Consider the following 49,237-nt stretch of genomic DNA (forward strand, 5'->3'; position numbering starts at 1 on the left):
CCGGCTGTAAGTAGTGCATTTCCATTTATTGTAAAAGCAGCGGGTGCAGTAAAATCACCCAGAGTTATGGTTAGATCATTTACTGTAAGTGTAGTAGTACTTCCACCTGTATTTAACAAACTACCTCCACTCTTATTCACAATTAAATCATAAAAGGTCTGAGAAGTTGAGGTGCCATTTATTGTTTGTGCTCCCCCTCCATTAAAATTAACCGTGTTGGTACCAGGGGTAAATATTGCAGCTGTTGCTTTAGTCCAGTCGCCTGCAATGTTTGTTGTTGTACCGGCTGTAAATGTGCCTGCAGTGAAGACCGCATTGCCATTAATAGTGAGAGTTGCGGGAGGAGTGAAATTCCCAAGTGTTTGGGTAAAATTGTTCACATTGAGCGTAATAATACTTCCTCCGGTGCTCAATACATTAGCGGCAGTCTTGTTTAAAATGAGATTATAGAAACTTTCGGTGGTATTGGTACTTGTGATTGCAGAAGTTGTTGAAGTGAAAGTTACCTGACCATTATTGTGAGCAAAACTGCCACTATTGTTCCATTCACCTGATATTGTCATCGCTGCAGGACCAGTAAGTGTACTGCCTGAATTGATAGTTATATTTCGAAAAGTAATCGGAACGGCTCCGGCAATTGCCTGAGTAGTACCATTAAAGGTGACTGTTCCTAGCCCTGCTGTAAAGACTCCACCGTTGTTTGTCATGTTACCGCCAATGAATAAAGAAGTACCGGCGGTCAGAGTACCACTTGATAAAGTTAAATTGCCATTGATATTTAAGGTAGCCGGAACAGTTAATACCCCTGTTTTGTTGACATGCAAATGGTGGAAAGTCTGGTTCACATCTGTTCCGTTTATTGCCTGAGCAACGGCACCTGTGAATGTGACAGTCCCTGCCCTTTGTAAAAAAGTTCCGCCATTATTGGTCCAGTTAAGCCCAAGTGAAATATCATAGTTTCCACTATTGCTTGCATCCAGAATAGCACCTGAGCTTATAGTTAGTGTATTTTGTAAAATAAGGTTGCCACCGGCAGTTGCACCGACTGTATTGGTGATATTTAGATAACCATAACCGGGTGCCGCAACCGGGTAAATAACCTGAGCTTTAGCACCTGAATAGGTAATTACACTGGCTGCTCCCAATGTAACCGTAGCAAAACCTGTTGGGAAAGCACCTTCTAATTGAAAAATAGCAGATGCAGAATTAGCTACCGAAAAAGTACCCCCGTTACCATTACTGGTAAAGAGACCAATATCCAGAGTACCTGCTGTAATGGTAAGATCATTTGCAATAGAAGTATTGGTCAACAGAGTAGTCTTACCCGCCAATCCGTTCTCAATCAGGTTATAAAATGTAGTACTATTTGCTCCTCCAAGAGTTTGTGGGGTAGTTCTTGTAAAGGTTACGGTACCACTATTATGCACAAAAGCACCATCATTTATCCAGTTTCCGGCAATACTTATTATTCCTGAGGAAGCTGTGAGTGTACTTGTTGGATTTATTGTGAAATGATTAAAGTTATGATTTGATGAACCAGTAATCGCCTGAGCAGTTCCATTAAAATTTACTGTTCCTGCACCGGGAGTAAACGTTCCGCCATTATTAGTCCAGTTACCGGTAGCATTAATCGTTGTTCCGGCAGTTAGGATGCCTGCAGTTAATAAAGTGTTGCCATTAATATTAAAAATTGCAGGTGGAGTAAATGATCCTAATGTATTTGTATAATCATTTACAGTAATTGAAGTTGTGCTTCCTGTAATTGTCAGAGCCAGTGATTTATTGACTACCAGATCGTGAAAAACCTGACTTACTACTGTACCACCAATTGTTTGAGCAACAGTGCCAGTGAATGATAAAGTGCCACTGTTATGACTGAAGGAAGCACTATTTGAAAAATTCCCCTTTAAGTTCAGGTTCCCTGAAGTAGATAACAAAGTCCCTGCACTTATCGTAAGGCTGCTTATTGTCACATCATTGGAACCAAAACTAAGTGTCCCATTTCCCGCTTTTGTTAAACTAAATGTACTACCTGAAACAATACCACCAACAGTCAGATTATTCGCTGCTATAGTTGCTACAATACTTGCGCCCAGTGTAACAGCGCCTGTACCCAGGTTTAAGTCATTAGCTCCAGTAAAAGTAAAGCTGCCATTCCAGGCCATCGGATAATACAGCGTGTTAATACTACTCCCTGAAGTGTTGTTTATTGTACCTGCCGTAATGGTAAAAGTTCCATCAACTGTACCCAATGCCTGTGAATGATTGATATTAAGGATCCCAGCACTTAAGGTTGCACCCCCGGTAAAGGTATTTGCTGAACTCAGTGTCCAGGTTCCTGCTCCGATTTTTGTCAGGGTACCCGCTCCGGTTCCAATAATACTTGACATTGTCCCGATTCCGGCTCCCCCTAAAGTCAGTCCAAATCCCGATCCAGTTATGGTGCCTGGATTAGTAATGTTCAGTTCTCTGGCTGCAGTAGTTGCTACGATGCTGGATGCAGACTCAAGTGTAATCAGGCCCGAATAATCTGCGCTCAGTGTCGCTGAACCATTGATCAGCGCTCCTGCAGCAGCAATACCTGTACCATTCAAGGCAAGTGGTTCTGATGTAGAAAGTGTAATACCATTCACATTCAAAACCGCTCCGGTATTTACTCTGGTTCCTCCGTCTATGGTACCTAATGGTGAATTTGTACCGTCACCTGCAGCACCCAAAGCAATAGTACCTGTATTGATTGTTGTTAAACCTGTGTAAGTACTTAATCCTGAAACCGTAAATATCAAAGTTCCTGCCTTTGTCAGGTTTAGTGTTCCTGAGCCATTCTGTATAATTCCTGAAAAAACTGTACTGGTATTATTTCCACCAGTGGTCAGTGTCACACTTCCTGCCTGACTGCTGGTAACCGTTCCTGCACCAGCCAGAGAACCTATGGTTGCATTAAAGCCATTGAGGTCAAGGGTTGAAGTCACAGTAACAGCACTGCTATTTGAAATTCCAGCATTGTTGGCTCCAACTTTTAGAGTACCCACACTGATTGTCGTGACTCCCGTATAGGTACTGGCCCCGGAAAGCGTCCAGGATCCTGTTCCTGTTTTAACTACTGTTCCGGCTCCGGTACCTATAATACTTGATATGCTTCCGTTTCCTGAACCACTTAAAGTAAGTGCAAATGCTCCTGTAATCGTTCCCAGATTGGTCAGGTTAAGATCTCCTGCGCTGGTAGCAATGCTTGTGGCCGCACCAATGGTGACCAAGCCACTGTAATCAACTGCTGTGGCCGAACTATTGGTCAGTGCTCCGCCGGCACTTATTCCGGTACTTCTAAGGGTTATGGCCTCAGCCGTTGCCAGTGTGAATCCATTCAGGTCAAGTGCTCCCGCTGTGATATTAACACCGTTATCTACAGTCCCCAAAGGCCCATTTGTTGCATTCCCTGCAGTACCCAGCCTGAGGGTCCCAGCACTTATAGTAGTTAAACCTGTAAACTCATTATCCGCTAAAAGCGTCCAAATTCCTGTTCCAATTTTGGTTAAGGTACCCGAACCGGTATTGATTAAACTTTGCATTGTTCCATTTCCTGTTCCTCCAAGCGTCAGGCCGAAACCCGAACCGGTAATGGTTCCTGTATTGATTACCATACCTCCAGCCGCTGTTACAATACTCGCAGCAGATCCTAGTGAGATGGAGCCAGTATATGTAGAACTTAGAGTAGTTGAAGTATTATTCAGGGCGCCAGCAGATGCAATACCTGTTCCGTTTAAGGTAAGTGATTCAAGGGTCGAAAGACTAAACCCGGCAAGATTTAATGCTGCACCAGTATTAACTGTTGTTCCTGAAGCAATAGTACCCAATGGCGAGTTTGTGCCGTTTCCTGCAGCACCCAAAGTAAGTGTTCCGGCGCTTACTGTCGTAACTCCGGTATAGGAATTAAGTCCCGAAAGGACCATAATACCTGTTCCTGCTTTAGTTAAATCTAAAGTTCCGGCTCCGTCCTGAATTATACCAGAGAATGTTGTGGTTGTAGTATTATTCCCTCCTGTGGTCAAAACCAGTGCACCAGCAGCTGTGCTGGTCACTGTTCCAGCGCCTGCCAAAGAGCCTATAGTCTCAGAAAAACCATTTAAATCGAGAGTTCCTGTAACAGAAACAGAATGCGCGGAAATATCAGACAAAACATTGGCAGCTCCCAGTTGAATTGTGCCGGCACTGATTGTCGTGGCGCCGGTATAGGTATTGGCAGTATTTAATGTTAATGTCCCTGACCCGGATTTTGTTAGTGCTATGGTTCTTATTCCATTTTGAATGATCCCTGAAAAGCTGGTACTTGTATTATCTGATCCAATAGTTAATACCCTGTTGGCAGCTCCATCACTGGTGATTGTGCTGCTACCTTCCAGACTTCCAACTGTGGTTGCTCCATCCAGATTAAGTGTACCTGATGTTAATGTCAAACGTCCTGTAGCTGAGGTTGTACCTGAGAAAGTGGTCACTCCTGAAGCTTTATTGATGACAATATTACGATAAGCGGTTCCTCTAATCAATTGCGAACCGGTACCATTCAAAGTTAGTGTACTGGTGCCGGCTGTGAATGTCCCTGTTCCGGTAAAATCCCCACCCAAATTAATTATTGAATTACCGGTACACGTTAAGGCATTTTCGGTAGTAGCTCCGGGCATAGCGATCGTACCGCTTACAGTCAGCGATCCCGTAGTAATTGTTAAATTATTATCTCTGGTAGATGTACTTGTATTGACAAAATTCAGATTAGCACAGCTTACTATACCGCTTCCTATGGCGATGGTTTGAACCCGGGAATCAATAGAAGGATCAGAGTATGAAATATCACCCGTCACATCCAAAGTGAAAGCACCTGAAATGTTTAGAGCACTGTTTACTGAATTAGAAACAAAACTTATGGAACTGCACACTGCTCCGGTAGCATTTATTGTAACTGTAATGCCTGAATTGATGCTTACAGTTTCAGCGGCAGAAGGCACTGCTTCACCTCCCCAGGTGGCAATGTCATGCCAGTTACCGCTAACACTTGCTATACGCTGTGCAAATAAATCAGTTCCTGCAAAAAGCAAAAAAAATGCCAATACTGTAAATTGAGAAATTACATTCACATTTTTACTAAACAGACATTGTTTTTCGCACATAGAAATTTATTTGCGACCATAGGCAATATTATAAAGCAAAGGTCAAGCCATAAAAAATGTTGCTATTACCCCGTTAAAACCGTCGAGAGAGGCATTTAAATTAAAAACTGTTGATGACGGGGTAAATATTACCCGAAATGGGCATATTTTTCTACAATAGCGCATTAATTCATCTATTTTGCATTAATACAATTTTAACAATAAGTTAATTAATTGATTTGCAGAATTAATCGTGTATAAAGCTATTTTTTATGCATATCTTGACTCGAGAAGCAATAATCAGGTGCTTTATCAAAGAAAGTATACATATTGACAACGCTTAATTTATAGCAATGGAAACAAATTACTTCATCATAGCATTGGCTTTGATAGTGGCGTTAATCGTCCTTTTCCTACTAATCTGGAAGAACCGAAAAGACCAAAAAGCATTTGAACAGAAAATGAATCAGCAAAGTATTGATCCTGAGCAACATAAGGAAGAAAGAATTTAAGTATCTTTGAGCATTATCAGTTTTTAAAATTCTTGTATTCCTGATTATAAGCGTTTGCTTTTGTAATAATCTCTTTGATTATATCCTCAAGTTCATAGGCAGATTGATACAGATAATCATACATTTCTATTTTCAGACTTTCCGAAACTTCCGGGGTTTTGATCAGATCAACTAAACCCATAAGGCGTGCTATTGGTGCCCTTACAACATGCGATTGAATCCATGAAATCTCACTCAGTCTTATGTTTTGGCCTTCAATTTTATTGACGTAATTAATTTGATCTGTAACATTTTGAGCGAGTATTAACTTTGCATCAAGCCCCTGATAATTGATAAATGAACTTTGAATTTCAACATATATAATTTCTCCATTTTTTTTCTGATGCCTGAATCTGTTCCGGAACGGATAGTCCGGGCTACCTTTCGGCAAACGGAGTGCAGCATTTAAAATCGGAATATCTTCCTCAGGTCGTATTTGTTCAAGAGTCATAGATAAAAATTCCTCAAGGCTATAGCCATATTGTTCAATTGCCGCCTGATTAACATTGAGAAATTTAAGAGTTCCAATCTGGAAGACCCACATTGGCTGCGGATTTAAGTGGAACAGATCACTATACCTTTTTTCAGATTTTTCAAGTTCGAATAATGATTTCCTGCGTTCAATGTTATATACAATGCTTTTATAAAGAGATAGTGCATTTAGATCATCCTTGAGAAGGTAATCATACACTCCCATAGTTAAGGATTTTACACTAAAATTAAAATCTGTAAAACCTGTGAGTACAATAATTGGGGTACCCATACATATTTTCAGTATCGCCTGAATTAAATCAATCCTCTCCATATCTGGCAGGCTAAGATCAAGTAAAATCAGATCGAAACGCTTACAATCCTTTTCTCTGAAAAGGCTTTTTACTTCTTTAAAGCTTCCTGCCTGCGAAATCAAAGGAACAGAAATATATTCTTTGATATAGTCTTGAATCAGGAAATAGTCGCCCGGATTATCTTCAACAATCAAAAAATTATATGGATGGTTATCCTTAGGTCGGGGCATTTCTATCGCTTAGGAAGTTGAACTATATTAATCCAAAAATCTTCAATTTTTGTAAAATAATTCCTGCAGAATGATAGACTAAGCAATTTTCAGGGATTTAGGTATTGTAAAGTAAAATGTACTTCCTTTTCCTTCAGTAGATTCGACCCATATTTTTCCTCCCATATTATCTAGAAGTTTTCGACAAATTGCCAGTCCCATACCTGTACCTGAATACTCGTCCTTATTGTGAAGCCTTTGAAAAATAATGAATATTTTATCAAAATAATCCTCCGAAATGCCAATCCCATTATCTTTAACTGAAAAACGTATCTCATCTTCAGATTCCTCAGCATTAAGTTCAATTATTGGATTTGATTCTTTAGAACTGTATTTAAGGCTATTGGAAATTAAATTTTGAAGTAATTGCCTGATGGCTGCCTTTGGTGCATTAATTATTGGTAAGCTATGAACCCTTAATTCAGCTTTTTTATCCTGAATTTCTTTCCCTAATAAGAGTAATATTTCATCAATCACCTCATTTACATTGACCAGTTCGAGTGCTTGATCAAATCGGCCTGCACGCGAAAAGTCCAGCAAATCAAGTATAATCTGTCTCATTCTTTTCGCGCCATCTACTGCAAAGTGTATATACTGATGAGCCTTGTGATCAAGTTTGTCGGAATACTTTTTCTCTAATTGGGACAAAAAACCTGAAATCATTCTCAAAGGTTCCTGCAGATCATGAGAAGCAACATAGGCAAACTGTTCCAGTTCCCGGTTAGAAATAGCCAATTCTTTAACATGTATTCTCAAAATATCGTTTATTTCTTTCATTTGATCTTCATGTATTTTACGTTCCGTTATATCTTTGAAATAAACTGACAGACCTTCACCAGAGGGGTAGGCACTAATCTCATACCATTTTTTCATAGGTTCATAATAGTCTTCAAAATTAACTACCTGCCCGGTTTCAATTGCCTTTTGATAATACTGATATGATAAAGAATTCTGACTTTTAGAAAATATGTCCCATAGGTATTGATTGATCATTTGTTGCTTTTTGGGGCCCAGTAGTTTCTCGGCTTCCTTGTTCCAATACGTTACAATCCAATCCCTGTCAACAGCAAAAAAACCATCCCCAATACTTTCGAGTATCTGATTACGCTCATCAAAGGCCAGTTGCAATTCATTTTTAGCTTTCACCCGCTCAGAGATATCAATCCCTACGCATTGAATCTCCAAAGGTTGATTCTCAGCTCCGGTCAAACAGATAAAATCCCATAAAGTCGTAATGATTTTCCCTTTTACCTGTGATGGTTTATCAAGTTCAACCTGAAAGACTTTATTGGGATGTTTAAAACACTTCTCGACGACTTCATAAACTCGCGGGTGGTGGTAATCCATAACTGCATTCATCGAAGGCTGTCCCAACATATCTGAGTCAGGATACAGCCATCCAAATTCCTGATGGTATTTATTATTGCAATAAGATAAATTACCCTCCAGATCTGTCCTGAACATAAAATTGGTTTGTGATTCAATAATACCGCGGTAGCGGGATTCACTAACCATCAATCTTTCCATAGCAAGATGAGACTCGGTAATATCTTGTGTAGTACCTTCAAAAACAAGAATCTTTCCGTTTTCGTCCCTGATCAAATTTCCTTTAGCATGAATCCACTTTATAGACCCATCGGGCAAGAGGATACGGTGACGGATATCATGATCTCCTTCTCCATTCAAAGCCTTTTTCCTACTTGCAAGAAATGCCTTACGATCTTCATGATGAATACTGCTTATCAGATAATCATAATCTAATTTCACCTTAGACTTATCGAGACCCCATATCTCATATAGTTCGTCCGACCAGTATAAAAATTTTGTATCGGGAACCGATTGCCAATAGCCAACACGTGCAATTTTCTGTGCAGTCAACAATTTAGTTTCATTTTCCTTAAGCTGTTGAAACATCCTGTCTTTCTCAGTAATGTCATTATGTACTACCATCATACAGGCACGCCCCATATAATCAAAACGATGTCCGGAAACCTCTGACTTGATCAAATCTCCATTTACTTTGATTTGCCAAAAAGTGCCAAAAGAAATTGTACCTCTATTAGCCTCAACACCTGCATGCGCTGAAATAACTTTCTCTGACTCCTGTTTGGTGTATAAGTCCATGATAGACATACTAAGTATTCTCTTTAGAGAATATCCATAATGCATCAGAGCTGTATCATTACAATCAAGGATCCGGAAACTATTCAAATCATAAATAAACTGTGGAAGAGGGCTCGACTGAAACAGTAATTTATATTTTTCTTCTGATTCCTGCAGCCGTTTTAAGATTATCTTTTTGTCGGTAACATCGGTTATCGTTACAAAAACGCCGATCACTTTATTGAATTCATCAAGGGCAGATTTATAGTGAAGCGAGAAAACAACCTTATCCGTACCCTGGAGCGGAATAACCAGTTCCGACTCCTCCTCTTTCCCCATTAATACCCTCTGATATCTTTCAAATACTTCTGTAACCCTGCCGGGAGCAACATAATCCATAATGGATTTGTCCTTTTCAACCTCCCGCCCAAAATATTTTTTGTATAATCGGTTAAATTGTTGATTAAACGATACAATTTTCAGTTCTGTATTTAATAAAACGAAACTTTCTTCAGAATTGTTCATCAGAAGATTCATTTCAATTTCAGATTGACGCTTTTCTGTTACATCCCTGAAATTATCCACAATTCCATTAATTTCGGGATCATGCAAAAGATTAGTTATTGTGGCTTCGAGCCATCGCCAGGAACCATCTTTATGTTTTGCCCTGGATGTGTGTCCGGCAATAGGAATTCCGGGTTTATTCATACATTCCTGCATCTTTTTAACTACTCCCTGCCGATCGTCAGAATGCAAAAGTTCAAACAAATTTAATTTCAGGGCCTCTTCTTCAGAATAACCCAAAATGTTCTTTACAGTGGGCGAAACATAAGTGGGTGTACCCATTACATCCAGAATAACAATGGCATCTGCACCATTTTCAACCAAACTACGATAGCGGCGCTCTTTAACTTTTAACTCTGCTTCTGTTCTTTTTATATCAGTAACATCTTTAGCAACGCAATACAATCTGGCAGATGGAGTATCCCATCTAACTGACCATAACAGATTAATAATTGTTCCGTCCTTTCTGATATAACGATTCTCGAAATTGGATATTTCGATTCCTCTGATAATCTCCTCAGCCGCCCTAACCGTAAGGGCAATATCTTCTGGATGTACAAAATCTAAAGCTCTGATGCCCTTAAGTTCAGAAGGTTTATATCCTAAAATCTGAGTTGAGGCAGCACTAATATCAAGAAACTCTCCAGACTCGTTCATCGTACAAATAATGTCAGGCGAAGAGTCCATAATAGCTTGAAATGCTGCTACTGCCTCCTTATATGCTCTTAAATTTTCGGTTTCTGAGGTAATGTCCCTGCTATAACAGGCCACACCAAACTGCTTGTTATTGTCATCTTTGATAGGTGAAAATGAAACTATTGTATAAATCCTTTCACCACTAACCGGATCTGAACTTTCTCGATTTACCTTGAACTCATTTCCATTAAATGCCTTTAAATAGAGTTTATTCCATTCTGAGACCAGCTGATCACCAAATGCCCTATTAAGTAAAGAATCGCCCTCCTTAACTTCTTTACCTGTCTTCAACACAAATGACCGGATAAATGCCTGATTAGCTGCAATTAATCTGCAATCCATATCCACAGACCAGATCAGGTCTGAAGAAGAATTAATAAGAGCTTCCTGGTTAATTTTAGTGCGTTCAATTTCATAGGCCTGATTTGCAACTTCAGAAAGAATGGTTTCAAAAAGCTCATATTTTAGTTTGAGTCCTTTTCCATTGTCGTTTAATTCACTCTCAGGCAAAATCCCTGTATCAGAACCAGTTTGCTTATGCCAATACTGTAAAATATATAAATCAGTACTTCCCTTTGAAGATAAAGGAATATGTTCCAGTCGAAAGTGTTCTCCAAGAACGGATAAATCATCTATCTGTTCTTTATGCAGATTTTTAAATTGCTTGTTTTGAAGTACTTTAGAGTTTGATTTAAATAAATTATCAATTTGCCTGGCCTCTTTTTCCTTGAGTCCCATTTTGGCGTATACTATAGATGGGGATTTATCAGATATTTCGACTTCTAATAAGTGGAATTGCTCCACAAAAGAAGTACTGCATCGAAGTATATTAAGCCCTGAACTATCCTGTCCTATTAGCAAAGCAGGAATCGGGTTGGATTTAATAACTTCGAATAATATGGATTTGTTCATATCATATTAAATATAGCATAAATTAATAGCGGTTCTTAAACAAAAAGGTAAAAGGTAAAACCCCATAATGAATGTAAAGTAGAAAATGAGGTTTTCAGAAATTCCTGGATTTGTCCATTTGCGATGTTAGCAATTTTTCGTCAGGTACCCTCCATTTTATTGAAATAATAAAACAAAGATGAACCAGAAATTCTATGTGTAGGAAAACAGAAAGGCAAGGTTCTACTTTTAAGCATTAATCAAATTGCCTGAATTTTCATAAATTGCAACAGTATAATTCATATTAATACCAGCCTCTCAAACATCACCTGAATTTTAACGTTAAAAATCTGATGGAGCATAGCAACATAGAATTTCATCCGGCAAAAAAAATGTCCTTAACAGAAATTAATTACTCCCTGGTACTAAGAGGAATACTTTGCTTAATCGTTTTATTTTCTCTCAGTACGATCAAAATTTCAGCCCAGGAAACCGAAAGTTCAGATGAACTTTTTATAAAAGCCAGAAAACTTGCTTTCGACGACAAAAATTATATTAAAGCAATAGCTTTAACCAAACAGGCCTTAATACAGAGTCCGGACTATGCCGATATCAGAATATTTTTAGGCCGCTTGTATACCTGGACAGACAAGCCAGACAGTGCGAGAATTGAATTTAAAAAAGTACTCGAAAAGAACCAGGGCTATGAAGACCTTTATCTCGCCTATGGTTCAATGGAATACTGGAACAAAAATCCTGAGGAGGCCTTTAAAATAGTTTCTGAGGGAATAAGATACAATGAAAAATCAGAAAGCCTGTTATTACTCGGCGCGAAAATATTTCTGGATCTAAAGAAATTTGAGGAGGCGAACCTCACACTAAGACATCTCCTGAAGCTTTATCCAAATTCAACTCAGGCACGTGCACTGGCTGGCACACTAGGGAATATTGGATCCAAAAACAGAATTGGCTTTAGTTATGATTATGTATATTTCGATAAACAATTTGATGACCCCTGGCATTTAGGGAGTATTGATTACAGCAGGCAAACAGGAATTGGTCCCTTAACTGCAAGAGTAAATTTTGCTAACAGGTTTAAGACCAATGGCACACAGTTAGAACTTGATTTTTACCCAAGAATTTCCAACACGTTTTATGCCTATATGAGCGGAGGATATTCGGGCAATGTTGGCGTATTTCCGGAATATCGTGCAGGATTTTCATTGTATGCAAATCTGCCTTCAGCATTTGAGGCCGAAGCTGGATTCAGGATGTTGAGTTTTAATGACCAGACCTGGATCTATACGGCTTCATTAGGTAAATACCATGAAAATTTCTGGTTTAATCTAAGGACATTCCTTAGCCCATCTAGTAATGATATCTCACAGTCTGTAGCGTTCAGTACGCGCTACTACTTTGGTGGAGCCAATGATTTCCTGAGTCTAGTAGTTGGAACCGGCCTTTCGCCTGACAACCCAAGAAATAACCTGCTCTATAATAATGGCAATACCTATAAGTTGAAATCAAATAATATTTCCTTAGGATATCGCAAAAGCATTAAAACTACAAATATTCTCATCTTTAAAGCTTCCCTTGAAAACCAGCAATATTTACCGGATACAAGAGGTAATCAGCTGGAATTAGGGATTGGATATATGAAACTATTTTAAAGCTATTTTTTCGCGCCCGACAAACCTGCCCTTGTCATTTCACCCCAGGAGGATTTTTTTCTCAAAAAATCAATGTTACCCATAATTGCCGACCATACTCCAAAAGGATGTAAAATTACAGGCTCCAAAATTGCCGTTAGAAATAAACGAATCATATCCTTCGGCTCTTTATATTGATTATAGGTGCGTACCTCCATCAGAATTGCAAAAACTGAATACAAAATCCCGAAAGTATAAATCATAAGTAACAGGGACAAGAAGTTTAAAAAATTCACAAGTCCAAAAATAACTGATATGATAAAATAAATTATTCCCATGAACTCAATTATTGGTGCTAGAAATTCAAAAAAGAACCAATATGGATAGCTTAACATCCCCATTAAATGATATTTAGGATTTAAAAACATCACTTTATGAATCTTTAGTGTTTCTATTGTACCTCTGGTCCATCGGTTTCTCTGCCTTCCCAAAATTTTAAAATCTGAAGGCGCTTCTGTCCAGCAAAGGGGATCCGGTATAAAACTAACTCTGTAAGGAAGTTTCATTTCTTCCATATATCGACGCATCCTTACAACCAGTTCCATGTCCTCCCCAACTGTTTTATGGTTATAACCGCCACATTTAATCGCAATCTCTTTATCAAATGCACCAAAAGCGCCGGAGATCAGCATCAAACCACCCAAACGGCTCCAGGCCATCCTTCCGAGCAGAAATGCACGGATGTACTCTAAGGTCTGCATCCTGGGCAATAATTGATCAGGCAGATGTACCTTTATCAAGCGACCGTCAGCAATTTCACAACCATTGGCAATCCTAACCACGCCACCGGTGGCAATCACTCTGTGACTGGCAGATTCAAGAAAAGGTTTTACCAGCTTCAATATGGCATCCTGTTCAAGGATACAATCTACATCAATGCAAACTATATAATCATTTTTGGAAATATTGATTCCAACATTTAGTGCATCTGCTTTTCCCCCGTTCTCCTTATCAACTACAATCAGTTTATTATATATAGGATTCCTGCTTTTATATACTCCACGTATGGGCTTGGTACTAAGCCTCTCATCAACAAAGTGTTCTGAATTAAAGAGTTCGTAAGCCTGAATTAGTTTTTCCAGGCTGTCGTCTTTACTACCATCATTGATAATGATAACTTCCATGTTGCTATAATAAATGGAAAGCAGGGAACGCACATTTTCAATTATATTTGCCCCTTCATTATAGGCAGGTGCAAGAATGCTGATATGGGGTGAATCTGAAGAATTAGCAAGCAAACGATAATTTGTAAAACTATTCTTATTCATATACTTTTTAAGCTCTCCGATCGAAAAAAGTCCTATGAAAATGTAACCGCTAATCAGAATAACAGAAAAAGAAAGAAGAAAAGTTGTGAAAACAGTAATAATTAAATCAAGCCAATTCATGCCGCTTCCTCCTGTATTTGTGCAATAATTTGTGTAAGCGGGTATTGACTTGAAGCAGGATGGGATTGAATAGCCTCTATCCCGACCTGCCCTATTGCCGCCAGAGCCTTCGCTGAAGCAAGCTTCACCGCATCAACTTCATCCGAAAGAAGGCTTACTAAAAAGGGAATTTCAGTATCTGTACTAACCGACTCAAGTGTTCGCAGAATTGCCAATTGATTATTAGCTGTCTCAGAAAAATAAATATCTGTTAAAATTGCTGCCGACTTCTCACTAGGCAGATTTTTTAAAACTGATATCGCCTTTTGTCTGACCATTGGATTATTATGCCTTAGACAGACAACTACCTGATCAAAGAGTTCAAACCGGTGATAGTTTTTCACAAGATTTAATGCAAAAAGCACAATGGTATCATTTTTGGATTCCAGCCATACCTCAATTCCGGTAAAATGCTCTGTTGGTAAACTGGCCAATTGATCCAGTAATTTAATTTGCTGCCATTTAGTAATCGGATAAGTTGCATTATCCAGAAAACGCAGCCCTTCAAAACCATAAAATTTTAAAATGGCATTATGAGCTTCTACGCGAATTAAACCACGTTCATGATCAACAAATTCGAATATTCTGTGTTTATATTCATCCAGTTCCATTACCCCGATTTGTTGAATAGCGGATGCTATTTTATACCATGAAGAACTATTCAGCATTTTCAGAACCTGTTTATCAAAGTTTAATTGTCTGAATAGCCTTGTCAGATTATCTGAAGCGGCACCTGACATATTTAGCTTTACAGCAATTAATTTTTGAATAAGGGTTTTCCGAAAGTTAGTATTGTGCAAGTGTTTAGCCATTCCGAAAGGTAACTCAATGTTTGTCCGGGATACTATATCCAACAGTTCAGCGGTCTGATCACCATCCGGGTTATCATCTTCATGGAAGATAACTTTGTAAATCATATCATCAGTCAAAGTATTCCATCGGTCTGTTTGCTTTTGCCTCGCTCTCAGAATCCCCTGATAAATTAAGATGTATATGAATAAAACAACAATAAAAAAAGAAAACAGAATTGCAGCAATCAAAGGAAAGGGTAATCCTGAGAAAAAATCAATTTGAATATTTAAATCGGATAGCCTCAAAAGTATTATATTAAAGCCTAACTTTTTACACTATCAGCGAAGCGACGGATACGTACAGATAATTCATTCGGACTGAACGGTTTTGTAATATAATCATCGGCACCGAGCCGAAAAGCTTCTAATATAACACTTTCCTGCCCCATCCCCGATAATACAATAACCTTAATTTTATCAGGATATTTTTGCTTTACTGAACCCACGATCTCCAAACCTGTCGAATAGGGCATCATTATATCCGTAATTACCAGGTCAGGCATATACTGATCAATTAAGTCTAATGCGGCCTTACCATCACGGGCCAGGAAAATTTCATGTCCATCACGCTTCAACCGAAATTCAAGTGTTTTCAACATTAATTCATCGTCTTCAGCAATTACAATTTTCATTTCAGGCAGATATTTCCAGATGTAACTTTTGATTGTGGTCTAAAAAAGCAAAATTTAGACTCAAAAATACATTTATTTGAAGATTTTGAGCAGATTTCAGATTAAAAACAAAATAATTAAAATAATTATTGATCTAAGTATATTTACGTTCCAAATTATTATTTAATGATTCAGCCATTACCGCTTAATGAAGCGAAAAGAATTCTTAGTCTTTCAAACCTTGATGTCGATTACAGCACATTAGAAGATAATTTTAAGCATCTGATGAAACTGGCATCCAGGCTAACAGACATGGATGTTACCCTATTAAATCTGGTAGATTCCTATACTCAATGGACTATAGCACAACATGGCATTCAATTACCATCAATGCCCAGAGAGGAATGCGTATGTCAGTATACGATAGTTCAGGATCAAGGTTTCGAAATCAAAGATCTTTCTACTGATACCCGATTTGAGCAGGCTTCTTATGTTAAAAACGATCCAAAGTTACGCTATTACTATGGTGTGCCGTTAGAAATGAGCAATGGGGTAAATATTGGTTCTCTTTGTGTGATGAATCGAGAAATAAAAATTCTCAGTAATGATAAAATAGATCTTTTAAAGATCATTGCAGAGGAAATAGTCTGTAAATTAAAAGATTTCCAAAAAATTAATGAGTTAAAAAATGAGCTATCTGATGCAATTAAAATGCAACGTAAAATCGCTCATGATATTAGAAACCCACTAGCCGGAATAATTGGGATTTCTGATATACTCATTGAGCCTGATGAAGAACACGATCAGGAAGAAGTTTTACACTGTCTTAAACTTATTAATAATAGTAGCAAATCAATCCTTGAGATTGCAGACAACATCTCAATGGAACTCTTTGATAAAGTGAGTCACTCGCACAGTTTTAACCTTGAAGCACTCGCCGAACGAATTAACCACCTGTATTTACCTCTCGCAAAAAACAAAAAATTAATTCTTGAATTTACCATTGATAAGAGCAAAGAGCATATTCACTTCTCAAAAAATAAACTCCTTCAAATAATTGGAAGTCCTGTTTCAAGTGCTATTAAATTAAGTAAACCGGGTGCTTTGATTAAAATCCAGCTTGGACTTACTATACAATCTGACCGAAATATACTACAGGTTCAGATCAATAGTAACGATCCTATAAGTCGCGAAATTAGCCCTGAAAGTATTGTATTAAATTTCACTAAGGAGCTTATTGAAAGTAAGGATGGAACGCTCCATTTTGAGTATAATGAGCTGGAAGGACTATCTTATAAATTAAGTATTCCCCAGTCAGGCTGAAACAACTCTTATTCAACAATTATTTCATCTATCATTAACCAGGGTTTCCGGTCTTTTCGGTTGCGCCAGGAAGGTATTTCAGTTTGATTGATCGCTGTTATTTTTATGTAACGAGCTTTTGTTTTACTCAGATCAAAACTAAATTTCCTGATCGGTGCTGAAACATCTTCAAAGGGTCCCTCTATAAGCAGACTTGCTGCCTGTTTGTAGCTTTTACCATCATCTGATAATTCTATGCATATTTCCTTAGGCAAAAACATATAATGCCGGTGATTCTCTAGAAATGACATTTCAATTTTGTTGATCCGGATTTGAGTTTCCATGTCGATTTCGACTTTCATATCAGTTTCATTCCACCCAAGCCAGTTGTACTGAAAATCCTCTGTACCACTAGTTCCATCAACAAGTGTCCTTGCTCCTTTGCTTACAAATTCCGGATTGTTTTCAGTTAATAATCTTACTGGTTTATTTAATGCTTTATGAATGACAGGGCCGGTTCTAAAAATATGCTCCCATTCTTTCAAATATTGTTCAGGACTAAATCCAGACTCATTTAATTGAGTGATCTGATTGTCTCTGGCCGACTCATAAAAATATTGAACCTTTCTTCTGATCTCCTCTCTGACCACCCAGTTTTTATTCTGTTTTATGAAAACTCCATTCTGATCAATTCCAAAAAATCTGGCTTGTTGTAAAACTGCAAAATGCAAAGGCAAAGAAACCATTTGAACCCGTTTTGTTAATTCAATATCTCCTTTAACAAGAGTTTCTGCCGTATCCAGAATATGTAGATATTCAGTAAGTAGTTGAGGACTAAGGTAAGTTTGATAAGGCATTATAGGGTTATCGTAAATATCCATTCTTTTCCATGAGGCACGAACATGCTCATGAATGAGGTCTATGTATTGGCCGACATAAACTCCGGCATTTCCATAATAGTTATTTAGGAATTCTGTTTTAATTTTATCTGTGTCTGAATCTTTATCCCAAAGAAGCTTTGATAAAATATATGTCCTCAACTCAGCCAGTTCTCCTGGAATCTCAACGCTGCCCTGTATAAAAAAACCATCTGCCTGCTTTTTAGAAAAGTAATCAAAATTAGGCTTCAGTGTATGCAGGTTTGGAAAGGGGCTGATATAATTCGTGAACTGTACGACATAATCCCAAACAATAATATTTGAAGTCAGTTTCTCCCATCCATTGTAATCCTTTCTAATTTTTTCTGAACGTGGATCAGTATCAAGCGGCTTGCTGCGGTTAATATCGATTGCAGAAAACATGATATTTACATTCGGCAGCGGCTTAAGACCTACAGGTGGTTTTCTGGAATACGTATAAGCAAGAGTCGAAATCGTTTTATCAGGAAAGTTTGCAGCAACCAGATTTACAAAAGTTAACAAAGATCCCTGATTACTTTCATGCCTCTTATTCAAGGCGGAGCACTGATTACATTCACAGGCTCCGATATCGTCATTCTGACTTAGAGACCAATATTTTAATGCAGCAGCATCAGTAATCCTTTTACCCAATTCATTTACTACTATCTTTAAAACATCAGGGTTTGTCAGGCATAATTGCATTGCTCTTCTTTCCCCATTTACCAAACTGAAATATTCGGGATGTTGATTGAAGTACTGCGCGGGGGAAAGCAACTTAAAAAACGAATGGCCCCATAAACCCCATTTATCTTCGATGCGATTTAGTTTATGCCAGTCAAGATATTCCTGATCAGTTTCTGCATCCCAATAGTGTAATGATCTGAAATTAATTTCCGGGTTTTGAAGATCATTTATGACCGGCAGTACGATTGAGCCCTGTTTAGGAATCAGTGAAAATCTGGAAGAATATTTTCTGCAACCCATATATGTTTCCAGAAAAGTGTATACACCATACAGTGTACCTTTTCCTTTACCTGAAATAATAAGTTTATTGGATTTGGTGGCTATCAGAAACCCATCATTTTGAATACTCTCATTTACCTCAATACGACCGGTATTTCCAATTAATATCTCCAATTCAGAAGGGGGCAAACTATCATCAATAATCGGAATTAATGCCCCGGAAATTTGATGAAGATAATTCTGTAAGATAATAGACGCAGACAGTTCATGAACGGAGGCATTCTTTGACCTGACAATTGAATATCCAGACCTCCCATTTTCAACCAGGGTAATGGAAAAAGACATCATTGGTATAAATGAAAATATAAGAACACAGAGAAAGCGAAAATCAATCATAGGAAAACAATGAATTCTCATAATCAAAGGAAAACTGCGCTTCCCAGAACCAAAATATATGAAATAAAAATGCTTAATAGCGAGCCTGCGCTATTTTCTAAACTAGGAAAAAATAGTAATTATGCCGAAAATAACGGTTTTATATTAAAAATTAGTGGAAATTAATATTTACTGTTTAAAGCCATTGAGCGAATATCCTCTTTGGTATTAATAACCTTTTCTTCATGTAGTTGAAAATGAAATGTTTCAAGCTTTTGAAGCAGATATTGTAGCTTCAGTTTCTCTGAATAACATAAATTCCCTGTAACCATTTTCCCAACATAGTTCATATCATCAAACACCCGATGTAAAAGCTCCTTTCCAATTTCAGTGATTGAAATTCTCCGGGAACGTTTATCTGCCGGATCATCCCATTGTTTAACAAGACCTGCAGTGAGTAAACGGCGTATGACTTCGGTTCCTGAAGTTTTTTCCTGTATATTTCTACTGATCAATTCGCCTTTAGTGAGACTTTCGTGAGTTAATAATATGGCAAGGGCGGTAAAATCTTCCGGACTTTGTAAAGGTGTACCTTCCAACGTTTTCTTGATATATGATTTTGCATAACGGCTCATATAAACGAACAGACGTCCAATGGCATTGTCAATTTGATAGGCCAATTCCTGCGTTTCTTCCTCCATTTCACCAAATCGAATATCGGATGAACCAAGGGAATTGTCCGAATGCTCCAGTTGATTGATTAGGAATCCTGAAAAATCACTCAGGCATAATTCCCTGCCATTGCTGTCTCGTTCAAATTCTTCAACGAGATCCAGGAGCTGATGTATAAATTTATAGCTTTTCATTTGAGTCTTAAATTCAGTTTTATATGGATAGGATGGCCTCTGCTGCCAATCTTCCGCTCTTCATAGCTGCATTAATTGAACCGTTCATTAAATGATCCCCACAGATAAAAGTTGAGTCATTTATCCGCATTGAAGAAGGAAGAATATCATTTGTAACGTGCTTATTATCAGGAAGTGCATAAGGAATAGTATAAGTTTTTAAATGTTCCCAGTTCATACAGTCTGGGTACCAGAATTTTAACTCATCCTTAATTTTAAATTCAAGGGATTCAGGTTCAATAAGTAGCTGCTTATCAGTAAGTGAGACCGAAATCAGCGATTTACCTTCAGGAGCATAATCTGCAGAAACATTACTCATTACCGCAATATTGTTTACCAGCCTATTTGAATTTGCATTTAAAGCGATTAAAGCTTTATGATAGGGTGCCTTTTCAGTTGAAAAATATAGACATGTCACCGATTTTTTATCGATAGGAATACGTTGAAATGGCGCCGGAATACAGTCAGCAGCAGTTGCAATAAGAATAATTCCGGCTTTATAGTTCCTTTCTGAAGCAGTTCGAACCTCATTGCCATCTATACTTAAAACACGTTCATTAAGTATTAATTCTTCTGCTGAAAGTCCGGAAGATAGTTGTGCTGAAATCATCCCCATGCCCCTAGCCGGTATTGCAGTATCTGCTTCACTAAACATTTTAAATACAAACTCAAACATACGGGAAGATGTTTCCAGTTTTTGTTCCAGATAAATCCCCGACATAAAAGGAGTAAAAAAGTTAGAAATTATTCTTTCACTAAAACCTGCATTTCTTAAATATTGTAAGGTTGTGGTTTCCTGCTTTGAAAAAATTTCATCAATGCTAATATCAGCCAGCTTTAAACGAAGAAAAAGTAGTCTGAATTTATCAGGCAGACTGCCAACAGGAGATTTTAGAGTGCGAATCAAGGATCCTATTTCTCTCAAAGGATCACCTATTTCGTCAATTCCGGAATTACTAAAAATGATAGAACCCGGACTAAAAGAACGGAGATCCAGTGCTTTATAGTCCAGAAAGTTCCTTGCTTCCGGGTATGCAGTTAGTAAAACCTGAAAGCCCCTGTCAAAAAGATATCCATTTACTTTATCAGTCCTGACCCTTCCGCCCGGGGCATCAGAAGCTTCCAGTATCTTTACTTTACGACCAGCCAATTTTAATACACGAGCGGCAGTCAGACCTGCAAGACCTGAGCCTATGATTAAGATATCGCTTGGGCTAGTATTCAAAACCTCAATTAAAATTTGATAAAAGATGGATTAAACAAACTTTGCATAAGCTAATCTACCTAAATGTTCTGTTGTAAAATAGCTGTCCAATCCTGCAACAGTAAGGGTTCCAGCATTAATATGATCTACATAACCATCGGCTGCAACAATTCCATCATCCATCAAAACATGGACTATTTCACCGATCAGAATCTTAGTATTGTTCAATGATACATCAATAATTTCACGAAGCTCTAATCCAATTTTGACACTGGATTCTAGCACAAAAGGGGCCTTGAATGGATCCATATAAAACTCTTTAAAACCACATGGTTCAAACTCAGATACACCTGATGGAAAGCGGGCACTGGTTTGATGAGCCTGTTGAAAATGGTCTGGCAATACATTATTAAGGGTATATTCCTGGGTTTGAATTATATTCTGCAGTGAGTCGTGGTCATTACTGTCTGGTCTGAATACCATACCCAACAAAGGGGGATTGGCTCCAACATGAAAAATCGAATTAAACAAGCCCAGATTACTGATCCCATCTTTATTTGCAGTACCCAGCATATGCAGCGATTTATAACCCGGTAAACTATTAATGAAAGTAGTCCGGTAACGCTTTTCCATAGCTGAGATATGGCTTTGATTAAAGTTCATTTTTACAAAGTTTTTAAATTCCCCATACCTCCATCAATTCCCAAGACCTGTCCGCTTATCCACCCGCTTTCATCCGATAATAGAAACGAAATTGCAGAGGCAATATCTTCAGGTTTTCCAATTCTACCAAGCGGATGTCGCTTTGCAGAGGCTTCACGTTTCTCGGGAGTATTCAATAAATTACCCGCAAGAGAAGTATCCGTTAATGAAGGTGCAACCACATTAACCCTGATATTTTGGGAGGCAAACTCGGCAGCGAGTGACAGGGCCAGACTTTCAACCCCACCTTTAGCGGCCGCGATACTGGCATGATAAGGCATACCTGTTTTAGCGGCGACCGAGCTTATCAACACGATTGATGCTACGCCAGAATTTTTCAATGACCTGTATGCCAGCTGAATGGATCGGGCGGCTCCCGTTACATTCAATCTGTAATCTTGTATAAAATCATCTTCAGTATAACGGCTGAAAGGTTTAAGATTAATGCTTCCTACTGCATAAACCAAACCATGCAAATTATCAGGTAACTGTTCCGCAATCAAATCAAGGTTTGTTAAGACATCTACAGGTATATGAATCAGTCCATCGGGCCAATCTTCAGATTTGGTTCTCGAGGCATTGTATACCTGGGCTCCCAGCGTAGACAGCATATTGACCAATTTGAGTCCGATGCCTGAACTACCACCCACAACGAGTATATTTTTACCTTTAAAATTCATTATCCGATGTGCTTTAAAAACTCGTTTCTGGTTTCGGGCGACAAAAACCTCCCACTGTATTCGGCTGTAATTGTTGAGCTATTCATATCACGTATACCCCTCGACGAAACACAATGATGATGGGCATCAATAACTACAGCCACGTCTTCAGTCCCCAATGCTTCTTTTATCTCATTTGCAATCTGAATAGTTAGTCTTTCCTGAACTTGCGGACGCTGGGAATAATATTGTACAATCCGATTGAGCTTAGATAAACCAATAACTTTTCCATTACTCATGTAAGCAATATGCGCTTTCCCCGTAATCGGAACAAAATGATGTTCACAATTACTGTAAACCGCAATATTACGTTCCACCAGCATCTGATTATATTTGTAATGGTTCTCAAATAAAGTGACTGAAGGTTTACCCGCAGGATTTAGTCCGCTAAAGATCTCCTTAACATACATTTTTGCTACTCTTTTAGGGGTTTCTCTCAAACTGTCGTCATTGAGATCCAAACCGAGAATATTCATGATATGACTGAAATGCTTCTCAATAAGCAGAATTTTAGTTTCATCATCCAGGTCAAATGCATCCTCACGCATTGGAGTATCAACAGAAACTGAAATATGACTTTCAGCCATCAGGTTTAATAAATCCTGTTCTGTAGTACCCAGGATAGTATTGGGAATATTTTTATCCATTGTATATTTTCGTATTAATTCTATACAATTATAACAAAAACATTCTAATTAAGTTAAATGGAAAAGTCGCTAAAATGTCAAATAATCAACTATTAAAAAACAAATTCCTTCAATCTAAGACACATTTGCATTAATCATTACTTCAAATACGGATCCTTCACCGGGTACAGAACTTATATTAAGTTTACCATTCAAACCATAAATCAGATGTTTGATTAGTTGCAAACCAAAACCATAGCCTTTCTCGCCATCAGTTCCATTTTCTGATGAAGCACTTCCATTGAGAATAACATCTATTTTCTCAAGGCTTAAACCTTCACCGGTATCCTTTACCTTGATGTTTAAATTATTACTTGACTGTGAAACATCCATATCCAATTCCACGATGACCTTACCACCATTGGGAGTAAATTTGATCGCATTAGAAATCAGGTTTCCTGTAATCTGAAGCAATTTGTTTTTTGGAAAAGGTACCCCCATGGCCCGAGGATTGATATTTACTTCAAAGTGAATATTTTTTGACTTTGCCTGAGGAAGATATAACTTTTGAAGTTTATCCTTGAAGGATTGCATATTCAATTCATTTCCTTTAAAAGCAACTGTTTTTTCTTTGTCGGCACTTAAAATTTCATCGGCAAGTTCAAGAATTGACTTTCCACTTTTGTGAATGAGGTTAATGAACTCAAGTACTTCATCTATTTTGTTTTCCTTCCCTTGTTCGCTGATCATTTCTGTTAGTCCAATTATTCCTCCTAAAGGTCCGCGTATATCATGAACTACCTTGTTTTGAGTTGCTTGAACTTCCTTTACTTTATTTCTTAAGCCTTCAATAGCTTTATATGCTTTCAGACGGTTAACAATTTCGTCAGCTATAATCCTCAAAAGTTCTTCTTTCTCTGGTGAGATTGTTCTCGTTTCTCTGTCCATTACACAAAGTGCTCCAATATTAAAGCCATCTGATTTCAATGGAATACCATAATAATATCGCAGTTTTTCTTCGCCGGCCACATAAAATCTTTCCAAAAAACGCTCATCTTTAGAAAGATCTTCAACCTCAAGAGCAGAGTCTTCAGAAGCTATCAGGTATTGACAAACTGATTCTTCTCTAGGCATTTGCTCAACATCTATACCATAATTTGTGATGGTCCATTGGGTATAAGAGTCGATCAGATTAACCAAAGAAATTGGCGTACCAGCAACTCTTGCAGCCAATTTGGCTAAATCTTTGAATTTATCCTGAAAATTGGAATAATCGAGATTGAAATCAGAGAGGTTCAGTACTCTTTCAAATTCATTTTTTAGAATTGGCGAATCTAAAGTCATATTTGTATGTTAATTGTGGGATTAATTTAGAATTGAAATGACAAAAAAAAATCATTTCAACAAATTGAATCAGATTAAGTGAAAAAATTTCATTTCCTTCAAATCTACTAGCTATATATACCAATAAGCAGGCCAGTATGTGATTTTATGACTATAATCGCATATTAAATTGGCAAATGACCTCAAGAATTGATCTTCGGAATAAAAAACCAAATAAAAACGTTCAGATATTATAACTTTAACCAATTGATCCTAAATCCACGATTAGTGAAAAACATATCCCTGATATTTCTATTTCTGTTCGGGATGCTATCTGTGAGTGCGCAGAATCAAAAAGCATCTCATACTCAAGCCATATACAAAGATCAGCTCGAAAAAATCAGCGGTAATACAAAAATCAAAAAGGCTTTTGAGATTATTCAGCAATTGGAACCAACAACTACAAAAGAGTTGATAGAACTTACTGAAATTCCTGCTCCCCCTTTTATGGAGCAAAAAAGGGCCGAACGATTTAGGGAAATGCTTAAGAATGCAGGTATTGATTCTGTTTGGATAGATGAGGCAGGAAATGTTCTTGCATTGCGAAAAGGAACAGGAAATGGCAAGACGGTTCTGATTGAAGGACATTTAGACACGGTTTTTCCTTTAGATACCGATGTCAAAGTAAAAATGAAGGGGGATACGCTATTTGCACCGGGCATAGCTGATGACACCAGGGCACTTAGCGTAGTTCTTACAGTAGTTAAAGCAATGAACAAGACAAAAATCTCAACAGAATCTGATATTTTATTTGCCGGAACAGTTGGTGAAGAAGGTTTGGGTGATTTGCGGGGAATCAAACATCTATTCAAACCGGGGAACCTGAAGATCGATTCGCATATTGCCCTGGATGGAGGCGACATTGGAGGACTGGTAACAAATGGTTTAGGATCGGTACGATATAAAATAACATTTAATGGGCCGGGCGGTCATTCATGGGGTGCTTTTGGATTGGCCAATCCTCATCACGCTATGGGAAAGGCGATCGACTATTTTAATACGGCCGCCTCAAAATTTGTCGAAGATGGTCCAAAAACCACCTATAATGTTGGCAGAATTGGAGGCGGAACTTCAGTAAACTCCATACCTTTTGAAACCTGGATGGAGGTAGATATGCGCTCACTGAGTCCGGAAAAGTTGACTGGTCTGGAACAAATCTTGTTAAATCAGGTAAAAAAGGCCCTGGATGATTACAATTCTGGTATCAAAAACGGGGCAAAACTTACCGCTCAATTTGAAAAAATAGGGGAAAGACCTTCCGGAGTACAGACAGAGGACCTCCCGCTTATTCAGAGAGCAATGGCAGCAATTGAATATTTTAAAGCAATACCCTCATTAGGTACAGGTTCTACAAATTCAAATATCCCGATTTCCCTTAGTATACCCAGCATTACGATTGGAAGAGGAGGAAAAGGTGGAAACTCTCATTCCCTGGATGAATGGTGGATCAACGAAAATGGAGCTGAAGCTATAAAATTTGCATTATTAATCCTGATCGCAGAAGCTGGTTTGGCTCCATAATGTAATCTATTTCTTTTTTAAAGTCAGTATCTGACCTGCGTGATTTTTGGTATCAATTTCAGTGATCACTTTATTGATATAACCCTCTTTATTAATCAAAAAAGTAGTCCTGGTAGTACTAAAAGATTTTACTCCATTTCTTTCTTTCTCTGTCCAGACACCATATTTTGTCACAATTGATTTATCTGTATCAGCTAAAAGCGAAAAAGGCAAATTATTTTTTGCAATAAAATCCCGGTGAGAAGCCTCATCGTCGATACTCACACCCAGAATAGTATAACCTTCTTTCTTTAACTCTTTAAAATTATCTCGTAAACTACAGGCCTGTGCAGTACAACCTGAAGTATTATCCTTTGGATAAAAATACAATACGAGCTTTTTGCCTTTAAACTGTTTCAGGGAAACAGTTTTTCCGTTCTGATCCCGGGATATGAAGTCAGGCGCTTTGTCACCAGCTTTTAATTTGGTCTGTGCCTGCATAAGCCCCGGAGCAATCATGCCCAGAAACAATACTAAAGAGAATAATGATTTCATGGATTTGCTTTTTTATAAAAATACGGATTTTGAAAGAATTAGAATTGTAATTGTTCAGTTACCTACTATCAGTTGTCTGTTGCCGGTTGTCTGTTGTCGGTGAAATTTTGGTTCATTTGACAATCAATTTATAATGCTCAATCGATTTCCATTCGTAATTGCTAATTCGTAATTGTTAATTCGTAATTCGTAATTAATTTATCAAATTTATAACTCAGAAATCTATAAAATATCATGGTATACTCACGGAAACAGTTTTTGCAAAATTCAGCCATTTTATTAGCAGCAGCAATGTGCAGTTCAGCCTTCACAAGCAAAAAAAACATGCCACTTTTAGCATTTTCTACATTAGGTTGCCCCGACTGGTCTTTTCAGCAAATTGTGAATTTTGCGGCTGAACATGGCTTTTCAGGTTTAGAAATCCGTGGCATAAAACGTCAGATGGATCTTACCTTATGTGATGAATTCAGCAGTCCTGAGAAAATCAGAGCTACACTTTCATTGATGGCTGAAAAAAACCTGAAGTTCATCAACCTTGGAGCCTCTGCCAAAATGCATTTTCATGAGGGTTCTGAAAGAGAGAAGAATCTGGAAGAAGCAAAATCTTTTATTGACCTGGCACAAAAAATCAATTGCCCATTCGTGAGGGTATTTCCCGACAAATTTCCAAAAGAAAGGGAACGTGAAGCAACAATTCGTACTGTTGCAGAGAATCTGCTGATTCTGGGGCAATACGCAAAAAGCCGGAATGTTACTGTTTTACTGGAAACCCATGGTGATTTTTCAGGATCTGAGGATATCTTAAAAGTGCTGAAAATTGCAAAACATCCAAATGTCGGACTGGTTTGGGATATTGCAAACATGTGGACCATCACCAAAGAAGCCCCATTGGAAGTTTATAAAAAATTAAAGAAACACATACATCATACCCATATTAAAGATGCAAAATTGATTGGGGATAAACTACAATATACCTTACTCGGGCAAGGTGATGTACCCATGTTTGAAGCCATAGATATTTTATCAAATGACGGATATAAGGGCTATTATAGCTTTGAATGGGAAAAATTATGGCATCCTGAAATTGCTGAGCCGGAGATCGCGATTTCGCATTATGCTAAAGCTATGAAGGAGCACTTTAGTAATTGAGAGTTGACAGTTGAAAATGGAAAAATAAACAAATGATTTTTTCCAAGGGATGTCTTTTACATAATATCATCCGGAATGATTTCTGGGATTCAATTGCATTTACAGTATCAGCAGGCTTAATCCTTAATTTGAAAAAATGAACAATATTCTTCCTTCAACTCAATCAGACATGCGGCACATAAACAGCCTTCATAATTCTCACTTACATATTGAAGCTCATTCAAATTCAATTGTATAGTACTGCATTGACACTTGGTGTAGGAATTTGCTTTGCATTCAATTCTTTTACCGCAACGCTCGCAGCTAATGATCTCATGTTTAGTTATTTGTAACATAGTTTTATAACTAAAACACCTTAATTCCCGAAAAAACGAATCCTTTGGGAATTAAAGCATCTTTTAATCCAGCCATTTAAGAACCGCAACTAAGACAACCATCTTCCATACTGCAGCTTGATCCTTCCTCCGACACTGATGGTTCAACCTGGCCTGAATCATTGTTCTGAACCGGGTCGAGCTTTGGAACTACCGGCTCCAATGTTTTTCCACCTTGTGTTTCTACCGTAAACTGAACCGCCTTTGTTGCGGCTTGTGTCCGAAGGTAATACATCCCTGTTTTCAAACCCTTTTTCCAGGCATAGAAATGCATGGAAGTTAATTTTGCGGTACTGGGATTATCAACAAAAAGATTAAGTGATTGCGACTGGCAAATAAAAGCACCCCGGTCAGCAGCCATATCTATCAGATTACGCTGTTTAATCTCCCAAACTGTTTTGTACAATTCCCTGATCTCTTTAGGTATTTCCTCAATATGCTGGACTGAGCCATTGGCCCTGATAATATTATCCTTCATGGTATTATTCCATAGGCCCAGATTAATCAAATCTTTCAACAAATGCTTGTTCACGATAATAAACTCTCCGCTTAATACCCTGCGGGTATAAATATTGGATGTATAGGGCTCAAAACATTCATTATTTCCTAATACCTGAGATGTTGATGCTGTAGGCATCGGAGCAACAAGCAGGGAATTCCGCACCCCATATTGTCTTACCTCTTCTCTTAACTTTTCCCAGTCATGCCTTTCTGAAGGCTTAACACCCCATAAATCGAACTGAAACAAACCCTTTGATAGTGGAGATCCTTCAAAAGTTTCATACGCTCCCTGTTCCTTTGCCAAATCCTTACTGGCAGTCATCGCCGCAAAATAGATCGTTTCGAATATATTTTTGTTCAGCAAGGCCGCAAGTTCACTTTCAAATGGCAGGCGCATCAGAATGAAAACATCCGCAAGGCCCTGTACTCCAAGTCCGACAGGCCTATGTCGCAGATTGGAATTCTTTGCCTCCTCAACGGGATAAAAATTATTATCGATTATGCAGTTCAGGTTCTTTGTAACCTGATAGGTAATCTGATACAATTTTTCAAAATCAAACTGTCCATCAGTAACAAAACGCGGCAGCGCAATTGATGCAAGGTTGCATACAGCTACTTCATCCGCGCTTGTATATTCCATGATTTCAGTGCATAGATTACTACACTTAATGGTACCCAAATTCTGCTGATTGCTTTTACTGTTTGCTGCATCTTTATAAAGGAGATAAGGCGTGCCGGTTTCAATCTGTGCTTCCAGAATAGCAAACCATAATTCCTGAGCCTTAATCGTTTTACGTGCCCTACCCTCCGATTCATACTGATGATACAGCTCTTCAAACTCCTCCCCAAAACATTCGTGTAATCCCGGTGCCTCATGCGGACAAAACAAACTCCAATCCTCATTAGCCTCGACCCGCTTCATAAAAAGATCAGGTACCCAAAGTGCATAGAAAAGGTCTCTTGCACGCATTTCTTCTTTACCATGATTCTTTCGCAGATCCAGAAATTCAAATACATCAGCATGCCAGGGCTCGAGATAAATCGCAAAGGCACCTTTCCTCTTCCCACCTCCCTGATCTACATAACGGGCTGTATCATTAAATACCTTAAGCATCGGGACAATTCCATTGCTGGTACCATTCGTGCCACCAATATAAGTCCCCGTAGCCCTGACATTATGAATTGCCAGACCTATCCCACCGGCACTCTGAGAAATCCTTGCAGTCTGCTTCAGCGTATCATAAATACCATCGATACTATCATCTTTCATTGCTAAGAGAAAACAGGATGACATTTGAGGCTTGGGAGTTCCTGCATTAAAAAGCGTCGGGGTAGCATGAGTGAACCAGCGCTCAGTCATCAGATTATACGTATGGATAACACTCTCCAGATCATTCTTGTGGATTCCGATCGCCACACGCATATACATATGCTGTGGCCGTTCAATAACTTTACCATCAATCCGAAGCAAATAAGATTTTTCAAGTGTTTTAAAACCGAAATAATCGAATCCAAAATCCCGGTCATAAATAATAGAACTATCCAGCAGATCAGCATTTTTTTCAATTATTTCAATCACATCCTCTGCTATTAATGGCATTTTACGGCCACTATGTGCATCCGAATAATGATACAGATTAAGCATGGTTTCAGAGAATGATTTGGTGGTATTCTTATGCAGGTTACTTACTGCAATACGACTCGCCAGTAATGCATAATCAGGATGCTTTGTAGTGAGTGAGGCTGATGTTTCTGCCGCTAGATTATCCAATTCGGTGGTGCTGACGCCATCATAAAGTCCTTCAATTACTTTTTTTGCCACATCAATGGCATCTACCAGCGGACTCAGTCCATAGGATAGTTTCTGTATGCGGGCAGTAATTTTATCGAACTTAACGCTCTCTTTTCTTCCGTTTCTTTTAATTACAAACATGATTCTTTTATGATTGAATATTCTTGTTAGATATTTTAGATGTTAATCGAGTAAGGGTTAATCGGAAAATTGAATTTCCCATCTCAACTGTGTGTATTCTTAAAAATCCTCTTCCAGTGAGAAATTATTAGATTCCTTGCTTCCAGAGAGTACTCCCGCCTTCTGATAGTCTCCCACCCTCTTCTCAAAGAAATTAGTTTTCCCCTGAAGAGAAATCATTTCCATAAAGTCAAAAGGATTTGATGCATGATAGATTTTCGAATAGCCCAATTCATCAGCCCAGCGGTCAGCTACAAATTCGATGTATTGTTTCATTAGTTTGGCATTCATACCGATGAGTTCAACAGGTAAGGCCTCGCTGATAAATTCCTTCTCAATCTCTACTGCATCCCGGATAATGGCAAGCACCTGTTCTTCTGAAAGTTTATTGGATAGCATCCGGTAAAGCATACAGGCAAATTCACAATGGAGACCCTCATCGCGGCTGATCAGCTCGTTGCTAAAGGTGAGGCCGGGCATCAAACCCCGTTTTTTTAGCCAGAATATGGAGCAGAAACTGCCACTAAAAAAAATACCTTCAACTGCTGCAAAAGCAACCAGACGTTCGGCAAAACTCCCATTTTCTATCCAGCGAAGTGCCCATTCTGCCTTTTTCTTCACTGCCGGGACCGTATCAATTGCATGAAAAAGATGATCTTTTTCTACTGGATTATTGATATAGGTGTCGATCAGCAATGCATAGGTTTCAGAATGGATATTTTCCATCATAATCTGAAATCCATAAAAACATCTTGCTTCGGGAACCTGTACCTCCCTCATAAAGTTGACAGCAAGATTCTCATTTACAATACCATCACTGGCTGCAAAAAAAGCAAGGATGTGAGATACAAAATGTTTTTCACCGGAATTCAGATTAGCCCAATCCTTGAGATCGCCTGACAAATCGATTTCTTCGGCTGTCCAGAAGCTGGCTTCATGTTTTTTATACATCTCCCAGATCGCGGGATAATTAATGGGAAGGATCACGAAACGATCCTTGTTCTCTTTTAATAGAATTTCTTCCTGTTGCATATACTTTTGTTTTTTTGTGTAAACAAGAATTGACAAAAGGCAACAAACCCAGAAAAAAGGAGAAAGAGCTTTCGCCAAAACTTTAGTCGTGAAAGTTTTGAACAAAACTATCTTGGCAGGTGTCTGGCTCTCCATTTTATTGGATTACAGTTGCACGTCAGCCCGCGATTTACACACGGTTCCCTTTTAATCATCCGCAAAAGCGAATGAACCAGAATAGATATGACAAAGAACTAGAAAACGAAAGTAGATAATAAATCAGCGCGGCGGATCATCTAGTTTTAAACAAGCAATCAGTTTTCAACAGATCGTAGATTTATCCTTCAGGATAAAAAACAGAAAGTATAATATAAGAAATTGACCTATTTTTAATTAAATAAACAATTTCAATGCATATTTTCTTCATTCGATATTCATATTGATTTAAATGGAATAGCATTATTACTCCCAAACAATGAAAAAAGAAAAAAACCAAATTTCCAGAAGATCACTTTTCAAAGGTGCTGCTCATGCAGGATTAGCCTCTGTTTTAATTCCTCTTGGGGCTGCATCAGCCAGCACAAGAGAAATCCTGAATGAAAATGAACAACTCAAACGCAATAACATCTCAATAGATCCTTCAATTCTAAATGCAGAGGCGAAGATCCTCACACCCTCTGTTATTTATGCATCCGAAGGAATTGAAACCAATATTTACTTCGATAATGTGATCTTTTCAAATCTTCCGAATGAGCTTTTAGCCATTGATATTACTTGTACAAAGGGTAGACAATATGATAAATTCTGGAGAATTAGTCCGCAGACTACTGATACCGGAACTATTGAATTTAAAATTGAAGTTAGTTTTGCAGGTAAAATAATTGCTTCAAAAACTTCGGAACTGATCATCACTGGTAAGAATAATGGTGCAGGATCTTCAATAAAGGTTCTCTGTATTGGGGACAGTACAACTGCGGGAGGGCAATATATCAGCATAATCAATACTGATTATCAGGTGATGGCAAGTCCATCAATGACATTTCTTGGAAGCCGTGGAAGTACGCCCAATAAGCACGAAGGCAGAGGAGGTTGGAAATTCAGTCAGTACGCCGGAGATGGCGGTCAAAGTACCTGGCAGTTCGGACTGAGCGGATTAGCAGAGAGTCCCGGGATTGGCTCAGTCTATACAGATGGCAAGTCGGAATTCACCATTTCTGAAGTAAACCTTAGCGGTGGAAATGGATATGTAGCTGCCCGCAGAAGCAAGGGGATTGATAATCCATCTGTAAATGGCACGCTAACAAAGGTTTCAGGCAATGGGGACACTTTAATTCCTTTTACAAATTCGGTAATGACTGCAGCTAATCCCTTCTGGAATCTGAACACTCAGCGACTGGATTTTAAGAAATACCTGATGGATAAAGGGTATAGCATGAATGCAGAGGATCTGATCACAGTGCATCTGGGAATTAACGATGTTTTTCTTGATGTTACAGAGTCAAAATTAAAAGGTATAAGAGACGATTTTGATAAAATGCTGAGTGAATTCAGAGCTGTTATCCCCCAGATTAATATCGGACTTTGCATTACCATACCACCTTCAATCTCACAGGATGCTTTTGCTGTGAATTATGCATCAGGGCAAACCTTAAAAAGGTATATCGAAAACTATAAGAAACTCGTTGAATTCCTGTTAAGCAATTACGATACTCCGGAAATGAGGACTTCAAAATTATATTGTATTGGTTTTAATTATTGTATTGACAGAACCAATAACTTCCAGAAAACTACAATGAAAGCCAATGCAAGAAGCACCCAAATAATCGAAACATGGGGTAATGGGGTACATCCGGACAATACGGGCTATTACCAGATGGGGGATGCTTTATATTCATTTATAAAGAGTTTAGTTTCTTAATTTAACGTGAACTCGACATAAAATTTTAAAAACCGCATAGAAACATAGTATTTTACAGCTTCTAACCTACATTTTAGACACAGATAGCCTTGAAGCTTCGCTTCAATCAATGTTTCCTTTAAAGCATAATAAATTCAATCTATTTGGTTAAATATTAATCTTTAGATAGTTTAATCGAACTCACGTTATTTTAATGAAATTGATAAGGCGTCATCTATGCAGATGGCGCCTTATCAATAGCTTTTTATAAAATGTTATCTGTCTGCCGGACTTGGGCCTGCTGGCTGAGCTATTCCATCCAGATCATAAACGATACTTCCTGCTCTGATAGTCATTTCAGTTTGCAATCTTTCTTTACCCGTAATTTTTCCACCCCTTACAGGCCATCCATAATCACCTTTATTAATTCTGAATATGGCGATATCAGCTACTGATCCCTGTGATAGGTTACCAAGTTCTTCACGCTTTATTGCCTGAGCCGGATGCCAGGTACTGGCAGCAATAACGTCTTTCAGTGGCATCCCTGTGGCCATAAATAATCCCATGATGTTTTCCATGCTTTTCATCGGACCATTCATACTTCCGGTATGCAAATCTGTACTGATGGTAGTTGGATAAAATCCTGCCTTAACGGCAGGAACACCCTGATTATATAGATAACTTGCTCCCCCAAAACCAATATCAAATATTACTCCCCTGTCTCTGGCTTTGTAAACAAATGGTTTTACTTTGCCGTTCATATCAACAATGGATTCCCTCCCATTAGGGTTATCTGTTCCATTCCCTCCAAAAGCATGAGTATAAATATCGCCTTTACGGAATTTTACATTAAATAATGAATCTAATGGCAAAAAAGGATCTGCAGAACCAAAATCCACCATAATTGGGATATTGGCAAGTCGGCCAGCTTCCAGTGTACGGTCGGTAGGCACCCAGGTACGTCCTGAGAAATGTGCCAGTTTAACCCCAACGATATCATTTGGATATTTCTTAGCCATCTCTGCAGTTTTCTGAGGATCCATCTCATCAATATTATTTTCTCCGGCACCATCCATTCCTGTTCCAACAATATTCAGCATAGTCAGAACCCGGGTTCTGGAAGCATCAATTGTACGCTTTTTAAAGAGTTCAAAATCCCTCCAGCCGGTACAACCGGCATCAACAACAGTAGTTACCCCTGTACGGAAAGTAAAACCATCAGCTGGTAAAGCAGTTGGCGCATCTTTCAAATAACTTCCATCATGCCCCCAAAAGAAATGGACATGGATGTCAATTAAACCCGGAGTTACATATAAGCCTTTAGCGTCAATAATCCTGTCGGCAAGATTCGGATTGATATTGTTAGAAATCAGTGCGATTTTTCCTTCAGATGCTGGAACAGCAGCACGTGCCGGTATTGCCGGACGAGCCGGACGACCATCTGCAGCAGGTCTTGCGGACATTGCAGGACGGGCAGCCTGTCCTCTTGTACCGGCAGTGAAGGCAATGTCCATAATACCATTAATATTATTCTTAGGGTCTATAACATGTCCGCCTTTAATAATATAGGCATAAGGCTTACCTGATGATGCTCCGGCGGGTTGGGCATTAGCCCTGATGCCGAAAATCACCAGGACTGTAAATAGTAGTAGTTTTGTTCTCATTATATTTTTTTAATTTCTGAAATATAGAAAAATACCCTGATGATATGAGGGCTACAATTGAATACTCTGTTTTCTAGAATCAGGTTTATCCTTATCTAAACTTGATCATTGAGTATTAATAATTGAAATATATACCTCCAACAATCCCCAAGGGCATTTAACTCTGATTTTTTTACAGGAATAGAAGAAAATACCTAACCTTTGAGGCAATTGTAACAATAACATTATCCGGTTAAGGTGGATTAAATTAACATGAACTCGACATAATAATTGAAAACCACATAGAAACATAGTATTTTAAAGCTGCCAACCTTAATTTAGACACACATAGTCTTGAAGCTTCGCTTCAATCTATGTGATTTACAAGCTATGTTTCCATTTAAAGCATAATATAAGTCAATCTATGTGGTTAGTTATTTATATACCAAACTCACAATAAATTATTTGCTTTAATACCATGATAGTAAAAAATTAGCCCAAAAACGAAGCCTTATCAAAGCGGTAAGTGAGCTTGAATATTTATATTGCATACCATTTTAATATAAAGTATGAACGACCATAAAAACCGACCACCTGATAGCTATCAGGTGGCCCATAGCGATCTCATCCAGCTTAAGCGCTGGAATACCCCCACAATTTATAACGGCTGGGAACAAATTACCAAACAAAATCGGGCAAAAGATGCATTCAATCTTGAAGAAACCCACGACTTTATGCCACAGATGGGACCAATGGTAGGTTATGCCGTTACTTTGGTTATTGAACCCAGTAATCCTCAGCATAAGATTTCAAATCCCAATGCCTACATGGAATACCTGCAATATGTTGCTAATACTCCCGGACCCAAGATTGTGGTTGTACAGGACATGGACAAATCACGTATTGTAGGTTCTTTCTGGGGTGAAGTGAATAGTAATGTTCATAAATCACTTGGCTGTGTTGGCACGATTACCGATGGTGCCATACGCGATCTGGATGAAATGACAAATGCCGGATTTAAAGCTTTGGCAAAAAGGCTATGTGTAGGGCATGCTTATGTTAGTTGCGTCAGGTGGAATTGTGAAGTAGAGGTGTTTGGAAGAAAAGTCCAACCGGGTGACCTAATTCATGCGGATAAACATGGTTTTATAGTGATTGCACCAGAAGATCAAAGCAGATTACTTGATGCAGCCCGCTTTATGGATGCCAATGAGTGTAATACCATAATTCCTGCAGCACGTGATGCCGCAGGGCATACTACCGAAGAAATTTTAGAAAGCCTGAAACACAATCTGAACCAGTTCAGTAAGAATGTAAAAGAAAAATTCAGGAATGAGGGTGAGTGGTGAAGAAAAAGAGGAAAGCTAAAAGCTGAAAGCACTACCTCCGGTTAGGTGAATTAATCATTAAGAATTAATACAAAGCCTTTCACTCTTTCTTTACCCTGGTTGAATTCAAGAAGGTAATAATAAGTTCCAGTTGGTAATGGCATTCCATTTCGTTCACCTTTCCATTCGTTCCTGTAATTGATTTTTGCATAAACAACTGTACCACTTTTATCAAATACTTTCAAATCGTTCTGTGGAAATAAATCAATGTTCTTCGCAGTAAAGAAGTCGTTTATACCATCTTCATTTGGTGTGATTACATTATAAAAGGCAGGCTCTGTGTTTTCCCTTACTAAAATACTTATTTCCTTTTCGGTCACACATCCGCTTTCGCTGGTCATGCGTGCTTTATAAACTGTTGACTGGAGTGGATTAACGCGGAGAAAAGAGCTATTCTGCCCTGCTAAAACGCCTTTTTCATCACTCCAGGTATAGGAACCATTCCCGTTCGCACTTAGCAACACTGTTTCTCCCTTTATAATAGTTGTACCCCGGTCAGAAGAAATCGCAAGTACTGGTGGCTCTTGAAAACTTAGGATGTAGTGATAAACCGCTGAATCAATTCCTCCATTTTTTATACCACCATCATCTTTAAGCATAATTTCCAACCTGGCTGACCTTGTTGAACTTTTTGCAACACTGTAGGTTATTATTGCTTTTCCATTTATCACATCAGAAACTTTCAGAATACTAAATAATTTCAGGTCAGGTGACTTAACTACTACACTCAACCTCTGATTTGCCTCAGGGCCTCCACTAATGCCATTCAATACTATCTGACCGGTCATACATAATTTTTGATCTGAAATGGCATCCATTTTAGGCATTTCATTAATGTCGGCAATCGCAATCCTTATAATTTTCTCTCTAAATTCCCCATAATTGCCGGTTGCCCTAATCCTTAAAGTACATTCTCTGGTAGTTTCGTAATCAATTAAAGTGCGAGTCAGAATTTTATTGCCTTGTATTTGAAATAAACTATTATCAGTGTCTCCATCACCAATTGCCATAGTATAGTCCATTTTAGCATCTGAAACAGCTGTTATCAAAACCCCCGCAAGGGAATTAAGAGGCTGGTTTTCAAACAGAATACCTTCCTTAAGAAAAAAGTCAGGAACTTCCTGAAAAATTACCATCAATTTACCTTCCTGAAAGGTTATATCATAGTTCTTAGCAGTTGCTGCGCTTACAATAAGTTTATAATTACCCGGGACTGTACCTGTTGGCACTGAACTAATAACCTGAGGTTTATCAGTCAGACATGCAATTCCATCACCATTTACAAATCCAACATAGCTTACAGTAAATTCAGGATCCGGGGCCCCAATTATTTTAGTTTTATCATCAGCGATAATTTTAAGTGCTGCTTTTTCAATAGAAATATTCCCCGGGAGTATTGTTAAATTATAATCGGGGCTGAGTGCTAAATTACCAGCAAGGATTGGATAAACACCAACTGATTCGCCCGTTTCCCTGCTTAATTTACCTTTAAACAGATCTTCATTAACTATTGTGCCGGATTTAATATTAAAACTAATATCGAAATCTGGCTGACCATATTTTTTACTCTGACCTTGTACAGGCTGTATAATTATTGGTCTGGCTTTCACAAGTACTTCTCCTTTAAGCTCCAAAGGAAGAAAATTTGCATCTCCTTTTTGTATGGCAGTAAACCCTGTTCGCCCTGCTTTCAAAATCCTTGCAACATTTCCGCTTATTGTAATAATTGCAGGTTCATCCGCCACATAAATAATTGGCAATCCTGCCGAGGAAAGCTCTGGCCCTATACTAAATGCTGAATCACCGTAAATTTTTTCAGACAGAGCCTGAATCTCCAGTTTTTGATTTTCTGCCTTTTGAATTGTAAAATGCCAGTTAGACAGACCATTAAATTCATTTTTAAGAGAATCACTGATCAAACCTTTACTGAATAATATCCTGATAGCTGAATTTGATGGTAAATCTCTGACGTCTTCAATTTGAAGCGATTTACGATCAGAAGAAAGTACAAGTTTTGCCCGCTGGTCTGGAATTTTCAAATCAAGTTTTTTCAGAACTTCTGAACCTTTATATACTGTGACGGAGCCTGTATCACTCAAAAATATTTCTTCATCAAAGGTTAGCATTAAATCAGGCGAACGGGAAACAGAAGTTGCCCCATTTGCCGGACTGAAAGAATTTACCTGAGGTGGCAATATATCCCGAACTACCAGGGTAAAACTTTGGATTGCAGTTGCAGATTCATTCGTTGCGGCGAGAACTACCTCATAGGAACCTACGTCTGATTTAGCTGGTGTACCAAATAGTACCGGATCATTAATAATCTTCCTGATTCTGTAATTATAAAAATCAGCTATATACAGTTCACCTGAAGGTGCGGTACAAATGCCGGATGGATTTCTAAATTTTGCAGAGCTGCCTGATCCCTCAGAAAAACCCGGCTCAGTTCCAGCAACTGTGCTCACCAGACCATCTTTGCTGATTCTCCTCACATTATGATTAAGCTGATCTGTTACATACAAGCTGCCATCGCTTCCAAGAGTTATCCCGGTAGGATAACGGAAACCGGCAAGAGTTCCCATGGCATCAAAGTATGTAAATGTACCACTGCCGGCAACAGTACTTACCTGACCTGCTTGATCTATTTTGCGAATCCTGTTATTAACCTGATCAGCAATAAACAGATCTCCCGAACTACTGATTGCTATGCCCGTTGGAGCATTGAACATTGCGCTCAAAGCCGCACCATCGGCAAAGCCTGTTGCCCTGGTTCCGGCAAGGGTTGATACTTTTCCATTGGCATTTATTACGCGAATTAAATTATTCCCGCGATCAGCAACATATACATTCCCGATCGCATCAACAGCGAGACCAGCAGGGTATTTAAAGTGGGCCACACCACCTGTACCATCTGCATAGCCAGGTGTACCATTACCTGCAAAAGTTGAAACAATCCCTAAAGGGCTGATTTTTCTGATGGAGTGATTATTCTGATCTGAAATATAAACATTACCTGAACGATCAATGGCAATTCCCGAAGGAGAATTGAATCGGGCTTCATCAGCAATACCATCCTGAAATCCTGATTTATTACCGCCTGCCAGCAGGCTAACTTCCCCTGAAGTATTAATCTTACGGATATTTTGGGCGAGCTGATCTGCAATATAGATATTACCGCTTGTATCCGAAGCAAGTGCATAAGGTGTGCGAAAAGAAGCTGACAAAGCAGGGCCATTTACTGATCCGCTACTTCCACTTCCAGCTAAGGTCTGAACTTCTGCTTCTGAACTTAATGTCAGCCATTCAGGTTTCTTCTTAGCTATTACTTTGGTTTCAAGATTACCTGGCGACTGAACCTTAATAACTGATTGATAGATTTCATCATAATTAACGGTTGAAATAAGCTTACTGATAAATAATGGAGCATTATCCCCTACTCTACCTTCAATCGCCGGTCCATAGGTTAAGCCTCCGCTATGGATTGCATAAGGGGTAATATGATAGGTTTTATCGCTTTTAAGATTAGTTAATTTTATGGTAAAGATTCCGAAGCCAGAGCCTGCACTAATTTGTTGATCATCTCCCTGACCTTTGCTGAATATAAAGCCCTTCTCAGTTATTGAATTCCCCTCATCAACAAGAATTTCACCTTGAACAGAAATCCAATCAGCACCAGTATCTATAACCTTTGGACAGATTATTACAGGAGCTTTACCGGCACAATATCCGGGAGTAAGCGTAAAAAAAAGCAGATTTAGGCTTATAATAACTCCTGAAAGAACACTCCGTAGAATTAGACTATTCTGACTCAAAATGGTAAGCTGCCTGGTCGAAGAAACAGAAACAAAAAACAAATGGCAACCTATGGCATAAATCCAGTTAAGATGAAAATATTCAGATTTCGATAATATCCGGGTTTTCATGGATTATTATGTTTTAACAAATACCTTTTTTTAAGTTTATCGCAGGCTATCGTAGCCAGATACACCTAATAACAATTGGCATGCCTTGAACTTAAAAGACTGATTAACAATCAATTAATAATTATTTAAATCTTATTTTCTTCCGGCTAATGGAAATTTATTCCAAATTCTGGAAACCCATACCTAACCCATCTATCTCTAAATAAAACAACGCAGATTAGCCTCCCGGGTTAGCATGCATGAATTGCATCACATTAAAGAATTGTCAATTAGCGGCTAATATTTCCTCTCATTGAGTATATTTATAATAAGGAATTACCGCCTATGAAAGACTATCATATTTTTATTATCGAGGATGATCCCTGGTATGGAGAGATTCTTGAATATCATCTTACTTTAAACCCTGATTATCGAGTCACCCGCTTCGGTTCTGCCAAAGAATGCCTGGATAATCTTCACCTCAAGCCTAACCTTATCACAGTGGATTATTCACTCCCGGATATGACTGGTGAACAGTTATTCTCGAGAATAAAAAATCAGAATCCCGCCTTGCCGGTAATCATTATCAGTGGTCAGGAAAAAGTTGTTACGGCGGTTAGTTTATTAAAAATGGGAGTGGCAGAATATCTTGTCAAAGATGATCATACAAGAGACCTTTTGTGGAATGCCATATTGCGAATAAGGGAATGCCAGGATTTAAAGGAAGAAGTTGAAATCCTGCGGGATGAACTGGGTCAAAAATATGCGCTTGATAAAATAATTCAGGGGAATTCAAATGCAATCAGGAAGATCTTTACACTTTTAGAAAAAGCTGCCAAAACAAATATTAATGTATCTATTACAGGTGAAACCGGAACTGGCAAGGAACTGGCTGCGAAGGCAATACATTACAATTCTGACCGGAATAAAATGCCATTCATCGCCCTTAATATGTCGGCTATTCCTTTTGACCTGCTCGAAAGTGAATTGTTTGGATATGAAAAAGGTGCTTTTACAGGTGCTTTAACCCGAAAAACAGGAAAATTTGAGGAAGCAAATAAGGGTACTTTATTTCTGGACGAGATTGGTGAAATGGACATGAGTATTCAAAGCAAACTGCTGCGGGTTTTACAGGAACGTGAATTATACCGACTTGGTGGTAATGAACCTATTAAGCTGGATGTAAGGATCATCGTGGCAACACATAAAAATTTAGCCAAACAGGTTGAATTAGGCAAGTTCAGGGAAGACCTTTATTATAGGATAATCGGAATGCCTGTCGAACTTCCCCCACTCAGGGTTCGTGATAATGACATCCTTTTGCTTGCGAAATATTTTCTGGATGAATTCTGCAAAGAGAATAAAATGCCTCTGAAAATACTTGACAATGATGCCAAGAACAAATTGATGAATTATACCTATCCAGGCAATATCAGAGAGTTAAAAGCGATTATAGACCTTGCGGTGGTAATGAGTGAAGGAACTCAGATCACTTCCACCGACATTGTTTTTGCAAATGCTAAAACAGAAGACAACCTGCTTGCATCTGAAACAACTATGAAGGAATATACTGCCCGGATTATTCAATATTTTTTAGAAAAAAATGATAATAATGTTGTCAAAGTAGCCGAAAAGCTGGATATCGGAAAATCTACTATTTATAATATGATAAAAAGCCGGGAAATAAGGCTTAAATGATGTTTCTAAAAGGTTAACCTTGTTTAATTGCAACTTATTTAAGCAAGATTTAGGCAATATCTGGTAAGGATATCAAGAATTCTGTCCCTTCCCCTTCTTTACTGGCTACTGTAATCATTCCATTTAGCAGATCAACATGGGTTTTAACCATAAACAATCCCATACCTCGCCCACTTGAAGACTCATTGAATGTATTGTATAGTCCGAAAAGATTTTTCTCATGTTTTTCAAGGTCGATACCCTGCCCGTTATCCTTCACTGAAAATACTATCAAATCACCATCTCTTTTACTGGTAATCAGAATTACTGGCGGGTCACCTGCTCTGTGAAATTTTATACTGTTTACAATCAGGTTGTAAAAAATACTATATAAATTACTTTTGACAGCTTTCATGGAATTAACTAAAGTAAAATCACATACCAGATTTGCCTGTACTTTCTCAATAGAGTGAATTATCGCTGACTTAATGCCATCAATCAATTCTTGCAGCGAAACATCCGATAACTGCTCACTTGCATTCTGTGTTACCTGCAGAATCTCATTCAAATCTTTTACGATAGTATCCAGGTTGGCCGTAGCATCTGTTAAAGCCTTATGAATTTCATTCCTTTCTACTTCACTTAAGCCTCCATCCCTCAAAAGATATTCAAGACCAAGTATACTAGTTACCGGAGCTCTCAAATTGTGTGAAACAATGTAGGAAAACTGTTCCATCGCAGAATTGCGCTTAATCAGGTCAGTAGTAATCAAATCCTTTTCTAATTCCGAAAGTTTTCTTCTATTAATATCGGTAATAGACATAATTACCCCTAATATTTTATCTTCAGCATCCAAAATTCTTGCATAACTGATAAAAAACCATCGGTAAGAACCATCTGGTTGGGAATAACTAATTTCATACTCAGTCTTGTTTCCCAACATTGCACTATTCAATATTTCAATAATACGTTGTTTACGGTCTTCCTTAAAAAAATCAGGTGCATAACTCCCTTTCCTGAGAGCCTTGCTGAACTGAAATTGAGCCAGTTCCACCGCCCGCTGATTAAATGAAGCTATCATAAGCTCAGGAGATATCAATATGTATCCGGTATCGGTATTATCCAATATAGCTTTGAGATTAGCCCTGGATTCCAGCAATTCTTCCCTGACTTTCAGTTTCTCTTGTTCGGCTTTGAATTTCTCGATACAATTGATTACAGACGATGGCAGCCTTTCCAAACGATCCTTCAGAATATAGTCAGAGGCTCCCTCCTTCATTACCCTGACCGCAAATTCTTCAGAAACAGTTGATGTCACCAATATAAACGGAATGTCAGGATTCCATTCCTTTTTTAAGATCAGTGCTTCCATTGAGTTAAAAGACGGAAGTGAGTGATCCGATATGATAATATTCGGAGAAAAAGTATGAAGCGCATCCCGGTAACTTTCACGATTATCTACCAGCATTATTTCAAATTCAAAATCCTCCTTCCTGAGCTGCCATTCAACCAATTCAGCATCTGCCGAAAGATCTTCCAGATGAAGAATGCGAATTTTGTTTAGTGGATATGACATCATTTACCAGGCACATGATTTGTTATCAGCCAATACAATCCCAGCTCACTTACTGCTTTTGCAAAATTTCCAAATTCAACAGGCTTAACTACAAAGCTATTTACTCCATAACTATAGCTTTTAATTAAATCCTGCTCTTCCCTTGAGGATGTCATAATGACAACAGGAATAGTCCTGGTAAGCTCATTTTCTTTAATCTGCCTAAGGACTTCGAGTCCATCTACTTTTGGCATTTTAATATCGAGTAAAATAACTTTAGGATTTGCAGACTTATTACCCTCAAAGTCCCCGCGCTTAAAAATAAAATCGAGGGCTTCGCTTCCATCCTTAACATGGAAAAGTTTATTACCGAGATTGATCTTATTCAAAGACCATATTGTCAACTCTGCATCGATTTCGCTGTCTTCAACTAATAAAATTTCTACTTCTTTTACCATTATTTATTGTATTTAGATAGTGTGAAATAAAATGTAGCGCCCTTGCCTACCTCTCCTTCTGCCCAGACCTTTCCATTGTGTTTATCAATTATTCTTTTGATGAGGGCCAGACCAATGCCGGTACCCTCAAATTCAGACTGCCGGTGCAGACGTTGAAAAACTCCGAATAATTTATCATAATATTGCATATCAAAACCTACTCCATTATCCTTAACCAAATAGGTTACCGTTCGTTCAGTTTCTTTAAAGTTAATTTCTATCCGGGGAGAATCTACTGTAGAAGAGTACTTTACTGCATTTTCAATCAGGTTCATCCAAACCTGGCGAAGAACCAGTTGATCTCCAAGACAGTCTGGTAAGGTTTCTATCCCGATTTCAGCATTAAGGGAGGGATAAGAAATCCTTATTTCCTGGAGACAATCCCTGACAAGTGCATCCATATTAACAGGTTGAATAGTCAACTCTTTACGGCCAAGACGTGAAAATTTCAGCAGATCATCTATCAGCATTCCCATATTTATGGTACTGGAGACAATAGTTGATATTAATCGTTCGGCACGTTCATCTAGCTTATCGCGATACAGTTCATGTAACATTGTCGAAAATCCATTTACAGCCCTTAAAGGTGCACGTAAATCATGTGATACAGAATATGAAAAAGCCTCCAGATCTTTGTTGGCCTGTTCAAGCTGTTCTGTACGGGCAAGCACTTTGTTTTCCAATTCCTGATTAAGACTGATTATCAAATGTTCAGCTTCCTTTCGTACGGTAATGTCATTTATGAATGAAACAATAGATATTACTTTTCCTTCATCATCCTTTAGAACAGAATTATACCATTCGGTAAAAATTATATTGCCAGTTTTGGTTATGTTTTTTGTGCTTCCAATTACTCGTTCCAGTTCACCATTAAGAAGTTTACGGTTCAATTGTTGATCTGAGGCTGCCTGTTCAGGTAAGATAATTTCTAGCTCAGAAAAATTTCTACCAATTATCTCGCTGGCTTTCCAGCCAAATATGATTTCAGCTTGTTGAGACCATTGCACCACTTTCCCTTCCGGATCCCATTCCATTACCCCCATCGGAGTGTTCGTGAAATGGAAGGCTAAACGCTGATAAGCGGTACTAATTGCCTGCTCATGCCGCTTTTGTTGGCTGATATCACGGATAAATACAGCAATTCCATCTTCTGAAGGGTAAATATGGTTTTCCTGCCACAGGTCCAGAGGAGGATAATGATCAACATCACATAAATAACACTGCTCATTAAATGCATGTTCGAAAGCCTTTTGGGTGGCTGATCCAACTGCTTCCGGAAATTCATCCCATACATTTTTACCTATCAAAGATGCTGGCTCACGTCCGGTCATTTCCCCAATTCTTTTGTTAGCATAGGTGTACCTGAACTCTTTGTCTAATGCAATAAATCCTTCATCAATACGATCAAGGATATCCTCAATCTGCCTTGTTTTCTGGTGCAATTCCTCTTCTGCCTGCTTACGTTGAGTTATGTCAGAACGAATAGCCACATACTGGTAAGGTTTTCCATCGGAGTTCAAAAAGGGAATTATAGTGGTATCTACCCAATAGTATCTGCCATTCTTTGCTTTGTTTTTTAATTCTCCCTTCCATATTTGGCCATTCGCAATTGTTTTCCATAAACCCCTGATAAATTCCTTAGGATGAAAAGCAGAGTTTATTATGCGATGATCCTGACCAATAAGTTCTTCTTTAGTGTAACCTGATATTGCACAAAAATTATCATTAACATGTTCAATAACACCCTTTTGATCTGTAATTGCAACTATTGCTGACTCATCAAGTGCATATTTATAATCAGAAATTTCTTTCATACTCCGCTTCAGGTCATCTTCAGCTTTTCTGCGCTCGGTAATATCCCGCATATTGGCAACTATTGTACCTAAATCAGGATCCTGGAGTAAATTCACGAAAGTACCTTCAAGCCATAAATAATGACCCAATTTATGTCTCACTCTGAACAAAGCATAAACAACTTTGCCCGGTTTAGCTATTACCAGATTGATAACATCTGTCAGCCTTTGTTTGTCTTCGGGATGTACATCATCCATTTCAATTGCCTTCTTACCCTCATCAGGGTTATATCCGCGAAAGCGCTCGGCTGAAGGACTATGATAAACAGGAGACATTTTACTATCAAGCATAGCGATGATGTCTGTACTTTTCTCAACAAGTGTCCTGAAACGCTTTTCGCTTTTTCCAAGCTCATATTCCTTAAGCTTTGTCTTTACTCTCTCTTTATAGAGGTGATAACTGGTATATACCAATAATATAATTGAGAGGGCAAAAAATACAATAATCCATAGCTGCAGATTCCAAAGAGACTTCTCAAATTCCTTTCGCCTGTAATTCAGTATAAAGCTGCTCCTTTTGATTCCGGCATTGATCAGGGAATCAATATTTTGCAATGCAGTAATATGAGGATCTGTGATACTCTGAACAGAAGAGTCTAAAACCTTTGTTCCGAGTATCCAGGGAAGCTCCGCATGGATTTCATTATCCAACTGACGGGCAATTCTCAAATTAAGTGTATCGTTAGCTGTCCCATTCAACAACTCTAATTGCTTGATAAGGTATTGACTATCCGCAAAAAAAAGCGTCAGGTCTTTCAGCTTGCCTCTGTCTTCAATAAGCTCCGAATTTCCTGTAGCAGCTTTATTCATCTCAACTCCCAGGTTTCTGAAACTGCTGTAAACCTTATCTGTACGGTTGGTCAGGTCGGAATAGTTGAGAAGTTCTGTATAAATTCCATTGAATAGCAAAAAAACACCTAATAAAAACCATATGGGAAGGCTGTACACCAGCAGTGTTTTCAGAAAAATAAAATTCAAAAATTGTTTCTTTGGGATTTGATCCATTGAGTACATTACATTTAGAAACTCATCTGTAATATTTAAGCCTCAAGCTATTCTGAGCATACACTGCCAGGTTTAATCTAAATTCCAGAATCTCCCGGACCGGCCAATCTTACTCTGCAGTAAGAATTTAATTTAAACTTAAACAGAATTTTCGTCATTAGCAATAAAATTTACCTTGGATTTAGGGCTTAATAGCTTCAAGAGATTAGTTTTCGGCTTTTGATATGCCCCCAATTGGATGTCAAGGCTATTAGTGATAAACGATTGCTAATGTTAGCTATATTTTGCACTATCCTTCCATTGAGACTAAACCTGATTGACTACCATTTGCCTATTTCAAATAACCTAGTAAAACAAATGCCCGTGTTGAAATTTGCACCCACATTAGTCCATCAATTAAATGATGATTGAATTCTTTACCCTTAAAACAGCAAAAGCAGATAGCTATGTGGAATCACAGGCTTCCAGCCTATGAGTGTAATACCATAATTCCTGCAGCACGTAATGCAGCAGGGCATACTTCTGAAGAAATTTTAGAAAGCCTGAGACAAAATCTCCAACAGTTCAGCAAAAATGTAAAGGAAAAATTCAATCGAACGGGCGAATTTTAAGCTTAAAGCCGAAAGCTTAAAGCTAAAAGCCCATAGCTGAATGTCCATTGCTCACCATTAGCTCAATGAATTTCAAATTCGGTGTAAATGGTTTGAAAGCTAGACTCCCAAGGATAATATGTACCTGACACCTTATACGTCATAGCTCATACCTCTTACTTCAGACTTCAGACTTCAGACCTCAAACTTCAGACCTCAGATTTCAGACCTCAGATTTCAGACTTCATCCCTCATACCTCCTTATCTCCTATCCTAATTTACCTTCATCACCCCTTTCATAATCCGCCAATGCCCGGGAAAAGTACAGATAAATGGATACTCACCAGGTTTTGCGGGCGCCTTGAAATCAAGCCTGAACGAAGCACCGGTAGCAACAAGCGGCGTGGAATAAAGTACCTCGGGAATAGCAGGAACAAAATTCTTTTCGTAAGCATCTTTCCTGCTTGCCATCGCATCTGCAGCCTTTCCAACGGTCTCAGTTGAACCGGGTTTTATGATGACCACATTATGTGGCATTTCATCAGGATTCTTAAAAATAAGGGAAACCAAACTACCTGCCTTTATGTTTATTACAAGCTTATCATAGGCCATTTTGCTGCTTATAGTTGATAATTGGATTACAGTTCTTCCTTTAATATCCTTTACTTCTGAAACTGTTGCATCAGCTTCTGTAATTAATGTTTTCCTGAAATCCGAAAACGCCTTTACATCCGCAAAATCATCATAAATTTTATCTGACAAGGGTTTTCTGGTATAAATAGCAGCATCCGGATCATTCTTAAAGTAGCCTGGCATAGTTAATACTTCGGCAGAGGAAAGCGGCTGAAGCAGTAATTTTGCCTTTTCTGGATCATTTGCCAGAAAGTTTTTTTCCTTCTTAAACTTCTCCATCCAGATGGGTTGCAAATGCTTAAAACTCTCCTTTAATGCATAAACGATATAGTCATCCATTGGCATTTCTGAAGCTGACAGTAAAGCCATCAGGCTGGCCTCATTCTTATAGTGACTGAGGGATACAATAGCCTCCAAACGTACTCTTGGAGAAGAATCTTTAGACATTGCTATTAGCCTTGCCTGGGAGTTCTTCAAGTAATCTCTCCAGTAAAATAAAACCCGGGTCGCCGCAGCCCTGATATTGGCATCTCTTGCCTTTAATAAATTATTTAAAAGAATTTCGTTTGTTTGATGTAATCTCTGGTACATCCATAAAGCTTCCAATTGGTATTGCTCATAATTCTTGTCAGCCGTGTTTAGTTTTTGAAGCCAATTTGGCAAGGCTGCTAAAACTTCTTGTTCAGGAAACTCCGTCAGTTGAATTCTGGCGCGGTATCTTGTTCTGTCTTCGTATTCCTTTAATTGGTCCAGTAATTGACCGATCTTAAGACGGCTCATATCTACAGGTTTCAGTAATTCCTTTCCTGTATATGTTATGCGCCATATCCGGCCATGGGTTTTATCCCGATCAGGATCA

At 38.4% G+C, this 49,237-nt stretch carries 31 protein-coding genes and 1 riboswitch (1 of these 32 only partly in view); of the genes, 8 read left to right on the top strand and 23 right to left on the bottom strand.

Annotation, left to right across the window (positions count from 1 at the left end; all coding sequences use genetic code 11):
* Nucleotides 1–5,162, bottom strand: partial view of a cadherin domain-containing protein gene (locus Q8S11_RS13780; RefSeq protein WP_305662698.1) — the 5' end (the start) only. Its footprint begins 6,124 nt before the window's first position; the window shows 5,162 of its 11,286 coding nt (coding positions 1–5,162); its start codon is at nucleotides 5,160–5,162; its stop codon lies off the left edge, out of view.
* A gap of 332 nt (nucleotides 5,163–5,494) precedes the next feature.
* On the opposite strand from Q8S11_RS13780, the gene Q8S11_RS13785 reads away from it, so the two are divergent.
* On the top strand, nucleotides 5,495–5,653 hold the full coding sequence (locus Q8S11_RS13785; protein ID WP_305662699.1) for a hypothetical protein: 159 nt from the start codon (nucleotides 5,495–5,497) through the stop codon (nucleotides 5,651–5,653).
* A 16-nt stretch (nucleotides 5,654–5,669) separates the two neighbouring features.
* Here the strand turns inward: Q8S11_RS13785 and Q8S11_RS13790 are convergent, their stop codons facing one another.
* Both Q8S11_RS13790 and Q8S11_RS13795 read right to left on the bottom strand, forming a co-directional pair.
* Nucleotides 5,670–6,707 (bottom strand): PAS domain S-box protein, encoded by a 1,038-nt coding sequence (locus tag Q8S11_RS13790; RefSeq protein WP_305662700.1) that lies wholly within the window; start codon nucleotides 6,705–6,707, stop codon nucleotides 5,670–5,672.
* Between the two features lie 78 nt (nucleotides 6,708–6,785).
* On the bottom strand, nucleotides 6,786–11,021 hold the full coding sequence (locus Q8S11_RS13795) for a PAS domain S-box protein (protein WP_305662701.1): 4,236 nt from the start codon (nucleotides 11,019–11,021) through the stop codon (nucleotides 6,786–6,788).
* Between the two features lie 371 nt (nucleotides 11,022–11,392).
* Here Q8S11_RS13795 and Q8S11_RS13800 point away from each other — a divergent pair, with 371 nt between their 5' ends.
* Nucleotides 11,393–12,670, top strand: a complete 1,278-nt coding sequence (locus tag Q8S11_RS13800) for a YaiO family outer membrane beta-barrel protein (protein WP_305662702.1) — start codon at nucleotides 11,393–11,395, stop codon at nucleotides 12,668–12,670.
* Nucleotides 12,671–12,672: 2 nt separating this feature from the next.
* On the opposite strand, the gene Q8S11_RS13805 is transcribed toward Q8S11_RS13800, so the two are convergent.
* From Q8S11_RS13805 to Q8S11_RS13815, 3 genes are all read right to left on the bottom strand, one after another.
* A complete protein-coding gene (locus tag Q8S11_RS13805; protein ID WP_305662703.1) occupies nucleotides 12,673–13,977 on the bottom strand; it encodes a glycosyltransferase family 2 protein in 1,305 nt (434 codons plus the stop codon).
* A gap of 116 nt (nucleotides 13,978–14,093) precedes the next feature.
* On the bottom strand, nucleotides 14,094–15,053 hold the full coding sequence (locus tag Q8S11_RS13810) for a HEAT repeat domain-containing protein (protein WP_305662704.1): 960 nt from the start codon (nucleotides 15,051–15,053) through the stop codon (nucleotides 14,094–14,096).
* Between the two features lie 197 nt (nucleotides 15,054–15,250).
* Entirely contained in the window at nucleotides 15,251–15,619 is a 369-nt protein-coding gene (locus Q8S11_RS13815) for a response regulator transcription factor (RefSeq protein ID WP_305662705.1), read from the bottom strand.
* Nucleotides 15,620–15,784: 165 nt separating this feature from the next.
* Between Q8S11_RS13815 and Q8S11_RS13820 the strand changes: the two genes are divergently transcribed.
* Nucleotides 15,785–16,921: a GAF domain-containing sensor histidine kinase gene (locus tag Q8S11_RS13820; protein ID WP_305662706.1), complete on the top strand. Its 1,137-nt coding sequence runs from the start codon at nucleotides 15,785–15,787 to the stop codon at nucleotides 16,919–16,921.
* Between the two features lie 8 nt (nucleotides 16,922–16,929).
* On the opposite strand, the gene Q8S11_RS13825 is transcribed toward Q8S11_RS13820, so the two are convergent.
* The 7 genes from Q8S11_RS13825 to Q8S11_RS13855 all read right to left on the bottom strand — a co-directional run bounded on the left by Q8S11_RS13825 (nucleotide 16,930) and on the right by Q8S11_RS13855 (nucleotide 24,637).
* Nucleotides 16,930–19,110 (bottom strand): DUF4838 domain-containing protein, encoded by a 2,181-nt coding sequence (locus tag Q8S11_RS13825; protein WP_305662707.1) that lies wholly within the window; start codon nucleotides 19,108–19,110, stop codon nucleotides 16,930–16,932.
* 209 nt (nucleotides 19,111–19,319) lie between these two features.
* Nucleotides 19,320–20,003 carry a MarR family winged helix-turn-helix transcriptional regulator gene (locus Q8S11_RS13830; RefSeq protein ID WP_305662708.1) on the bottom strand — a complete coding sequence of 228 codons (684 nt, stop codon included), beginning with the start codon at nucleotides 20,001–20,003 and terminating at the stop codon, nucleotides 19,320–19,322.
* A 19-nt stretch (nucleotides 20,004–20,022) separates the two neighbouring features.
* Nucleotides 20,023–21,267: an NAD(P)/FAD-dependent oxidoreductase gene (locus Q8S11_RS13835; RefSeq protein ID WP_305662709.1), complete on the bottom strand. Its 1,245-nt coding sequence runs from the start codon at nucleotides 21,265–21,267 to the stop codon at nucleotides 20,023–20,025.
* Between the two features lie 30 nt (nucleotides 21,268–21,297).
* Complete coding sequence (locus Q8S11_RS13840) at nucleotides 21,298–21,909, bottom strand: flavin reductase family protein (protein WP_305662710.1); 612 nt, start codon at nucleotides 21,907–21,909, stop codon at nucleotides 21,298–21,300.
* A gap of 2 nt (nucleotides 21,910–21,911) precedes the next feature.
* Nucleotides 21,912–22,628: an SDR family NAD(P)-dependent oxidoreductase gene (locus Q8S11_RS13845; RefSeq protein WP_305662711.1), complete on the bottom strand. Its 717-nt coding sequence runs from the start codon at nucleotides 22,626–22,628 to the stop codon at nucleotides 21,912–21,914.
* A complete protein-coding gene (gene folE / locus Q8S11_RS13850; protein ID WP_305662712.1) occupies nucleotides 22,628–23,314 on the bottom strand; it encodes a GTP cyclohydrolase I FolE in 687 nt (228 codons plus the stop codon). The genes Q8S11_RS13845 and folE overlap by 1 nt, the downstream gene beginning before the upstream one ends.
* A gap of 114 nt (nucleotides 23,315–23,428) precedes the next feature.
* Entirely contained in the window at nucleotides 23,429–24,637 is a 1,209-nt protein-coding gene (locus Q8S11_RS13855) for a GAF domain-containing sensor histidine kinase (RefSeq protein ID WP_305662713.1), read from the bottom strand.
* Nucleotides 24,638–24,904: 267 nt separating this feature from the next.
* On the opposite strand from Q8S11_RS13855, the gene Q8S11_RS13860 reads away from it, so the two are divergent.
* Nucleotides 24,905–26,197: a M20/M25/M40 family metallo-hydrolase gene (locus Q8S11_RS13860; protein ID WP_305662714.1), complete on the top strand. Its 1,293-nt coding sequence runs from the start codon at nucleotides 24,905–24,907 to the stop codon at nucleotides 26,195–26,197.
* 6 nt (nucleotides 26,198–26,203) lie between these two features.
* On the opposite strand, the gene bcp is transcribed toward Q8S11_RS13860, so the two are convergent.
* On the bottom strand, nucleotides 26,204–26,731 hold the full coding sequence (gene bcp / locus Q8S11_RS13865; RefSeq protein ID WP_371135172.1) for a thioredoxin-dependent thiol peroxidase: 528 nt from the start codon (nucleotides 26,729–26,731) through the stop codon (nucleotides 26,204–26,206).
* A gap of 234 nt (nucleotides 26,732–26,965) precedes the next feature.
* Between bcp and Q8S11_RS13870 the strand changes: the two genes are divergently transcribed.
* Nucleotides 26,966–27,880 (top strand): sugar phosphate isomerase/epimerase, encoded by a 915-nt coding sequence (locus tag Q8S11_RS13870; protein WP_305662715.1) that lies wholly within the window; start codon nucleotides 26,966–26,968, stop codon nucleotides 27,878–27,880.
* Nucleotides 27,881–27,996: 116 nt separating this feature from the next.
* Here Q8S11_RS13870 and Q8S11_RS13875 read toward each other — a convergent pair whose 3' ends face one another.
* The 3 genes from Q8S11_RS13875 to Q8S11_RS13885 all read right to left on the bottom strand — a co-directional run bounded on the left by Q8S11_RS13875 (nucleotide 27,997) and on the right by Q8S11_RS13885 (nucleotide 31,759).
* Nucleotides 27,997–28,215 (bottom strand): cysteine-rich CWC family protein, encoded by a 219-nt coding sequence (locus Q8S11_RS13875; protein ID WP_305662716.1) that lies wholly within the window; start codon nucleotides 28,213–28,215, stop codon nucleotides 27,997–27,999.
* Between the two features lie 76 nt (nucleotides 28,216–28,291).
* Entirely contained in the window at nucleotides 28,292–30,688 is a 2,397-nt protein-coding gene (locus tag Q8S11_RS13880; RefSeq protein ID WP_305662717.1) for a ribonucleoside-diphosphate reductase subunit alpha, read from the bottom strand.
* A 99-nt stretch (nucleotides 30,689–30,787) separates the two neighbouring features.
* Complete coding sequence (locus Q8S11_RS13885; protein WP_305662718.1) at nucleotides 30,788–31,759, bottom strand: ribonucleoside-diphosphate reductase small subunit; 972 nt, start codon at nucleotides 31,757–31,759, stop codon at nucleotides 30,788–30,790.
* A 96-nt stretch (nucleotides 31,760–31,855) separates the two neighbouring features.
* A riboswitch (cobalamin riboswitch) is annotated at nucleotides 31,856–31,990 on the bottom strand.
* 223 nt (nucleotides 31,991–32,213) lie between these two features.
* On the opposite strand from Q8S11_RS13885, the gene Q8S11_RS13890 reads away from it, so the two are divergent.
* Nucleotides 32,214–33,656, top strand: a complete 1,443-nt coding sequence (locus Q8S11_RS13890) for an SGNH/GDSL hydrolase family protein (protein ID WP_305662719.1) — start codon at nucleotides 32,214–32,216, stop codon at nucleotides 33,654–33,656.
* A gap of 254 nt (nucleotides 33,657–33,910) precedes the next feature.
* Here Q8S11_RS13890 and Q8S11_RS13895 read toward each other — a convergent pair whose 3' ends face one another.
* Nucleotides 33,911–35,299 carry an amidohydrolase/deacetylase family metallohydrolase gene (locus Q8S11_RS13895; RefSeq protein ID WP_305662720.1) on the bottom strand — a complete coding sequence of 463 codons (1,389 nt, stop codon included), beginning with the start codon at nucleotides 35,297–35,299 and terminating at the stop codon, nucleotides 33,911–33,913.
* Between the two features lie 548 nt (nucleotides 35,300–35,847).
* Between Q8S11_RS13895 and Q8S11_RS13900 the strand changes: the two genes are divergently transcribed.
* Nucleotides 35,848–36,627, top strand: a complete 780-nt coding sequence (locus tag Q8S11_RS13900) for an RraA family protein (protein WP_305662721.1) — start codon at nucleotides 35,848–35,850, stop codon at nucleotides 36,625–36,627.
* 50 nt (nucleotides 36,628–36,677) lie between these two features.
* Here the strand turns inward: Q8S11_RS13900 and Q8S11_RS13905 are convergent, their stop codons facing one another.
* Nucleotides 36,678–40,589 (bottom strand): MBG domain-containing protein, encoded by a 3,912-nt coding sequence (locus Q8S11_RS13905; protein WP_305662722.1) that lies wholly within the window; start codon nucleotides 40,587–40,589, stop codon nucleotides 36,678–36,680.
* Between the two features lie 324 nt (nucleotides 40,590–40,913).
* On the opposite strand from Q8S11_RS13905, the gene Q8S11_RS13910 reads away from it, so the two are divergent.
* The gene (locus tag Q8S11_RS13910; protein WP_305662723.1) at nucleotides 40,914–42,266 is read left to right on the top strand and encodes a sigma-54 dependent transcriptional regulator; all 1,353 of its coding nucleotides are present in this window, start codon (nucleotides 40,914–40,916) and stop codon (nucleotides 42,264–42,266) included.
* Nucleotides 42,267–42,315: 49 nt separating this feature from the next.
* Here Q8S11_RS13910 and Q8S11_RS13915 read toward each other — a convergent pair whose 3' ends face one another.
* The 4 genes from Q8S11_RS13915 to Q8S11_RS13930 form a co-directional block, all read right to left on the bottom strand.
* Complete coding sequence (locus Q8S11_RS13915) at nucleotides 42,316–43,824, bottom strand: ATP-binding protein (RefSeq protein WP_305662724.1); 1,509 nt, start codon at nucleotides 43,822–43,824, stop codon at nucleotides 42,316–42,318.
* Entirely contained in the window at nucleotides 43,821–44,258 is a 438-nt protein-coding gene (locus Q8S11_RS13920) for a response regulator (protein WP_305662725.1), read from the bottom strand. Before Q8S11_RS13920 ends, Q8S11_RS13915 begins: the two co-directional genes overlap by 4 nt.
* The gene (locus Q8S11_RS13925; protein WP_305662726.1) at nucleotides 44,258–47,155 is read right to left on the bottom strand and encodes a PAS domain S-box protein; all 2,898 of its coding nucleotides are present in this window, start codon (nucleotides 47,153–47,155) and stop codon (nucleotides 44,258–44,260) included. Before Q8S11_RS13925 ends, Q8S11_RS13920 begins: the two co-directional genes overlap by 1 nt.
* A gap of 863 nt (nucleotides 47,156–48,018) precedes the next feature.
* A partial coding sequence (locus tag Q8S11_RS13930; RefSeq protein ID WP_305662727.1) for a plastocyanin/azurin family copper-binding protein occupies nucleotides 48,019–49,237 on the bottom strand: 1,219 nt, incomplete at its 5' end.

Source organism: Daejeonella sp., assembly GCF_030695525.1.
Taxonomy (GTDB): domain Bacteria; phylum Bacteroidota; class Bacteroidia; order Sphingobacteriales; family Sphingobacteriaceae; genus Daejeonella.

Coding starts and splice junctions, on each gene's coding strand:
- Q8S11_RS13815 (WP_305662705.1), bottom strand. CDS start 15,619: ATGAAAATTGTAATTGCTGAAGACGATGAATTAATGTTGAAAACACTT.
- folE (WP_305662712.1), bottom strand. CDS start 23,314: ATGGATAAAAATATTCCCAATACTATCCTGGGTACTACAGAACAGGAT.
- Q8S11_RS13880 (WP_305662717.1), bottom strand. CDS start 30,688: ATGTTTGTAATTAAAAGAAACGGAAGAAAAGAGAGCGTTAAGTTCGAT.
- Q8S11_RS13890 (WP_305662719.1), top strand. CDS start 32,214: ATGAAAAAAGAAAAAAACCAAATTTCCAGAAGATCACTTTTCAAAGGT.
- Q8S11_RS13825 (WP_305662707.1), bottom strand. CDS start 19,110: ATGATGTCTTTTTCCATTACCCTGGTTGAAAATGGGAGGTCTGGATAT.
- Q8S11_RS13845 (WP_305662711.1), bottom strand. CDS start 22,628: ATGAATTTTAAAGGTAAAAATATACTCGTTGTGGGTGGTAGTTCAGGC.
- Q8S11_RS13915 (WP_305662724.1), bottom strand. CDS start 43,824: ATGATGTCATATCCACTAAACAAAATTCGCATTCTTCATCTGGAAGAT.
- Q8S11_RS13910 (WP_305662723.1), top strand. CDS start 40,914: ATGAAAGACTATCATATTTTTATTATCGAGGATGATCCCTGGTATGGA.
- bcp (WP_371135172.1), bottom strand. CDS start 26,731: ATGAAATCATTATTCTCTTTAGTATTGTTTCTGGGCATGATTGCTCCG.
- Q8S11_RS13810 (WP_305662704.1), bottom strand. CDS start 15,053: ATGATTTACAAAGTTATCTTCCATGAAGATGATAACCCGGATGGTGAT.
- Q8S11_RS13920 (WP_305662725.1), bottom strand. CDS start 44,258: ATGGTAAAAGAAGTAGAAATTTTATTAGTTGAAGACAGCGAAATCGAT.
- Q8S11_RS13875 (WP_305662716.1), bottom strand. CDS start 28,215: ATGTTACAAATAACTAAACATGAGATCATTAGCTGCGAGCGTTGCGGT.
- Q8S11_RS13885 (WP_305662718.1), bottom strand. CDS start 31,759: ATGCAACAGGAAGAAATTCTATTAAAAGAGAACAAGGATCGTTTCGTG.
- Q8S11_RS13830 (WP_305662708.1), bottom strand. CDS start 20,003: ATGAAAAGCTATAAATTTATACATCAGCTCCTGGATCTCGTTGAAGAA.
- Q8S11_RS13900 (WP_305662721.1), top strand. CDS start 35,848: ATGAACGACCATAAAAACCGACCACCTGATAGCTATCAGGTGGCCCAT.
- Q8S11_RS13905 (WP_305662722.1), bottom strand. CDS start 40,589: ATGAAAACCCGGATATTATCGAAATCTGAATATTTTCATCTTAACTGG.
- Q8S11_RS13805 (WP_305662703.1), bottom strand. CDS start 13,977: ATGAATAAGAATAGTTTTACAAATTATCGTTTGCTTGCTAATTCTTCA.
- Q8S11_RS13785 (WP_305662699.1), top strand. CDS start 5,495: ATGGAAACAAATTACTTCATCATAGCATTGGCTTTGATAGTGGCGTTA.
- Q8S11_RS13855 (WP_305662713.1), bottom strand. CDS start 24,637: ATGACTTTAGATTCGCCAATTCTAAAAAATGAATTTGAAAGAGTACTG.
- Q8S11_RS13800 (WP_305662702.1), top strand. CDS start 11,393: ATGTCCTTAACAGAAATTAATTACTCCCTGGTACTAAGAGGAATACTT.
- Q8S11_RS13870 (WP_305662715.1), top strand. CDS start 26,966: ATGGTATACTCACGGAAACAGTTTTTGCAAAATTCAGCCATTTTATTA.
- Q8S11_RS13895 (WP_305662720.1), bottom strand. CDS start 35,299: ATGAGAACAAAACTACTACTATTTACAGTCCTGGTGATTTTCGGCATC.
- Q8S11_RS13925 (WP_305662726.1), bottom strand. CDS start 47,155: ATGGATCAAATCCCAAAGAAACAATTTTTGAATTTTATTTTTCTGAAA.
- Q8S11_RS13820 (WP_305662706.1), top strand. CDS start 15,785: ATGATTCAGCCATTACCGCTTAATGAAGCGAAAAGAATTCTTAGTCTT.
- Q8S11_RS13795 (WP_305662701.1), bottom strand. CDS start 11,021: ATGAACAAATCCATATTATTCGAAGTTATTAAATCCAACCCGATTCCT.
- Q8S11_RS13840 (WP_305662710.1), bottom strand. CDS start 21,909: ATGAACTTTAATCAAAGCCATATCTCAGCTATGGAAAAGCGTTACCGG.
- Q8S11_RS13790 (WP_305662700.1), bottom strand. CDS start 6,707: ATGCCCCGACCTAAGGATAACCATCCATATAATTTTTTGATTGTTGAA.